Genomic DNA, 57,671 nt, shown 5'->3' on the forward strand with positions numbered 1-57,671 from the left:
CTGACTGTTAATCCATTACCTGAGTGCAGCATTACAGGTAACAACATCATATGTTCAGGAGGAACAACTTCCTTCACTGCTACGGCAGGCATGACAACGTATGCATGGACAGGACCTGGTGGCTTTACAGCTTCAACACAAAGTACGGGCAATATCAGTGTAGCAGGTACATACACAGTGACCATTACCAATGCCAATGGTTGTTCATCTACCTGTTCAAGAACACTGACAGTGAATACAATAGGTGCGGTTGTGGCAATTGCTACTCCAACAACCTGTGGTTTGAATAATGGTAGCTTCACCATTACATCCCCGGTTGGTCCTGGAATTACTTATAGCATTAATGGAGGAGCCTTTGTAAGTCAAACAACATTCAGTGGTTTGGCCGCGAATACTTACAGTATTGTTGCACATAGCACAGAGGGTTGTACTTCATCTGGCTCTGTAACAGTAGCCGGCTCGCAGCCTTGTCTTACTTATTGCTCTTATACTCAAGGTTTCTGGGGTAATAGGAATGGCTTGAAATTGTTGCCTGGATTGTTGACAACACCAATTGTTATTGGCAGAACAGGACATTCATTTACCATTCCTGCAGGTAGTGCCACGATGTTGAATAATGCTATGCCTGGTGGTACCACTCCAAGAATGCTTCTTCCTGGTGATTGTGTAATGTCTACAGCTTCCAATGGATGCTTTGTTACAAAGTACATGACCAAACAGGGAAAGATCAATAATGTGTTCTTAGCACAAACGATCACATTAACCCTGAACACCAGGTTGGCGGGTAATCCTTTGCTGACATTACCAATTCAGTCAGGTTGCCTGAATACAGGCATGGGCTCATTCACGATGAACCAGAGTGTAGTAAATTATCTTACATACAATGGTGCTTCTGCAACTGTGGCCGACTTGTTGAATTTGGCTAATGACCTCTTGGGTGGAACATTAACTCCGGGTGCCAATGTTGGTACACCTTCTAAACCTCGCATTGTACCATCTTATAGCGCCGTAAACGATGTTGTAGATGCAATTAACAATGCAATTGATGGTTGTACGAACTTTAATGGTTATCAAACTTGCGTAACCAGTTCATTGGTTGTTTTGGCAAAAACTGCGCCGGTAGACAATACCATTTCCAATCATATAAAAGTGAGTGCTTATCCAAATCCTTACACCGATAAAGTAAGATTTACTATTAAGTCTACAGTATCCGGCCATGGATCACTGGATGTATTCAACATGGTTGGTCAGAAAGTCAAAACGGTTTACCAGGGATATTTACATGCTAATACAGAACAGGTAGTTGAATACCGCGTTCCTGATGTCAGCAGGCAAAACCTGATCTTCGTTATGACCGTCAACAGTGAAAGAGTAACCGGTAAATTGCTAAACGCAAAAGAATAACCGACAAAAAAGCCGATATTACAAGGATGCCCAACCGGGCATCCTTTTTTATGAATAAATAAAAAAAAGCGGCCATAAAGCCGCTTAGTATAGGTGGAATGAATTGTCAATTAAAAGTTCATCACCAAAAGGTTGGAAGATACTTTAGGTAGCAGATCATAATCGATCCAGCTATATCCTGCATCACCCCATGATGTTCCCCACTGGTTGATGATTTTGTAAGCATGCTTAGCGTCATCATATCCGCAAATAGCAAGAGCGTGATAACCAATAACAGAACTAAAGGTTTTCCAGATGAAGCCAGTCTTTGCATTGTAAAATTCATTATCAACCGAGTATTGTGATACCAGCGGGCGATTGGCAACAAGCATGTTTTTGATGGCCGTTACATCAGATGCATAGATCTGGGAGTAAGAAGCAATGCGGTAATTGGCAGCTTGTGCTGTTTGTGTGCTGTTAGGCATTGTAGAGCAATCTGTCCAGGTATATGGCATAGAGGTCCATGTACAAACTCCATTATTTTTCAGGAAATCAAAAGTTGTAATTAAGGCAGAACCTGAGCAAGATGTGGCACTTGTTTTTGTTTGGTTAAATAAATATTCCGGGCTTAAGATATTAGTAGATTGGCTATAGCTGGTAGCACCACTTCTTTTATAAGCTTCATAAGAACGGGCATAAACTGCTGCAAATGCTACGCATGATCCTTCACTTCCCTGGTTCATTACCGGGGGCATTACTAAAGCATAACTGGAGGGTAAAGTAGTAGAAGTAGGGGGTTGAACCACGATAGTAGTTTTGATTCCCACAGTAATACTATAGGTGCCCGTATTGCCTGCTGCATCTTTTGCAGTGGCGGTGATAACATAATTGCCATCAGCTAAACCACTTGTGTTCCATGAAAAACTGGCCGATGAGTTGGCGGCTGAGCCTATATTTGTTCCGCCCGCAGTAGCACTGATTGAAGTTACTCCCACATTGTCACTTGATGAAATTGAAACTGTTACTGTTCCGGATACAGTAGATCCGTTGGATGGAGATGTGATTGATACTGTTGGTGCTGTAGCGTCACCAGTTGTTGTTGGTGGTCTGTAAGGTTTTCCTTTAGCTGAAGCCATAAGAGCATTTTCAGGCTCTATGTTTCCTTTTGCAAGGTCTGAAGACATGATCAGGGGAACCTTGCTCATTTCTTCGGCATTAACCTGTAGCGCTCCGAAGTTCTTAACATACTGCGCTGTTTCCGACTTAGGCTGTTGATCAGCTGTGTTTTTTTGACAACCAACCCATAAAAGGGATAAGCCCATCATAGCGGTTAGGAGTAGGACTTTACTGTTTTTCATTAAGAGAATTTTAGGTTATAAAAAGGAAATGGCTTAAAATAAAAATCTATCATCTGTTACATAATGCAGAGCTATTTGGCAAATACACCAATATCCATTGCATACTATGTATGTTTGGCTATACCTAGCCCTGTCAGCATCATCTTGATTCTATATGTTTTTGGGAAAAGCCCGGCTTAATCGTGAATGGTTTTTCTGAGATCAGGATATTGTTCTTTAGTTCAACGCTCGTCTTATACAAAATTATAGGGCACTTATAGGTCTTCAAAGTAAAAAGTACTCGATTAAAATAGACAAATCACACAGGTAAAATTACTCCTCTCACGGCGCGCATTATTAGCCAAAACTGTGCCGTTATTTGTTATAATGTATATCATTTGATTTAATATAATAAATGCCTGAAAATCAATACCAGTGAGAGTTTTGAGCATAAGTTTGTGAATAACTGGTAAAGAATAACTGATGTGCTTTTCTTGAGTCAGGGTCAATTCTATTGATCATAATCAATCAAATGAATAACGCCTTATTTAAATCCGGAGTAGTTATACGAACACAGGATTAGAAATTTAAATAATAATGGCTCATTGGCGCAAAATTTTAAATAAGTATATGGATGAAAGAGCAGCCTTTTTCAACAATCTGTTTACAAAGCTGGCAGGAGTTTAAAGACTATATCGGGATATTTAATGAGAACTGGGCATTCAGGGGACAGGGACATTCCGGGTGGATATTAAATACTGCCATTGAAAGGACCAATTTTATCAATTATCATCATGCAATCGAAGCAGAGTTTGTGGCAGAATTTCAACGTGGCGCTCGTAACTACCTTAGTAAGGATGATACACCTCAGCACCTGATAGAATGGCTGGCATTAATGCAACACCATGGGGCACCTACACGCCTTTTGGATTTAACCAAATCGCCTTTCATCGCTGCCTATTTTGCTTTTGAATTCAGCCCGGTTCACCAGGACCATTCCATAGGTATATGGGGAATTAATGTAAATTATTTAAAGCATAGAGCCATTGAGTTCCTTTCTGAAGAATTTGGGGAAGCACTAACCAAAAACAAAAACCTCATCAATGAGCAGCTTTTTGAAAAGCTATTTTACGAGAACAATAAGAACCTGGTATTTCCTGTGGAACCATTTAGCATGAACAGGCGTTATTCCATTCAGCAATCAATCTTTTTAAGTACAGGCACCAGCCATGAAACTTTCATGAACCAACTTCAGTTCCTGGGCGAAGACCTGGAAAAGACCGTAGTAAAAATGATCTTACCTGGCTGTCATCGCAGGGAGGTGATGAGAGATCTTCAGCAAATGAACCTTCATCGTGCCAGTTTATTCCCCGATCTGGACGGTTATGCCCTTTCTCTCCGGCTTCGTTATGACAATATGAAATCACCCTGGGAAAAAAAGGAGGAAGAAGAATTGAAATCGAAAAGCCAGGAATACCCTTTCTTTCCCTAACCGTGAAGAACGTGGTGCCTCAACTCAACTGATTGTACCTCGTAAGGATAACAATAATACGATTCAGCCTCACCTTCTTCCTATCAACTCCCCATCAACTGTATAGCTACGGTATAGATACTGCGTGATGATCACGCAGTATCTATACTGTTAGTAGGGCTTTCCCATGCCTTAGGGTAGGAAGAAGGAGGGAATATCGAACAGATGAACAAGGAATATCGAATGATGAAGGAAAGAACTATGATTAGCAGGATTTATAAGGAGGATTGGGGAGTTGAAGTGAGAACTATTCCTTATCAACTTTTCAACCTGTTAACCTTTCAACTTTTCAACTCTCTCCAGCGGCCAAAAGCGGTCATTATCGGTCAAATCGGCCAAAAGCGGCCAAAACGGACATGGTGGTTTTGAACTGACATGGATTTTCAAAATCTTGCAGCTATAAAATTTAATATCATATGGCTAAGCAAACAGGATACATTAAGGCAACAGGTAAAGTGGATGGTGACACCAACTTTTATTATGATGAGTTGTGGGGCTACCTGGTAAGAATGCTTCCCGGAGTGGACTCAAAGCGCTTCTGGAAGGACCCTGCCTTTGAAGGAAGCAGGAGAAGCGCTCAGAGGTTTGGTACTGGTAATATCATGTCTTCCATCATCTACCGCTTTGTACCCACTAAAAGAAGATACAGGCATTTGTTTAAACAGGTAAGAACTATAGCTATTGTTGGTTTAAAGCAGGGAATGGCTAAAGGGGAGGTATTTACAGCCTTGTATAACTTTCTTTCAGAGCAAAAGCGAATCTCTTTAACCGGGGAGCAGTTTACCCTTCTTTTATCTTCCTTTGAGGAGGAACTGGAGTCTAGGCTGAAAGAGCCAAAGCGTGAAAAGGAAAAGGAGATGAAGAATAAGCTTAATATTAAAGTAGAAGCTCCGCTAACTGCTGAAGACACAGAGTACTTTCAACTATATATGGAGGATTATGACTGGAAGATAAAGTTTGAAGGAGACTTTCCAACGGATTATCAAATCCCACTGTTTTTGCTTAAGCATGTTGCTTAAGCGTTTCTGGTTTTTGGTTTTTTGTTTCTGGTTCGTTAGGTTTGAACAGAACTATTGTATTTAGTTATTTCCGAAGGTCAAACAATTGGTTAGGTTGGAGAGCATTGTTGAATACAAACCTTACATTCGGCAAATCAAGGTTGTGGTTTCCTCCTTGTTAACTTTTCAACTAGTTAACCTGTTAACCCTTTCTCTTGTCAACTTTTCAACTTGTTAACCTGTCAACCATTGTTGCCTTTCCAAATCCCAATTGCAAAACAATTGATCATGCTCAATTTCAGCCGTTTACTGATGAGAATGTGAATAAGGGATTTTACTGACTGGCTCATTTTTTAGCGATTAATTTGCCCCAATTCATCGATAAAGGGTTGCGTTTTTAGAGGTTCTTGTTTAAGTTTGTAGGGATAGTAATTAACAGACCCTTGTAAAACCTTGAATTAAAGTTGAAGTCCAATAATCCTAAATATATGACCAGAATGAATATTTGTTTACGCAACCTATTTGTCTACTTTGAATCTGTACTGCATCCTGCAGGTGGAGCATCTGATAAGCAGCCGGTAAAGAAAAAAAGAACAACTATAGAAGCTACCAGTTATTTCAGTCAACCATCTCCTGATGGATATAATATGCGTGCAGTAGCTAAAAAGCAGGATAAAGTTCGTCGCAATCCTGCTCCTTAAGGTGCTATAAATGAACTCTTTTTATAGTAAACTGTATCTTTATGATACAGTTTTTTTATGGGCATACTAAAACAAATGGCTGAATACCTTTACCTCCGCAAACCAGATCCAAACCGGCCAAAGTCAGATTTTGTAAAATATATGCATGGCATCAATCGGCTGAGCCTGATTTTATTCATCATGGCCTTGATCATATTGATGATAAAGCTGCTGGTTAAACACTAGCTTTCACAAACTCTACTATTTCCTGGGCTGCCCTTTGGGAAGCATCTCCTCCCTGCATTAATAATTGCTTGAGGTCCTGGTAATCTTTTTTCAACTTGCTGATGCGATCCTGGTTGTGTAAAATAGCATCCAGTTCTGCGCCCAGGTTTTCTACCGTCAGTTCATTCTGAATAAGTTCAGTTACGATCTTTTTATCCATGATCAGGTTTACCAGTGAAATGTATTTGATCTTTAATAACCTGCGTGCAATCTGGTAGGAGATGGGAGAACCTTTATAGCATACCACTTGTGGAACTCCAAATAAAGCTGTCTCAAGCGTAGCCGTACCGGAAGTGACCAATGCGGCTTTTGCATTACTAAGTAAGGCATAGGTTTGGCCAGGAAATGCTACTTCAACATTGGGATGGTTGGCAATGAGGTCTTTGTACAATTCAAATGGTTGGCCAGGTGCCTGTGCAATAATGAACCGGTAGCCTGGGAATCGTGGTGTTACAGCAAGCATAAGCGGTAGCTTCACCAGGATTTCCTGCTTACGGCTGCCCGGCAATAATATGATGCGTTCCCTGTTATCTTTTGTGATCTCTTTGGTTGCCGGATCTTCTGCAGTTGACTGACTTTGGGTAATGAATGTATAATTTGATTTATCAAACCTGTCGATCAGGTAGGCTAGCGGGTGGCCAACATATTCCACCTTATAGTCCCACCGGGCAAAGAACTCTTTCTCAAATGGCAGGATGACGAGCATTTTATCTACAACCTTCTTGATCATTTTGGTGCGGCTTTCTTTCCATGCCCACACCTGCGGAGAGATGTAATAGATGACCTTGAACCCATTTTCTTTGGCCCATTTTGCAATGCGCAGGTTGAAGCCGGGATAATCTATTAGCACTACTACATCTGGTTTAAACTCCAGTATATCCTGTTTGCAGAATTTAAGGTTGTGTAAAATGGTGGGTAGGTTTTTGATGACCTCAATAAATCCCATAAATGCGAGGTCGCGGTAGTGCTTTACCAGCTTAGCACCTGCAGCCTCCATAAGATCTCCACCCCAGCAACGGATATTGGCCTGCTCATCGAGTTTGATGATCTCTTTAATGAGATTGCTACCGTGTAAGTCTCCTGAAGCTTCTCCTGCTATTATATAATATTTCATAAAGCACTTGTAGGCTTAGGATAATATTGATTGCTATGTCTGAAAATAAGCCCGAAACTAAAGCAGGCTTTTAATTAAAAAGCTTTATAAGTAGCACCCCTATACCATAGATTAGCGTGACAGCAAAAATTCCTTTGGCTGTCTGGTCCCTGGAAGTATTGATGTAATAAGTAAAGAGCGCAATGTTCCCGACAAGGCACCATACACCAAAAAAGGTGATCAACCTGTTTTCCCTGAAAAACACCCTTATGAATTCAGGAAAAGTGTATCCGGAAAAGCGGGCTATATAAATGATGATAAAAACAATGACGGGGGTGATGAGACCCAATATAAGTCCCATTTGCAGGTTATCCTTCTTTAGAAAGAATGTTCCAGTTTTTTTCAAGGTGCTCCTTTTGTTTGTAGTGGGTTAAGTCAAATTGAACGGGTACAATACTAATATAATTATTGGCTAATGCCCATACATCGGTATCAGTGCCTTCATCAAAATTAACAAACTCACCAGTAAGCCAGTAATATTTACGACCATGAGGATCGTTTCGCTCTATAAAGTCTTCTTCATATTTGGCATAGGCCTGCCTGCACACTTTCACTCCTTTAATTTCATCCACGGTCGCGATGGGAATGTTCACGTTCAAAACACAATGCTTATTAGGCGGTGACTGTAGCATCTGTTCAACGATGATCCTTGCATATTTTCGTGCAGCGGAAAAATCAGCTTCAAGGCTATAATCAAGCAATGAAAATCCAATAGAAGGAATGCTTTCTATAGCTGCTTCCACGGCTGCAGACATAGTGCCTGAATAAATAACGTTGATACTATGATTAGCACCATGGTTGATGCCACTAAGACAGATATCAGGTTTGTGGTGCAATACTTTATCTACGGCAAGCTTAACACAATCTACAGGGGTGCCTGAGCATTGGTAGGCTTCTATGCCTTCAAATAAATTCACTTTATGTAACCGTAAGGGAACGCCAATGGTAATGGCATGTCCCATTCCTGATTGGGGTTTATCCGGGGCCACCACTACTACCTTTCCCAGGTCTTTTACGGCTTCGATCAGGTTTTTTATTCCGGGTGCTGTAATTCCATCATCATTTGTAATCAGAATAACGGGCTTCTTCTTTTCCTTTTCCATTCCACTGGTTTATTTGGTTCACAAATTTGATCACTTTTTATGGATAACCAAAATTTGCACCAGTCAAAGGACAGTATATTAACAATGTATCATTTAGCCGCAGGTGTTAGATTTTATTAAATAGTAGCTTATTGAAAAAAGATTGTGCCTAAGTTTTTTAAATCTAAATAAATTAGTATTTTGCGGCTAAATAAATTAGTGTTATGTCAATAGCTAACAAAAATCTTAAGTACCTGAGAAAGCTACGTGGATGGACACAAGAAGAGTTTGCACAAAAGCTACGCATCAAAAGATCATTGCTTGGAGCTTATGAGGAAGAAAGGGCGGAGCCGCGTATTGAGATACTTGAAGTAGTGGCAGACATGTTCAAGCTTACGCTGGATGATCTGCTTCGTAAAGATGTTAGCGACACTAAGACCAATTATATAGCCAGGCGCAGGGCACAAAAAATGTCCAATGGCAGGACGGATATACCTTTTGTTCCTGTAAAGGCAGCAGCAGGCTACCTCAATGGTTATGCTGACCCTGAATTTGTAGATGAGTTGAACACCTTTACGCTGCCAATGCTTGCCGGGGGCGACTACAGGGCCTTTGAGATAGTAGGTGATTCCATGATGCCTACACCAAGTGGATCTGTGATTGTGGGCGAAAGAGTTCAGAACCTGGATGAAGTGAAAACCAACCAGACCTATATTGTAGTATCAAAGTCTGAGGGCATTGTGTACAAGCGCATGATGAAAAATAACCGCCAGAAGAACAAGTATACATTAGTCAGCGATAATCCTACTTATCAGCCTTATATCATTGCTGCTGATGATATACTGGAGGTATGGCAGGCTCAAATGATCATAGCAAAAGCCAATACCCAACAGCGCTGGGATGTGGGACAGTTGGCAAGCCTGGTTAACAATCTTCAGCAACAGGTAACTGTTTTGAAGAAGCGTATGAATTAATTTGCCTTTTCAGTTATTGAATTTATCTATTATATTTACGCTCAGCGAAAACTAGTTGCATGCTGAGAATGATGTTCTTATGCGTACCCTTGTGTTTTAGTATTTTACTATTTGGACAAAAGACGCTTACTTCAATTAAAACCTTACAGGCGCCCCACATTGACGGGGTATTGGATGATGCATGCTGGAAGCAGGCACCTGTAGCATCCGATTTCATTCAAAATTTTCCTTCTTATGGCTCACAGGCCCTGGTAAAGACCGAGGTGAAAATTCTTTATGATAATGAGGCAGTCTATATTGGCGCCCGCCTGTATGATGAGCCCTCACAGATTCGCAAGCAGTTAACATCAAGGGATGGAGAACAAAGGCAGGACGTTGATTACTTCTCTGTTTTCTTTGACACGTACAATGATCACCAGAATGGGTTCCAGTTTTTGGTTACCCCCAATAATGTGCAGAGCGATGCCAAGCTAAATGCTAATGCCAGTGCAAGCTTTGGTGATTTTGGAGACAAAAGCTGGGATGCAGTATGGGAAAGTAAAACAAAACTCGCAACCGATGGATGGTATGTAGAAATGCGTATTCCTTATATCTCTTTAAGGTTTGCCAAAAAGGATCTCCAGACCTGGGGTTTGCAATTCCTGCGGTTTACCCGTCGCAATAATGAGAGTTCTTACTGGAATGCTGTAGATCCCAATGTAAGTGGGTTTATTAATCAATTTGGACAATTAAAAGATCTTAAAAATATCCAGCCTCCGCTCAGGCTAAGTTTCTCTCCATATGTGTCAGGTGGTATCAGAGTGAATCCTGAAGGCAGTAAAAAAAACAAGGAATGGTTGCGCAATGGCGGCATGGATGTAAAATATGGTATCAATGAAAGTTTTACACTTGATGCCACATTGATACCCGATTTTGGACAGGTGGTTTCTGATAATGTGGTGAACAATCTTTCTCCATTTGAAATTCAATTCCAGGAGAACAGGCCTTTTTTTACAGAAGGCACTGAGTTGTTCAACAAATCAGGATTGTTTTATTCAAGGCGCATAGGAGCTACCCCGTCGGGTTATTATGGAGTGGAGTCCCTTGTAAATAATAGTGCGGATTACGAAGTTGTCAAAAATCCTACGCTTACACAATTATATAACGGTATAAAATTTTCCGGGCGGAATAAAAAGAAACTGGGGATTGGCATTTTCAATGCTGTAACTGCCCCTATGAAAGCGGAGCTAAGAAATATTGGTTCCAGGGCCGATACTGTTATTGAAACCGAACCATTAAGCAATTATAATATTATTGTACTTGACCAGGCATTGAAGGGACGTTCCTCCGTAACCTTCACAAATACCAACGTGGTCAGGAATGGGGCAGCCCGGGATGCGAATGTCAGCGCCCTTGACTTGTCTTTATATACCAACGATAACAAGTTTCGATTACAGGGTACAGCAAGGTATAGTAAGATATTTGGTTATTCTTTGTATCCCTCTGGAAACATCAATCTTGTGTATGATACTATGACCAGGTTGGGGAGGGTGTATGTAAAACCTTATGATGGTTATAATACAAGCCTGCAGCTAAGTAAGGCTAATGGCCAGGTGCGCTATTATGCCGGCACCAGCATTACATCGAATACCTATGACCCCAATGACCTGGGATACCTGCAGACGCCAAACCTGGTAAATTATTCCGGTGGGATAAGTTATAACCAGTTTAAACCAACAGCAAAATTTATTACCTACCGGTATAGTTTTGATGTCACGACCAGATACCTGTATAAACCTTACCGGTATAATGAAATGATGGTAAGTGCATCCGGGTTCTGGATATTTAAAAATTTTTGGGATGTTACCTTTACAGTTAGCAGTTTTCCCACTAATCAGAATGATTATTTTGAGTTACGGACACCAGGCAAATATTTAAAAAAGCCGGCTGAGGCCACCTTCCAGGTAGAAGGTAGTACAGATAGTCGTAAAAGGCTGTTTATAAATTATGAACTGGCTTATGCACCAAGGGCAAAAGCAGATAATAATTATAACCGGACTGAATTTGGCGTCAGGTATCGGTTTAGTGACAGGCTTACTTTAAGCACAGATGTTTTCAGGCAATTTGAAAATAACCAGATAGGTTACGCTTTTCGCAGGGAGTCGAATAAGGAACCGATAGTTGGTTACAGGGATTTTACCGAGATACAATCTATTGTTTCAGGGACTTATAATTTCAATTCAAGGCTGAATGTGGTTGTTAGAGGCAGGCACTATTGGAATAAAGTAAAGTATAACAGCTTTTACAATGTGGATGCAAATGGTAATACCATTCCAAGAAGCTTTATTCCTGGTTCTGATGATAATTACAATGCATTCAACCTGGATGCATTCATTACCTGGGATTTCAGGCTGGGTAGCAGGGTGATACTGGGATGGAAAAACTGGTTAGGTGATGAATATGGTGTAAATGGATGGGATAACCGTAATTATTGGAAAAACCTGAACAACTCACTTAAAATCTCTCATGGGAATGAAATTACGCTGAGGTTTATTTATTTTCTTGATTACAACCAGTTGAAAAAAGGCCGTTAGTCCAGCTCAAAGATGTCTTTTGCCTGCCTGAATGTATTGCAATGCGCTTCAACTATTGTTTTGATATCGGGTGAGTATCCTCCACCCATAGCTACTACGCAGGGAATTTTTCGTTGTTTTAAATAATTAAATACAATAGCATCCCGTTGTGCGCATCCTTTGATTGATAATTTTAATTTTCCAAACTTATCTGTTTCCAGTACATCAACTCCGGAAAGGTAAAAAGCAAAGGAAGGATCAAATTGATGCAATATTTTTTGAAGGGAATTTTGAAGCAGCTCATTGTATTCATTGTCTGAAATGCCGTCGGGTAGCTCTATGTCAAGATGACTTTTCTCTTTATGAAAGGGGTAATTATTTTTTCCATGCATACTGTAAGTAAATACCTGTGGATTGTTCTTAAATATGCTGGCTGTGCCATTTCCCTGGTGTACATCCAGATCAATGATCAGGATCTTTTCCGAAAGTTTATGATGCAACAGATAATTAGAAGCAACTGCAAAATCATTCAACAGGCAAAAACCTTCACCCCTGTCAGTGAAAGCATGATGCGTACCGCCTGCCACATTTAAAGAAACACCATTTTCAAAAGCGTATTGACAACAATCTATAGTACCCTGGGTGATTATTAATTCTCTATAAGTTAATGCTGGTGATTGAGGGAAGCCAATGCGTCTCTGCTCGCTTGCTGACAGGTTTTGTTCCTTTAATTTTCGCAGGTATTCAGCATCGTGTGTTAACAGGATGTCATCGTCATTACATGGCATAGGCCGGAACAAATGGTGTTCATTTATGGTGCCCTCATATAATAGTTGAGCAGGTATCAACTCATATTTATCCATAGGAAACCTGTGGCCTTCGGGAAGCGGATGTGCATAGACCGGGTCAAAGGCAATATGCAGTTTCTTTTCCAGTGTCATTGCATTTGGACCAGGCTATTATCAACTATGGCAAAGACGCTTTCTTTAGGTTCAGGAGCAATTAAAGCCGTGCCGGTGAATTTGCTGAAGGCAGGGAGTATGCAATGGTTGGCTCCAAAATAAAAGCATGGTAATCTTAATGCCTGTTTTCCTAATCCCTGTAAATAGATGCCGGGGTGGATGTGGCCACAAAACGTATAAAGATCAGCGTGGTCCCCGCACCGTTCGTGTGTGAAAATAAAAGGCGATAATTCCAATTCATTTTCAATCACGTCTATCCTTGCTTCCCGGTACCAGGAACTTTTCAGAATATCATGGTTGCCCCGGATCAGGATGATCTGGAGATGAGAGAAGTCATCCCTCCATTTTTTAAACCAATCCAATTCCATATTGGCATGGCTATGAAAAAAATCACCTACGACCAGGAGTTTTCCAGGCTTAAAATAAAGTAGCAGGTTTACCAGCCTTTGGAGATCTTCTTTATAAATCCCTTGCGGAACGGGGATGCCGGATTTTCTAAAGTGGCCGGTTTTACCAAAATGAAGATCAGAAACGATGAGGGCTTTTTGCTCTTCCCAAAAAATAGAACGCTGTGCCGATAACCACAGGTGCTGACCGCGAAGCGTATGAAGGAGAGGAGCTTGCATAGAAATAAGCGCTGGAATAAGCTGCAAAAGTAAGTTCAGGTAAGGGCCCCGGCCACTATATTTTGTTAATAGTTGTTTGAAGTTTTGAGTCTGTGGCCTTGAAATGGAATATTGTTTAGCATGGCGAGTGAAATCATAAAGAATTCAATTGGTTTTGCATACGCTTTACCCTATCGGCAAGTTTTTCAGATGTGAGGTTTTCCCGCATGCTGTCAACTTTTATAGGAAAGCAAAAAGGCGTGAGTCTTTGAGGATAGGTTATAATAATCCTTGAATGTTGAATACGTTGCAGCATTTCTCTCAGCCGCACTTCTTCCATTTGTTGGTCAAAGACCTCCTGGAAGGCCTGCCTGATCAATACATTGTTAGGGTCGTATTCATTAAATACATTAAACAGAAGGCCGGCAGATGCCTGCAGATGCCTGGTTTTTTTATGTTCACCAGGGTACCCCTGGAATATCAGGCCCCCGATAACAGCAATATCCCTGAATTTTCTTTTTGCCATTTCAGTGGCATTGACACTACGCTGAATGTCTTCCATTAAATTATCCAGTGAAAACAATTCATAAGCATTGCTATCATCAACAGGTATGGGTTGATCACTCAATAATTCAAAGCCATAATCATTCATGGCAATGGAAAATGTAATAGGAGTGATCTTGCTGATACGGTAGGCCAGCACTGCAGCCATAGCCTCATGTACCAATCTTCCTTCAAATGGATACACAAACAAATGAAAACCATCACGGGTTTCAATTTGCTCAATAAGCAATTCTGCAGCCTTAGGTACCTGTGACAAGGTTGCCTGTAATTGAAGCAATGGCTTTAGAACAGTGATCTCTATAGCAACCTTCATTTTATGGTTAGGTGCTTCCAGGCTGGTGCCGGCAATATCAAATTGTTCCCGCAATACTTTTCCCAGGCTGGCTGAAAGAGGTAAACGTCCACCCATCCAGCTTGGAACGATGGATTTTTTTACATTGGATTTTTTAACGATCACCGTCATGTCTTTGATCATTACAAGTTCCAATTGCCTGCCTGCCAATGTAAAGCTGTCCCCGGGTTCCAGCCTCGAAATAAAGGATTCTTCAATGATACCTACATAGCCACCTGCAAGGAACTTTACTTTCAACATGGCATCACTAACAATGGTGCCGATATGTAAACGGTGTCGCATGGCTATGCGTCTACCAGTGATCTTATACAGCCCGTCGATCACTTCCACTTTTTTGTATTCATCATATTGTTGCAAAGCGTTGCCTCCAACAGTAATAAAGTATAACATCTCCTGCCATTCCTCTTCAGTTATTTCACTAAAACAATGAGTTGACTTTACTTCTTCCCAAATTATATCCGGGATAAAGCCATCTGAAACAGCCAGGGTACAGAGGTATTGCACCAGTACATCGTAACATAACAGCAAGGGTTCACGGCTCTCAATAAACTGTTCTTCCACTGCCGATTTAAGTGCAGCGGCTTCAATGAGTTCGAGAGAATGGGTGGGCAGGAAATAGATCTTACTAACAGCATCAGGACTATGGCCGCTTCGACCTGCTCTTTGCAGAAAGCGGGCAACTCCTTTTGGTGAGCCTACCTGGATCACTGTTTCCACTGGCCGAAAGTCCACACCCAAATCAAGGCTGGCGGTGCATACAACTGCTTTCAGTTTGCCTTCATGCAAAGCCTCTTCAACCCAGGTTCTCAATTCACTTTCAATACTTCCATGATGGAGCGCAATGGTACCTGCCAGGTCAGGGGCTATATGTAAAAGGGTCTGGTACCACATTTCACTCATTCCCCTTGTATTAATGAAAATTAGCGTCGTTTTACTTTGGTTGAGAATAGGCAATACTTTATCAGCGAGTTTGATTCCCAGGTGCCCTGCCCAGGGGTATTTTTCAATTTCATCCGGAAGTATGGACTCGATCTCTATTTTCTTACTAAGCTTCGCCCTAACAATCACGCCATTCTCTTCGTTTTTGCCGGTAAGTCGTAATGGAAATAACAATACTTCCATTGCTTGTGAAAGGTTGCCGATAGTTGCTGAAATGCCCCAGATTGCTGTAGGTGTATTCTTAGCATTGATGCAGCCTATGATCCTGCTCAGGGCCAGCTCCACCTGTACTCCACGTTTGCTGCCTATCAGTTCATGCCATTCATCTACTGTAAACAACTTTAAAGTTTGAAATACCTCAGGATGGTGTTTTTGTCCTAATAACAGGTGCAGGCTTTCGGGAGTGATGATCAGCACTTCGGGCATCTGCCTTTTTTGTTTCTGACGTTCTGCCATGGAAGTATCTCCATTGCGGATGCCCACTTTCCATTGCATGCCGAGGTCCGCGATCACTTCTTCCATAGCCCTTCCAATATCCTTGGCCAATGCCCTTAATGGGGTAACCCAAATAAGTTGCAGACCATTCTTGCTTTTGGTTTTGTAATTACCTGGGTGCAGGTTAATGAATTGAATAAGGCTTCCGAGGAATACGGAAAAAGTTTTACCTGTGCCTGTGGGTGCATTCACCAACCCGCTTCTGCCATCAATGATATGTTGCCAGGCTTCTTCCTGGTAAGTAAATGGTTTGTATTCTTTTGCTGATAACCATTGAATAATGACTTTATATCCAGGTGTGCTTTTTAATTTCATTTCCCGTATACCTCCAGCAATTGCTTTAGATCCTCAAGGGTATTGATTTCTTCAGGTGTTTTATCTTTTCTCCACCTGCTGATACGTGGAAATCGTAGGGCCACTCCCGATTTATGCCTGTTACTGGCAGCAATACCTTCAAAAGCGATCTCAAATACCAGCTCTGGCTTAACAGTTCTGACAGGGCCAAACTTCTCTAAAGAATTGCGTTTTACAAAAGCGTCCACTTGTGCAAATTCCTTGTCCGTCAATCCTGAATAGGCCTTTGTGAATGCAATTAGTTTGTCTCCATCTTTCACTGCGAATGTATAGTCTGTATAAAGATTACTTCTTCTTCCGGCGCCTTTTTGTGCATAGATCATCACTGCATCAATGGTTAGTGGGTCGATCTTCCATTTCCACCAGTCGCCTCTTTTTCGGCCAACCTGGTAGGTAGATTGTTTTTTCTTCAACATAAAACCTTCAGCACCCAGTTCACGTGAAGATTCCCTAAGCCTTGCCAGTTCTTCCCAATTACTAAAGGGAACTATGGGTGATATGATCAAAGAAGGATGATTAGTGGCCGCAATGACCTCTTCCAGTTGTGATCTTCTTTCTTCCAATGGCCTGTCACGCCAGTCCTCTCCATTGTATTCCAGCAGGTCGTAGGCAAAGAATGCAATAGGGACTTCCTGTAGTTGTTTTTTGGTGATATTCTTCCTTCCAATCCTGGTTTGTAACAATGCAAATGGTAAAGGTTTTTGGTCCACGGAAGGAATGATCTCGCCATCTATGGCTATTCCATCCGGCAGTACCTGTGCCAATGAATGATATTCTGGAAACTTTTCAGTCATCAATTCTTCGCCCCGGCTCCATACAAAAAGCTCCTGGTTTCTTTTGATGACCTGGCCACGGATGCCATCCCATTTCCATTCGGCCTGCCAGTCTTTAGGGTCACCTAATTGGCTAACATCTTCTTCTATAGCATAAGCCAGGTAGAAAGGATAAGGTTTTGAAAAATCGGTATTGAGTGAATGCTCACTTAAGAGTTCATCGAAAGTTATGGTAGATGGATCCCAATTGCCACTGATGCGATGCGCAATCACTGATGAATCCAGGTTGATTGTTTTTGCCAGGGCATTTACAATTACTTTTTGGGAAACTCCAATACGGAAGCCACCAGTGATCAGTTTATTGAAAACAAAGCGTTCAGCAAAGTTCATTTCCTTCCAGGCCTTCAGTATGAATTGTTTCTTTATTTCTTCAGCTTGTTTTTCAAGGTCCCGTAATTGTTCTATGTAAAGGTGTAATGGTTTTGAGGTATTGGGGGCATTTTCATTTCCGGGTAATAAAAGCGCTATGGTTTCGGCAAGATCTCCCACTGTATGATAGCTTTCTTCAAAGAGCCAAAAAGGTAAGTCCACCAGTTCAACGCAATAAGTGGCTAGCTGGGTAGTATTCACAGCTCTTTTGGGTCTCCTGCCGCTAAAAATGGCTATCACCCAAACCTTATCCTTATTGTCTGCATTATTGAAATAATGCATTAAGGCTTCCAGCTTATCATTGGTTTTCGTGCTGCTGCCTAACTTCATTACCAGTTCTGCAAACTCTCTCATATCAATCTTCTTCTAATTTAAGTTCTGCAGGTTCCAGTTCATCATCCCCATATTCTGTTTTCACTTCTTTGGCATTAATACCGTGTTCATTTAGATAACGTGTAAACACAGCTTGAAAGCCATGTGTAGCATAGATGCATTCTGCTTCAGTTTCCCTGCAGGCCTGTAGCAGGCCGTTCCAGTCTGCATGATCACTTAAGGCAAAGCCTGCATCTGCATTTTTACGTCGGGCATTACCCCGTACCTGCATCCATCCACTGCAGATACCTATCTCGTAGGGAGCAAACCTGCGCAGCCATGGTGAACCTTCCGCACTGGAAGGAGCAATGACCACTGCACCTTTCAATTCTTCTTTACTTGTTTCTGGTGTTACTCTTTGTACTGCAGGTAACTTCCAACCGGCGTTTACTAATGCCATATGAATGTTATATACTGCTCCATGCACAAATATTTTATCTGTGACCTCAGCGATAGGGTGAAGCAATCTTTGGGCTTTGCCAAGGCTATAGGCAATTAAAACAGAGGTTTTAGAGACTTCCTGGTTCTTCCTGATCCAGTTTTGAACGTCAGTATATATTTCCGTTTGAGGCTTCCAGTTATATATGGGTAGGCCAAATGTGGATTCTGTAATAAAGCTGTGGCATTTAACTGGCTCAAACTGCCCGCTGATACCATCATTTTCAATTTTGTAATCCCCGCTAACAACCCATATTTCGCCATTGCTTTCAATGCGCACCTGTGAGGAGCCAATGATATGGCCGGCAGGAAAGAGCGTGATTCGAACCCCATTCATATATACCGGTTCATTCCATGCAATATCCTGGTAGGTATTGGGCCCAAGCCTTTGCTGTAAAATAGGCCTGGTATCATGGTGGCATAAATAATATTTGTTGCCCCAACGGGCATGGTCACTATGGGCATGTGTAATAACAGCCTTATCTACTGGTCGCCAGGGATCTATATAGAAATCGCCCGCACGGCAATAAAGACCTTTATCAGTGAATTCAATCAAAGGCATGATTCTAAAGTTACTTAACAAGAATCCATAATCCTGCCAGTAATTGATAAAGGAATCTTGTATAAGATTGTTTAATTACAATAAAAGGCTGCCTGGAAATAATTAATTGACAATATTTCTTACCCGTCCGAATACCTTAATAAAGTACAGGTGACGGTTCTCAAAATAATCAAGGGACATGGCAGCGCTGTCTTTAAAAACAGGCTGGATATCGAATTGTGTAAATACAGTATTGCCCTTTCGTGTGAGGTTTGAGGCTACATCTTTTTTAGTATCAAGCAGCAACAAGGCAAATCTCATGATGCTTTCGTACCCTCTGTAGAAAAGATCGGAAGGTTTATTGCTGTATTCATCTTCATATACATCAGAAAGCCTGTTTTCGAGTGTGGTTCCCTGGTTATAATAAAAAGGGGTAGTGTAAATAACTTCCAGGTTTTCAAACTTGCTGAAGTTCAATTTATCCCATGTTGGCATACCTATTACCGTTTTGGAATAGGAAGGGCTTGTATTAGAAAGATTTAACGCCAGCCTTTGGGCAAAGACTTCATCCATAGAACCACCTATACAAACATTTTTCCTGGTGCTATCAAGGTGAGCTGCAAGTATCTCCGGAGTGAAGTTGCTGCCTACTTCAACTATTTTTATGGAAAGAGGTTTGCCAGAGGTGTTTTTTGAATATTCCAGGAAATGTTGTTTAATAAGGTCTTCCTGCTGGCCTGGTTTTCTGAACAATACAATGCGGTCCTGGCTATGGTATTTTTGTAGAAATTCATAAATGCCTTCAACATGTGCCTGTAACGTGGTGTTTAATATCACGAAATAAGGGTTATTGGTAATGCCTACATCGTTGGGCAGGGTGGTTGAAATAAATGGTATTTTTCTACGTAAAGCTTCCTGTGCAAGCATACGTGTTTCAGGGGCGTTAGAGTTGGCAATGACCATTTCTACATTGTTCAACTCAGGTTTGGCTAATTGTTGCGTCAATGATTGTTTCCCTCTTGAATCCAATATAAATACTTCTATTGGAGCCCCTCTTTTATTTAGGGAGTCCAGCGCATATTGCACTCCCTCGTAGTACTCAAGACCAGGAACCGAATAACGGGGGATATAGTTTTTATCCAACTGGATGCCAGTGCTATTAAAAACTGAATCGAGGTACAGAGGGGTAAATATGGCGATCTTATGGCGCTGAACAACTTGTCCAAACACTGAACAAGTTATAATAAGAGCCAGTAAAAGGGAAACATACTTTCTTTTCATAATCAATCTTTCGGTGATACCACCATTTTATCCTACTAAATAACAGGATATTATTCCCATTCAATAGTTGCAGGAGGTTTACTGCTGATGTCATAAACCACACGGTTGATACCCCTGACTGAGTTAATGATATCGTTGGATACATTGGCCAGGAAATCGTAAGGAAGATGAGCCCAGTCTGCTGTCATTCCATCTACACTGGTCACTGCTCTTAAGGCCACAGTAAACTCATATGTCCTTTCATCACCCATAACCCCTACACTACGAACTGGCAATAAGATAGAACCTGCCTGCCAAACCGTTGCATATAAATTATGGTCTTTTAGCGCTTTAACATAAATATCGTCTGCTTTTTGAAGCAGCTTTACCTTTTCTTCTGTTACCTCACCTAAGATACGGATAGCCAAACCAGGACCGGGGAAAGGATGGCGGCTAATCATATCTTCAGGTATACCCAATTCAGTCCCTACTTTTCTAACTTCGTCTTTGAACAGGTTACGCAGGGGTTCTACAAGCGATAAATGCATTTTTTTAGGTAACCCTCCCACGTTGTGGTGAGATTTGATTGTTACCGATGGCCCATGAACAGAAACACTCTCAATGACATCAGGATAAATAGTGCCCTGCCCTAAAAAGGATACGCCTTTGATCTTTTTAGCTTCCTGTTGAAAGATCTCTATAAACAATTTTCCAATGGCCTTCCGTTTCTTTTCCGGGTCTGTTTTCCCTTTTAGCTTTTTATAAAAATCATCCTTTGCATCAATACCTTTTACGTTAAGCCCCAGCTTTTTATAGGTTTTTAAAACTGTTTCATATTCATCTTTTCTAAGGACGCCATTATCAACAAAAATTCCATGCAGTTTGTCACCAACAGCCCGGCTGATTAGTGTTGCAGCCACTGTTGAATCCACACCACCACTTATGGCCATTACAACTTTATTATCACCTATTTGTTTTTTCAGGGCAGCAATTGTATCTGTAATAAAGTGAGCAGGTGTCCAGTCCTGGCTACAGCCACAGGTATGAACGAGAAAATTATGTAGTATCTTTTTTCCTTCAATGGAATGATATACTTCGGGATGGAACTGTAAGCCGTACAAAGGATGCTTTGCTGTTGCATTGAGCTTAAACGCGGCCACGGGTATGCTGTCTGTCGTGGCTAATAATTCAAATCCTTCAGGAAGTTTTAATATAGAATCACCATGGCTCATCCACACTTGTGAAGAGGGTAGTAAATTATCAAGCAGCTTGTCTTCTTTTTCAAGGTGAAGAACGGCACGTCCATATTCTCTTTTATTACTTTTTTCAACCTTACCGCCAAACTGTTTAGCCGTAAGCTGGGCTCCATAGCAAATGCCAAGTACAGGTATTTTTTCTACCAGGGACGAAACGGGAACCTGGGGTGCATTTTCATCGTTTACCGAAAAGGGCGAGCCGGATAATATGATACCTTTTAGTTCAGGCCCATATTCTATCGATTTGCTAAAAGGTTGTATCTCGCAGTAAACATTTGCTTCCCGGACCGCCCTGGCTATCAATTGCGTGTATTGGGAGCCAAAGTCAAGGATAAGTATCTTTTCTGTCATGTTATGTAAAAATAAGAAACCTGCCTGTAACCGTAAGGCTTACTAAAGATTGCAAAGTATAAAACGCCAGTATTGATTTAGAAATCTCAATTAGATTGTAACTTGCCTCAAGTGATAGTAGTCTAATACCAAAACTATAAATATGAGGATCTCAAATATTGTTCTGGCAATAGTAATTATATCTGTAAGCTCCTGCCGCTATTTTGGCGGTGAACGTGTATATGGAGATGGCCACATTGTAACACAACAAAGAAATACCGGCGGGTTTGAAAAGGTAGATGTCAGTGGCGGAATAAAGGTTCATGTACGCCAGGAAGCCTCTCCATCTGTGAAACTGGAACTGGACCAGAACTTAATGGAATATATTGATGTATATACTGAAGGAAATACCCTGGTGATAAAGGAAAAGCAGGGCTATAATGTGCAGGCAACCAAGGATATAATAGTATATGTTGCAGCACCTGTGTTCAAAGACATTGATGTTTCAGGTGCCTGTGATATAATTGGGGATAACACCATTACCGGTAACCAGGAATTGAATCTGCATGTCAGTGGTTCAGGTGATATTTTCATGGAAGTGGCCTTGCCTAAACTTTTTGCTGAAATATCCGGTAGTGGCAGTATCAACATCAAAGGCCAGGCAACCAATTTTTCTGCACATGTAAGTGGATCTGGTGATGTCAAATGTTTAGACCTTTCAACAGATGTTACGGAACTGGATCTCTCAGGTTCATCAGATGCAGAAGTAAATGCCAATAAACAATTAAATATTGAAGCATCCGGCTCCAGCAGCATTACCTATAAAGGAAATGCAAGCGTTAATCAGAATATCTCCGGATCCGGAAGTGTAAAAAAGATAGGTTGATTTATTCCATCAAGGAACATTTAAGCCATTATATTTATAACGAGATGCCACATCTCGTTTTTTATGCCTGAAACTGTACAGCACATAGCACTAATATGCAATCCTACCGCAACCAATAAAAAGGCAGTTGAAGTTTGCAGAAAGGTTTCAACATTGCTTCAGGAAAGGAATATTAAACATTCCATTTTTATTACTAAATGGCCTGCCGGCTGGGAAGGAATATCTGGTGCCTGGATCATAGGAGGGGATGGTACAGTAAATTATTTTATCAACCAGTATCCCTATTGTTCCATTCCACTTTCAGTATTTGCAGGGGGAACAGGGAATGATCTTCATTGGATGTTATATGGTAAAACCGAAGTTATCTCCCAGGTAGATAGATTGCTTCAGGCAAGCCCCAGGCCAATAGATGCGGGGTTTTGTAATGGAACTCTTTTTTTGAATGGGGTAGGGATTGGTTTTGATGGGTCTATAGTAAAAGACCTTGCAGGCAAAAGCAAATGGCCCGGCAAAACCTCGTATTTTATTTCAATTATAAAGCATTTGTGGGGCTACAGGGAGCAACGGGGAAAGATCAATACTGGCGAAGAAAGAATGCAAGGCAAATATTTTCTTATCAGTGTTGCGAATGGACAACGTTATGGAGGTGGTTTTCAGGTGGCACCAAAAGCCTCTTTGAGCGATGGCTTACTGGATCTGAATGTTGTAAAAGAAATTGCTCCTATAAAAAGATTATGGTATTTACCAGTAATTGAACAAGGCCGGCATCTGGAACTTCCATTTGTAATGTATCGCCATGTTAAGGAAATAGAGATATCTTTTGAAACCATACAGCCAGCGCATATGGATGGGGAATATTTTGAAGCGAAGGAATTTAAAATAGAGATACTACCAAAACGCTTTTCTTTTGTTTATTAATACCGGCTTCTTTTTCACAAACAATTTAACCAGGAACAGGCCAGCAATAAAACCACCAATATGTGCTGCATAGGCCACGCCGCCTGTTTCTTCACCTAATGCACCCATACTGTTTATTAGCTGGAATAAGAACCAAATTCCAACTGCAATGAATGCAGGTACAGAAAAAATGCCAAATAAGATCCAAACATGTACACGCCGGCCTGGATGCTGTAAAATATATCCTCCCATTACACCCGAAATAGCACCCGATGCACCAAGGCTGGGCATTAAAAGATTATGTCCCAGGTAGGCACTAAAAAGTACATGGCTCATACCTGCGATGACTCCACACAATAAATAAAATAGCAGGTAATTAAAATGACCCATATCGTTTTCCAGGTTGTCGCCAAAGATCCAGAGGAAGAGCATGTTGCCTGCTATATGGGCAATGCCACCATGCATGAACATAGAGGTTAGCAAGGTGAGGTAAACGGGTATATCGGTATGTTGCAGGCCTGGCATCTCAAACCGTTGATGTGTAACCGGGTCCATAAGAATTGTAGTACCAGTAATAATGTCCCTACCGCTAAGGATTTCGCCTGGGACTACAGAATAGGCATAAGTAAAATGCATATTATTACCCCAGTTTTGAAGAAAGACAAAGACAATGATATTCAGGATGATCAGCAAATAATTGACGAGGGGTGTAATCTGCCTGTCCCTGTTATCATCTCCGATTGGTAGTAACATTCTTTATTTTATTTTTCTGATGCAAAGCTTATTCCCTTAAATAAAAAAGTCCCTTAAAAGGGACTTATAGTTAGCTCGATGTATGAAGATTAATAGCTGTCTCTGTATCCACCACCGCCGCTGCTGCTGCCACCGCGGTTGTATCCGCCGCCGCTTCCGCCACGGTTTCCACCACCGCCGAATCCACCGCCGCCGCCTTTCTTAAAGCCGCCGCCACCGCCGCTGCCGAAGCTTCTTTTCTTGAAGCCACCGCCGCCGCCGTTACCGCTGCCGCCTTCTTTAGGACGAGATTCGTTCACAACAAGGTTTCTTCCTTCAATTTCGCTGCCGTTTAATTGTGCAATGGCTGCCTGCGCCTGTTCGTCATTAGGCATTTCAACAAAGCCAAAGCCCTTGCTGCGTTGTGTGAATTTGTCCATTACGATCTTAGCAGATGCTACTTCACCGAATGGTGTAAACAAGTTGGCCAGATCCTGATCCTTCAGGCCCCAACTAAGGTTTCCTACGTAAATGTTCATTTGAGAAAAGTTTAAAAATAAAAAGTGTTTACAGCCATCAAGAAACCATGAACATTTTACGTAACGTTCAAAGGAACTGTGAAACTGAAAGAACACAAAACGTAACGAATATAATGAAATAATGTTAATACCAAAATTTCCAAAATAAAAGATCTGTTCTGGGTTTAAGGACAGAATAAGATACTATTCAACAGCGATATTAAGTTAAAGGGTACTTCTAATATGAATAATGTGTATATGTAACAAAAAAAGGTCCGCACTGATTAGTGCGGACCCTAAAGAAATAACTATCTGGTTTATTCAGCTACCACTTCAAATTCTACATCTGCATGATGTCCTGAACCGAAATCGATAGAAGCCTTATAAGTACCTAATTCTTTTACTTCCTCATTGATATGGATCTTCTTGCGATCGATCTCATATCCTTTCTGATCACGTATAGCACGGCTGATCTGCAATGAAGTAACACTTCCGAAGATCTTTCCGCTGGTACCTGTTTTGGCACCAACCTTTAACGGGGCTTCCTGTAGTTTAGCAATTACACTGTTGATCTGTGCAAGCATCAGATCTTCCTTCTTCTTAGCCACTTTCAATCTTTCTTCCAGTTGTTTGCGATTAGAAGGATTTGCTTCAACGGCCAGGCGCTGGGGAATCAGGAAGTTACGGGCATAGCCGTTTCTAACTTTCACCAGTTCATTCTTACCACCCAGGTTGTCTACGTCTTGAATTAAAATGATTTCCATATTACTTGTTTTAGCCAACCCCGGTCAAACCGGGACTGTCCTCTCTTTATTTTCATAAAGAGGTTAGGTTAAAAATTCTATTTTAAAAGGTCTGTTACGAATGGTAATAATGCCATCTGGCGTGCCTTTTTAATAGCATCGCTCACCTTACGCTGGTATTTTAAAGAATTACCTGTAATACGGCGTGGCAGCATTTTACCTTGTTCGTTCAGGAACTTTTTGAGGAACTCTACATCTTTGTAGTCAATATAGCGGATGCCATATTTCTTAAAACGGCAGAATTTCTTAGGACGCTTCTCGCTTTTAATAGCGGTCAGGTATTTAATTTCATTAGCTTTTGCCATGTTTTAAGCCTCCTGTACTTTTTCGGTTCCTGTTGGTATGCCACTTCTCTTTTTGTGATTGTACTCGACGGCATATTTGTCGAGTTTTGTAGTCATGTGACGGAGAACACTCTCATCACGAAGAAGCTGGATCTTCAGCTTCTCATTGAAGTCGGATGGCGCAATAAATTCCATAACCCAGTATAAACCAGTGGTTTTTTTCTGGATAGGATACGCCAGTGATTTCAGTCCCCATGGATTTTCAGCTACTATCTGGCCGCCATTGTCGGTAACCAATGTAGTGAACTTCCGCTGTGCAGCTTTGAATTCATCATCGCTTAGCACGGGGGTAAAAATCACCATCAATTCGTAATTGTTCATTACCCTGTTTTTTGTTTAAAAATTAAGATTATTACCCGCTGGTATTTTGAAACCTTATTAAGGATTCTTTTTTACGGGAGCGCAAAGGTATGATTTAGAGCTAAGATCTTGTCTTTTTGCGCTTTATTATTTTGATAAGTGTCCGTTAAAAGGCTTTTGGGGGCAGTGTTCACAAGTAATCTTATTAAAAGGAATACCAGGTGGTGATAGCCAATTATTGATCTTAGTTTGTTGAAATATAACAAGTTACAGTTTTGTGAGTGTTCTTTTGCTTATTCACTGATTCTGCAATCAATAACTTTTAATTGAAGGGTGGTTTCCCCGTTCCATTCGTTTTCATCTATTTTGAACACAATATCAAGCGGATGGCCTGTTAGTAACAAGGGCATCTTTTCAGCCATATTAAAGCCAATACCATTCATTCTCACACCGTTTTGCTGAACGGAAAATTTAAGATGTGCTTCTTTTACCACCTTGCTCCATCCGGTATTGAAAACTTTCTTGGCAACGAATGTTGGCCGAAGATTATCAGGGCCAAATGGTTCCATCTGGCAAAGAATATCATAAAAAGGTTTTCTTATGTCTGATAATGCTACTTCGGCATCAATAACTATTTCAGGTATCAATAATTCAGGGTGGATAGTTGCTTGCACCACTTCTTCAAACCGCTCACAAAAAGCTTCCACTTTGTCTGTTTCCAGGGTCATTCCGGCAGCATAGAAATGTCCGCCATAACCAAGCAGGAGATCTTTACACTGGTGGATTGCTTCATAAACATTGAAACCTGCTACACTTCGTGCAGATCCCGCAACATACTCCCCGCTTTGGGTTAAAATGATTGTGGGGCGGTAATAATGGTCAATTAACCGGGAGGCAACAATACCGACCACCCCTTTGTGCCAATGGGGCTGAAAAAGCACTGTACTGCTCCTTTTTATTAAAACTTCATCCGCTTGAATTATTGATAGGGCTTCCTCTGTAATGTTTGTATCTGCTTCCTTTCGGTTTGAATTGTCGCTATGGAGCTGCTCAGCCCAATGGAGGGCTTCATCATAAGTTTCTGAAACGAACATTAAAACTGCCTTCCTGGCATCATCCATTCTCCCGGCAGCATTTACCCGCGGTGCTATGATAAAGACCAGGTTATTGACAAACAGCTCTTTATCATAATTACTTAAATGGCTTAAGGCTTTTATGCCAAGGTTAGGATCAGTATTAGCTTTTTTCAAACCATAATAGGCTAGAACCCTGTTTTCACCTGATAGAGAAACTATATCTGCTGCTATTGCAGTGGCTACCAGGTCAAGAAATTGAAAAGCAACATCTATAGATAAATTCATAGACTTGCAAAGCGCAGTAATCAATTTAAACCCAACTCCACACCCGCAAAGCTCCTTGAATGGGTATTTGCAATCCTTTTGTTTTGGATTTAATATGGCTACCGCCGGGGGTAGAACATCATCCGGCAAGTGGTGGTCACATACTATAAAATCAATACCTAGTGATTTGGCGTACCGGATAAGATCTGTCGATTTTATACCGCAGTCCAGTGAAATTATCAGGGTATAATTGTTTTCAAATGCAAAGTCAATCCCTGCTTTGCTAATACCATATCCTTCCCTGTAACGGTGCGGAATGTAAAATTCAGTATGGTCGTAGTGCTGTTTAAGGAATTGATACATAGATGCTACCGCTGTCGTTCCATCCACATCGTAGTCGCCAAAAACCAGGATCTTTTCATTTTTGGAAAAAGCTTCGAGTATGCGGTCGACTGCTTTATCCATATCTTTCATTAGGAAGGGGTCATGTAGGTCGGATAGCTGAGGCCTGAAAAACCTTTTGGCCTGTTCATAGGTTTGTATTCCCCTTTGCACCAGAATATTACATAATACAGGATTTATTTTCAGTTCCCTGAATAAGGCATCAGCGATTGCCTGGTCAGCACTATTAATTCTCCATCGTTTCAGGGACGCCATCAAACACTTAATATTTTCTGTCTGTTACAAAATTGACAAGATCTTCAAAACCTTTCCTGATTTCTGAATCGGGGAATGTATTTAAAATCTGAAGGGCCTCAGATTTATATTGATTCATTTTATTGATAGTATAATCAATGCCCCCTGTTTTAGTGACTACATTTATGAGATAATCTATCCTCGGCCGTTTTGTATTTTCGTTTTTGATAATGTATATGAGCTCTTTTTTCGTTTTTTTATCCACATTGTTCAATGTATAAATCAATGGCAGGGTTAACTTCTTTTCTTTAATATCGTTTCCGGTGGGTTTTCCTATGTCTTCGCCTGCATAATCAAAAAGGTCATCTTTAATTTGAAAAGCTATACCCACTTTTTCTCCAAACTGACGGAGCCTGGAGGTTATTTCTTCGTCATGGGAAGTTGAAAAGGCGCCTGCTCCACAGGCTGAGGCCAATAAAGAGGCTGTTTTATTTCTGATTATTTCAAAATAAATGGATTCATCCAGGTTCAATGAGCGGGATTTTTCAATTTGCAAAAGTTCTCCTTCACTCATTTGCCTGACAGCCTCTGAAAGTAACTGTAATATGCGGAAGTCATTGTTATCCAATGAAAGAAGTAAGCCCTTGGCTAAAAGATAATCTCCTACCAAAACTGAAACTTTATTCTTCCAAAGCGCATAAACTGAGAAAAATCCTCTACGTTCCAAAGAGTCATCCACTACATCATCGTGTACTAATGTGGCAGTGTGCAAAAGTTCTACTAAAGAGGCTGCTCTATAAGTAGATTCATTCACTTCACCACAAAGCTTAGCCGAAAGAAAGACAAACATAGGCCTTAGTTGCTTTCCTTTTCGCTTAACTATGTACCGCATAATACGGTCGAGCATGGAAACATTGCTTTTGGCGGCATCTTTAAACTTTTCTTCGAAGATGCGCAATTCATTCTCTATGAGATTAACGGGTAGCTGCATTCGTAAATGGGGGAAAGGTACAACTGCAATCCAATAAATAGCTTCTCGTGGTACAAGAATTGCTGAATTGGTGCAGACAAAATATATAAATAATTGAGGTCAATTGCAGTAAATAAAATTTAAAAGTTTGGTAATTGTAACTCAATTTATATTTTTGTCAACGATTAGGACATTGTTTTTAAAATTTAATCAATAGTTATGGCAAGCAAAAAGTACTCTTTTCTGGCAGGTTTATTATGCCTGTTCACGTCGTACGGTTTCGCGCAAACCACCACTACCACTGGTAGTATCGGAGCGTACGATCCCGCAGACTCATCCGTTATCCCGTCGCGAAGAATGCCTCAGCACACAGAGTTTATGAATGGGACTTACAACTATCCCGCAAAGCCAAAGAATATGTGGGAGATTGGTATAAAAGCCGGTTCTTTCACAGTAAATGGAGATGTTGATGGAAAGTTTTTTTCTCCAGGTTTTGGCGTGCATATCAGGAAAGCATTCGGATATCTTTTCTCTGCACGTTTAGAGTATGTTTATGGAATAGCTAAAGGTTTAAGCTGGCAAGGTTCTTCCCAAACCAGTTATGGTCAGGGAGGCACAGGCAACCCTTGGCAGAGACTTGGTTATACTGGTACTGTTTATAATAATTATAAATCCAAAGTTCAGGACCTTTCTTTAGAAGGATTATTCTCATTGAATAATATCATGTTCCACCAATCCAGACCTAAAGTGAATGTTTACGCTTTAGTTGGTGTTGGAGCCTCTATTTATGATGTAAAGGTGAATGCTTTGAACGGCAGTACTCCTTATGATTTCTCAGGTATTCCTGCAGGAACATACAAAACAAGGAAAGATGTAAAGGATGCTTTGAAGAATTTAATGGATGATTCTTACGAGACTGATGCTGAAAATGCAAAAACCCGCAGACCAAACCTGTTTGGCAAAACATTACGTCCTGTTGGCCAGTTAGGTGGTGGAATCGCTTTCAAATTGAATAACCGTGTTAATTTAGCTTTAGAAGATCGTGTTTCTATAACTAAAGATGATTTGTACGATGGTGTTCAGTGGACTGAGCGTGGAGATTTCACTCGTGATTTCGATACTTATAATTTCTTATCTCTTGGCCTGAACTTCAATATTGGTTCTAAATCCGTTGAGCCATTATGGTGGATCAATCCTTTGGATTATGCTTACCAGGAAATTCGCAAGCCTCGCCTGATGATCTTACCAAAACCAGTTCTGCCTGATGCTGATGGTGATGGAATTACTGACCAATTTGACCAAGAGCAAACTCCTCAGGGTGTTCCGGTTGATTCTCATGGTGTAAGCCTTGATACTGATGGTGACGGTGTTCCTGATGCACGTGATAAAGAAAAGATCACTCCAACTTATTGCCAGCCAGTTGATGCTGATGGTGTAGGTAAATGCCCATGTCCTGATTCTACTTGCTTTGCTGGATATACTAAGACCGGCGCTTGTGAAGCTGCTTTAGGAACATTACCAAGTGTAACTTTCTCTGGCAACGGTGTTAGCCTGAATAACGATGCTAAAGCATTGTTGGCAAGTGTAGCTTCCCGCTTACGTAATAGCCCTGAGTGCAAAATAGTTGTTACTGGCTATTGCGCTTCAAGCAAATCAGAGCAACAAAGAAGCTGGGATAGAGTAAATGCTGTAATCAGCTACATGGTTGAAAAAGAAGGTATCAGCCAGGATCGTTTCTTCTGGAATTATGGCCAGGAAGGCGGAGACTGCAATACTATCGACTTACGTGCTGCAGCTTCAGATGAGCAAGGTCAAACAACTGTACCTGCTCCTCATCCAAACCTGAGAAGAAGCAAATAATCAGATTCTCTTTATATCTAAACCCTCCAAACCGGAGGGTTTTTTTTATGGATTTACTTCTAATGGCACATAATAGTCCCTATAAATACCTTGATAGTTATTTCAGCTTTAGTTAAATCTTAACTATGGGGTTTAGCCTATTTGCCAATTTTCGAGAATATTTGCTTAAACTGATTAACTTTGCCACCCTTTATGAAATTTATAGGCGTATTAGCATTGGCTGTTTTGATGGTGAGCTGTGGAGGTTTTAATAAGGTCTTAAAGAATAAAGACCCACATTATAAGCTTCGTATGGCTGAACAATACTATGCTAAAAAGAAATATAATTATGCCCAGCAGTTATATGAGGATATTATGCCTTATTTCAGAGGTGGGCCTGAATTTGAAGATATTTATTATAAATATGCCTATACTGGTTACTACCAGGGAGATTATTTAAACGCTGAAAATCTGTTTAAAACCTTTTTGGAAATCTATCCCAACAGTTCCAGGGCTGAGGAAATAGATTATATGAGGGCTTATACTTTTTATAAGCAGTCACCGAAACCCTCATTGGACCAGACCAATACTATCAAGGCGATGGGTATGATGCAGACATTTATTAATACCCATCCAGGTTCGGCAAGGAACAAAGAGGCCGCTGAAATTATTAATATTTGCCGTCAAAAGCTTGAAATCAAGGACCATAATGCTGCCCAATTGTATTATGACCTGGGACAATTTAGAGCTGCTGCAGTTGCATTTAATACTTTATTGAATTCTTATCCTGAATCAAATAAGTCGGACGAATATAAAATGATGGCTATCAAATCATATTTTCGATTTGCCGAGTTGAGTATTGAAGATAAAAGAGCTGAAAGATTTGAAAAGGTGATAGAAGAATGTAATGAATTTATCGATCGTTTTCCGCAAAGTCCCTTATCCCCACAGGTACAGGAATATTTAACCCAATCTCAAAACAATTTAAAATTATATACAAATGAGCCTGCTAAGACGTCAACTTAGTACAAGTACATCAAACAATATCGAAACCCGCGATGTAAATGAGCTAAAGAACAAAACGGGTAATTTGTACGAGTCTATTTCTATTATTGGTAAAAGAGCAAACCAGATTAATATTTCCTTAAAAGAAGAACTTCATAATAAACTGGAAGAATTTGCAAGCCACACAGATTCTTTGGAAGAAATTCATGAGAATAAGGAACAAATTGAAATCTCAAGGGCGTATGAGCGTATGCCTAATCCAGCATTATTAGCTACCCAGGAATTTATGGAGGCTAAAATTTATCATCGCAAAAATGAAGATGACCTGTTTCAATAAAAACATTATCATTAAAGGTTTTCAAGGGCGATTTACTTCCAGTAAATCGCTTTTGTTTTTTATAAATAGTATTTTCGGGCTGTATGTTATCGGGTAAGAAGATTTTATTAGGTATCACAGGCAGTATTGCAGCCTATAAAACTCCTATTTTAGTAAGGCAATTAATTAAGAATGGAGCTGAAGTAAAAGTGATAATGACCCCGGCGGCCAAGGACTTTGTATCTTCTCTCACATTATCCACTCTTTCTCATAATAAGGTACTTATTGATCTTTTTGATGAAGATACATGGGCTAACCATGTTATGCTGGGAAGATGGGCAGATCTATTATTGATTGCCCCGCTTAGCTGCAATACTTTAAGTAAAATGGCTCATGGCCAGTGTGATAATCTCCTTTTAGCTATTTACCTATCAGCTACCTGCCCTTTATTAATTGCTCCTGCTATGGATGAAGATATGTGGCATCATCCTGTTACTAAAAACAATATCAGCCTGATAGAACAACATGGTTGCAGGATTATGCCTGTAGGATATGGTGAACTGGCAAGTGGCCTTGTAGGTGAAGGCCGAATGGCAGAGCCTGAAGAAATTGTAGGTTTCCTGGAACAGTATTTTGTTAATTCAGGGAACTTAAAGGGGAAAAAAGCCCTGGTAAGCGCGGGGCCTACATACGAACCAATAGACCCAGTGCGTTTTATAGGTAATCATTCTTCAGGGAAAATGGGTTATGCTATAGCCGAGGAATTGGCTGCAAGAGGTGCTAAAGTTACCTTGGTTAGTGGGCCTGTGGCTTTTGACAAACCCCTTCCAGGTGTCAATATTGTGAAGGTAATGACAGCCGAAGAAATGTACGAATCGTGTATTAATGAAGATGACTATGACATTGCAGTAATGGCGGCAGCAGTTGCAGATTACACACCATCTTCTGTTTCAGAGACGAAGATTAAAAAGACAGAAGGAAACCTGGAACTTTCACTGAAAAAAACAAAGGACATTCTTAAGACCCTTGGAGCCAGTAAAAAAGAAAGCCAGGTTTTAGTTGGGTTTGCACTTGAAACAGATAATGAGCAGGAGAATGCTGCCAAAAAATTGAAAGATAAAAATGCTGATATGCTGATCTTGAATTCTTTAAATGATGAAGGGGCTGGTTTTGGATATGATACAAATAAGGTTACCTTTTTCTTCAAGAATGGTGATAAGAAAGATGTCGCATTAAAATCAAAGAAATTGCTGGCTAAAGATATTATAGATGCTATAACTGAATTATTATAATGAGAAAGTTGTTTCTTCTTTTTTTAATGGTGTTGGGTGGTCATATTTTATTTGCCCAGGAATTGCAAGCCAGATTCTCTGTCCTGGCTAATAGGGTAAGTACACAGGTAGATAAAAAAACCTTTCAAACACTTCAAACAGCCCTTACCAATTTCATTAATAATCGTAAATGGACAACCGATAGTTACCAGCAACAGGAAAAGATCAAATGCAATTTCCTGTTAACTATTGATCAGGACATGGGGCAAAATATATTCAAGGCTACGCTAACTGTTCAGGCAGCGAGGCCAGTATATAATAGTACTTATGAGTCTCCTATTATTAATTTTCAGGATGCAGATGTAGTTTTTAAGTACATAGAATTTCAACCTGTTGAGTTCAATGAGAATCGAGTGCAGGGTAATGACCCTCTCTCTGGTAATTTAACTGCTATTGTTGCGTATTATATCAATATTATACTTGGAATGGATTATGATTCATTTGCACCTAAGGGTGGAGACCCTTACTTCCAAAAGGCTCAATATATTGTGAACAATGCCCCGGAATCTTCGCAAATAACCGGGTGGAAAGCATTCGATGGTTTGCGCAACAGGTTTAAGCTTGCTGAAGGCCTTGTTGATAATCGTTATAACCTTGTGCATGATGCTGTTTATTCCTATTACAGGAATGGCCTTGACCAGTTTTACGATAATGAAACTACAGGCAGAACAGGCCTTTTAAAGGCCATTAGTTATTTAAATACCATAAATACAGAAAACCCTGGCTCAATGGTCATACAGTTTTTTTTCCAGGGCAAAAGCAATGAATTGGTAAAAGCCTTCAGCAAAGGAGAACAAAAAGTGAAAGTACAGGCCAGGGAAATTCTTACAAGGCTTGATCTTTCAAATTCAAATGCATATAAGGAATTAAAATGAACCGAACCCTGAAACTATTGTTCTTATCATTATATTTTTTCTCCTGTTCATCTGATAAAGTTCCTGATAATGTTTTAGCCCCCAAAAAGATGGAGGCAGTGTTATGGGATGTGATTATGGCAGATGAAGTGGCGGATTATTACGTACAAAAAGACTCCTCTTTGAAGGCACTTGACAAGCATGTAGATCTTTATCAAAAGTTATTCAACATTCATAAGATTTCCAGGGAACAATTTATAAATAGCTTGCAGTACTACGAAAAAAGACCCGATCTTCTTAAACCTATCTTTGATTCCTTGCAAAAAAGGTCTGAACGCCAAACCATTAGAACAAAACCTGTGTAATACTATTTCTTTCCAACGCTATTGTTATTTTTGAATACAATTGGTTGCTATGAATAAAGTTGTTGCTGACGCAGATGAAGCTTTGCATGGAGTAGAGGATGGATCCACTATCATGCTCGGTGGTTTCGGCCTGTGTGGAATTCCGGAAAATTTAATCAATGGACTTGTTAAGAAAGGCGTCAAAAATCTCACCTGTATATCCAATAATGCAGGAGTGGATGATTTTGGCCTGGGATTATTGCTGCAAACCAGGCAGATAAAAAAAATGATGAGTTCTTATGTGGGCGAGAATGCTGAATTCGAACGCCAACTTTTGAATGCCGAACTTGAAGTTGATCTTATCCCACAAGGTACTTTAGCTACAAGGATACAAATGGCAGGGATGGGCATTCCTGCATTTTACACTCCTGCCGGGTATGGAACTGAAGTGGCGGAAGGGAAGGAGGTAAGGAATTTTAATGGTAAAAACTACCTAATGGAATATGCCCTGCATGCGGATTTTGCGTTAGTGAAAGCATGGAAGGGAGATAGATATGGCAATCTCGTTTTCAGAAAAACCACCCGGAATTTTTCTTCTTCAATGGCCAAAGCGGGAACAATAACAATTGCTGAAGTGGAAGAGTTAGTAGAGCCAGGTCAACTTGACCCGGATGATATTCATGTTGCCAGCGTATATGTGCACAGGATTTTCCAGGGGCAACAATATGAAAAACGCATTGAGCGGAGAACCGTTCGTTTAACCAGTAATTAATCCTTTTTTTCAGCAATACTAATTTCTTTATAATTATGGCTTTAGATAAATATGGCATAGCACGTAGAATTGCGCAGGAATTAAAGGATGGCATGTATGTAAATCTTGGTATTGGCATACCAACGTTGGTCTCTAATTATATTCCCGAAGGGATGTTTATCATGCTTCAAAGCGAGAATGGAATGTTGGGAATGGGACCTTATCCTTGTGAAAATGAAATAGATGCAGACCTGATCAATGCAGGTAAAGAAACAGTAACACTAATGCCTGGAGGCGCATTTTTCGATAGTGCAGAAAGCTTTGGGATGATAAGGGCCGGTAAAATTGATTTAACGGTCTTAGGCGCCATGGAAGTAAGCGAAAATGGGGATATAGCTAACTGGAAGATCCCTGGAAAAATGGTGAAAGGGATGGGAGGTGCCATGGACCTTGTAGCCAGTGCTCAGAACATCATAGTGGCTATGATGCATACAAATCCTAAGGGTGACTCAAAATTGCTCTCTAAATGCAGCCTGCCATTGACGGGAGTCGGTTGTGTTAAGAAAATAGTGAGTGACCTGGCTGTGGTTGATGTTACTCCACAAGGATTTAAATTATTGGAAAGGGCTCCTGGTGTAAGTGTTGATGAAATTGTATCTAAAACCGCAGGGAAACTTATCGTGGAAGGAGAAATTCCTGAAATGCAATTATAAGTTATAGCAGATGGGTAGCAAGGACTTAATCAACAAGGTTATTCTTGACAGCAAAAAATACCAGGCCCGCAGTATTTTTACTTCCAAACCGCTCCATTAACCTGTCTTTGATTGCCTCAACTGTCCGTGGGCTAATCTCCATCTTTTGAGCTATTTCCTGTGCTGTAAATTCCATGCAGATAAACTTTAGCACATCTCTTTCCTTATCGCTTAATGTGATCTCATTTGTTAGCGATGGAACCACCTTTTGCTTGGAATGGGATTTCTTTAAAAGTATGCGGTTAACAAAATTGTTCAGATAATATCCTTTTTCATGGACATCCATAATGGCACGCCTTATCTCCTGGGGTTCGGCATTTTTTAGCAGATACCCATTAGCGCCATTCTCCATCATATGAGAAACAAATCGCTCATCTTCGTACATGCTGAGCACAATAATATGTATTTGGGGATACTGCTTAGCTAACAGTTTAGTGGTTTCCATTCCATCTTTACCAGGCATCCTTAAGTCCATAAGGACCACGTCAGGTTCTGCCTCGGCAATTCCATTTAGTAATTCATCTCCATGCTCTGCTTCCAGTACAAACTTGATGTTTGTAAATGCACGCAAAGAAAGTATCACACCTTTCCTGAATATTTTATGATCGTCGGCAATAGCTACTTTGATAATTTCCATAGCACAGTTGGGATGCGATAAAATTAGGAATTATGCGTTAATGATTCATTAACATCATCTTTTGGAATTTCCATGGTTACCTTATAATATGTCTGGGAAGGGTCTTTTTCGAAAAATATTTTACCCTGGGCTACCCTCAGGCGGCTGTTAATGTTCTTTAATCCCAGCCCTATATTACTTTTATTCAATTTTTCAAAGTCCGCCTGGACAATCCCTCTTCCATCATGATGAATACGCAATATAAACATACCATCATGCATATTCTGGGTTAGATGAATGAAGCTGGAATTACTATGTTTTAAAATATTATTGATCAGTTCCTGGATCACCCTGAAAACGATCAGTTCAATTTCTGGTTTCAATCGTTCCCTGTAATCATGAAAGCGGCTACTTGCATTTATGGTACCTGAGCCACTTATCTTTTGGAAAAGATCATTAGTTGCAGACTCCAAACCAAAATTCTTCAGGGTAGGTGGCATCAGGCTATGACTGATGTTCCTGATCAGTTGTATAGTATCATCAAGAATCTGCCTGGCCTGGAAAATGGATTGTAATTGCGTGGCTTTATCCTGGTTTACCAGGTTTTCATTCAGGTAAAGTCGGGCAGTGGCCAGTAAGGGTCCGGCATCATCATGCAGGTCAGCAGCCAGCCTTTGTCTTTCTTCTTCCTGTAGTCGTATAGATGCATTAAGCAATATCTTTTGCTGTTCCTGCTCCATAGATTGAAGCCTCAGCTGGTAGCGAATTACCTTTCTTTGATGGAAAATGATAAAAAGTATAAGACCTATGGTCAAAGCAAGCATTCCTAGCGTTCCTAAGAACAAGACAAGGGAGATACCGGGTGGATTGGCTTGCAGAAAGTACATGGGTTGCGAATCTATGTTTTAATTAGATGGGTAGAAGTTATAATTTTTCGGGGGCTTTTTTATAGATTCATTGGCTTGAATATATATAGCTACAGTAAAAAATATATTTTTTACAATAGAAGAAATGTTTGTAATGATCCAATACTTATTTAACTCCTGTATAGAAATTTGGTTTGCGAAAATATAAATGAAAAAAGAACCGGATAAGTAAATTAATATTCCTAATACTCCCCAAAAGGAAGCCTGGCTATAAATGAAAAAGTTTGAAGTATTATTTAATTGTTCATAGAAATATAGAAACGAGAATATAAAAATCAATATAGATTCAATCCCAATGGGTATGGAATCAAGTACAGGTATATTCCTGATAACGAAGAATAAATAAAAATAATAGCCTATCAGGCAAATGGAAAATATCAATGTGATGAGTAGTATTAATTTCCGTATGTAAGCTTTTGAAATTGTACAGTAAAAGAACCCGGCAAAAAATAAAGATTCGAATAAGGTAAATACAGGATATATATAGTTGTGATAATTCGGGGGTATAAAGTAATAAAGGGAAAGATTTGTAATAAAATCAAATACAGTAAATGCTATCAGTACCCAAATGATTCTTTTGCTTTTTATTGATTTAAAAAAAATAGCAAAAAGTAAAATAGGTAAGATGTCAGAGAAGATGGCTAGTAATACAAAAAGGTTTTCTATAGTTTTGGTTTTTGCCAAATATAGAAAACCTTTTAAAGATTTAATAATTCTAAATTAAAATTCCCACCAGCTTGGAGTAGTTGGCCATTCTATTGGGGGTACTGCTCTAAATACTTTTTTTGTCATGACAGTAAGTTTTTGTTATTAACGGATGTAAATATTGCCAGGACTACACCCGATTTCAATGGGTAACTAAACCCCTTAAATTCTAATTTTCACTAATAATGCAGAGATTACAACGCTTTCAGCCCAAAATCATAGTAAGCTTACTTGTCCAAATCGAGTAATCTCACGATATGAAAATAGTATTTTTACTAACATGAAAAAGAAATATTCCGATCAATTCTAAAGAGGGATAGTTTAATTGTTCAGTTAATAGGGCAGAATGGATCGTTGGAATGCACTTTAATTCTATCTATTCAAAACGAAAATTAGCCCCCTGTTTCTTTATAATCAATGTTATATAAAAAGAATTTTGAAGAAAGCTTTTATAATTGGTATGGAATCGTAAATTTACGAGATGTCAAACGTGGTTCTACTAATTACTCGTTTCTGAAAGCGCTAAAATATCTTTTTATGATCATAGTATTTCAGAGTAAAAAACAATTAGTTTTGTAGACTACTGCTTATAAGTCAATTACTTAAACCAATTTCCATGACTGCCCAGCAAATTAAAGTGGCCATTGCCGATGACCATAAGATCTTTCGGGATGGTATTAAAATGGCCTTGAGAGACCGCGATTATCTTAAAATTTTATGGGAAGCTGAGGATGGCAAAGACCTCATGCACAAATTGAAGCTTAAGGTGCCGGATGTGCTTCTGATGGATATCCGTATGCCCGAGATAGATGGCGTGAACGCAATTGGAATTTTACGCAAGGAATACGAGGAGATAAAGATCATTGTACTTACCATGTATGATGACCAGGAAATGATCACAAAAATGATGGAGATGGGAGCTAATGCCTATCTCACTAAAACCACTGATCCTGAAGAGATCTACCAGGCCATCCTGACCTGCATGAATGATGACTTTTATTTCAATGACCTGGTAAACAAGGCGGTATTACTGAAACTGCAACACAAGAAAACTGTCCGCCAATTCTACCCCAACCCTATAAAGTTTTCAGAAAAGGAGATCAAAATACTAAAATGCATTGCTGAGGATAAAACCACTGAAGAGATATCTAAAGAGGTTTTCTTAAGCCCCCGGACAATTGAAACAATCCGACAGCAAATGAAGCAAAAAGTAGGTGCTAAAACTATTGCCGGGCTTGTAATGTATGCTATGCGTAACAAATTGCTGGAGTAATGACTACCTCAACAGATAATATTAATAATTCCTTTTTCAATAGTGTCTATAAAGATGTCTGGAAAAAGCTGATCCCTAATGGCTTGACAGAGGCGGAAGTTGACTTTATTATAGAAACAGCAGGTTTGCAACCCGGTAATAAAGTACTGGATATTATGTGTGGTTATGGGCGACATAGTATTGAACTTGGTAAAAGGGGTATCGATGTTACATCCATAGATAACCTTAGTGAATACATTGAGGAGATCAAGGCTAAAGCCCAGGAGCAAAACCTTCCTGTTAGAGGCCTTCAGGCCGGTATTTTGGAAGTGGAACTACAGGAAAACTATGATGCCATTATCTGTATGGGCAATAGCTTTTCCTTTTTTAATAAGGAAGAAACCAGCCAGATCTTAAAGAAATTGTCACTTAGCCTGAAGCCGGGAGGTATATTGATCATTAATTCCTGGATGATTGCCGAGATAGCCCTAAAACATTTTAAAGAAAAAGATTGGTTTCAGGTAGAAGAATACAAATACCTGCTTGATTACAAATTTCATTTCCAACCCAATCGCATTGAATCAGAACAAACAATAGTTTCAGCTGACGGTACTATAGATGTATTAAAAGGGATAGATTATATTTTTTCACTGGATGAGTTGGAATCTATGTTACAGGATGCGGGGCTAAATACAAAAGAGTTGTATAGTACCCCTAGAAAAAGAAGATTTGTACTAGGAGATGGAAGAATTTATATAGTGGTTGAAAAGACACTGTAAGCAGTCGATCAAATCAGAAGCTGTTTCCGGGGAATGCAATAGTACCGCCTTTTCCAGGTGGGAACGTAAGTTTACACAGCACTGGTAAGGTAAAGCCCTTATTTTTTAGAACTCAAGCTGAAAAATTTCTAAGTAATCGTACTTTCCACAATTAAAAATAACGTAGTAGTACTATATAATATTCACCCGTTTTTTACCAATTTGCACAAGGTTTGGAACCTTGAAGTCTAACTAAAAATACCTTATGAATAATCTCGACTCTATTATCAAAGTTGCAATTGCAGATGACCATGCACTTTTCCGCACTGGTGTTAAAACCTCACTATCCAGCCGAAAGGATATACAGATGATTGCTGAAGCTGAGAACGGCATGCAACTTATGAACTTACTAAAGCATATTAAGCCCGATGTTATTCTTCTTGATATACATATGCCAATTATGGATGGGTATACAACATTACCGGAAATAAAGAAGCTATACCCGGAAATGAAGGTTATAATGCTATCCATGAATAACGATCCTTCCATTATAACTAAAATGATGGAAATAGGTGCTAATTCATACTTAACAAAGGAATCAGATTCAGAAACTATATACCAGGCAATAAAAACCTGCTATGAGCAGGAGTTCTTCTTTAATGACCTAACCAATAAGGCACTATTGAATGGGTTACGAATGAAGAAACCACAGGAAAGCCCAATGCAGGAAGTGGTGCTTACAGATAAGGAGATCACCATACTAAAATTAATGTGCGAAGAAAAAAGCACTAAAGAGATAGCTGATATCGTTGATCTGAGCCCCCGCACAGTTGAAGCTATACGGGACAAACTAAAAACAAAGACCGGGGTTAAGTCAATGGCTGGCCTTGTAATGTACGCAGTAAAAGCAGGCATTGTAGAACAAGCCTGAGAATATAACGCAAATTAGTGAGCCATTTACTTCAACAGTAAGTGGCTTTTTTTATTCATTTTTGAGCAATGATGCATGTTTGTTTCAATGGTCAGATGATCGCTGAGAATACCCCCGTTTTCAATGCTGATAACAGGGGTTTTAGGTATGGTGATGGCGTATTTGAAACTATTAAAGTATCTAAAGAAAGGATCCCTCTCATTGATTTTCATTTTGAAAGGCTAATAACAAGCTTACAACTTTTAAAGATCCAGCATAGCTATACCAAAGAATTATTGGTTCAATGGATTATGCGTCTTTGCCAATTGAATCAATGCAAGGACTCGGCGAGAGTTCGCCTGGCCGCGTTTAGAAATGCAATTGGACATGCAGAAATTATTATTGAAGCACAGCCTGTTAAAAGTATAGATATTCAAACATGGTCACAAGGCTTTTCTCTTACTATATATCCCTATGCCAGAAAGTCGAGGGATGTCTTCGCTAATTTAAAAACAGCCAATTTCCTTCCCTATGTAATGGCGGGTTTTTATGCTGTTGAAAAGGGATTCGATGACTGTATTGTACTCAATGATGATAATAAAATTTGTGATAGTTCAAAGGCCAACATCTTTATGATCCGTGATAACGAATTTTATACACCAGCCCTGCACCAGGGTTGCATAAATGGAGTAATGAGAAGATATCTTATAGATGCTCTAAAAGAATTGAACTATGTTGTTCACCAGGAAGAAATAGTGGAGGAAGACCTGGTGTCGGCAGATGAACTTTTTTTAACTAATGCAGTAAAGGGTATAATGCCTGTTAATACTTTCAAGGGAAAACAGTATAATAATTCCATTACCTCTGGAATTTATGAAAGATTGATAATTCCATTATTCGCTTAGATTAATATCCAGCTACCTTGACCAACTTTTTAATCCACTAGAAAATAGTTTCGTTGGTAGTTAAATTGTTTTGTGCCTTGTAGACATTGAATAATTGTTCAATAGCCAGTTTACCTTGCTCTCCCAGGTCTATACTATGATCATTCACATACAATTCAATATGCTGCCTCATCACACTCTCTTCCATAGCTTGTGCATGTTCTTTTATGTAGGAAGATATTTCGGGGTAAGATTTAAATGAGTACTCTACGCTTTTCTTTATCAACCTGTCAACCTTATCAATTACCTCCCTAGGCAAATCTTTTTTAGCAGCAATACCACCTAATGGTATGGGAGCGTTTTGTCGCTCTTCCCACACCTGGCCCAGGTCACAAATTTTATGCAGTCCTCTTTGCTGGTAGGTAAAACGGTTCTCGTGGATGATTACACCCAAATCCGCCTTTTCTTCAAGTACGGCATCTTCTATCTGGGAAAATAAGAATGGTACTTTCCTGGCAATATTTGGGAAAGCGAAACTTAAAAGGAAATTGGCAGTGGTGTTTTCTCCGGGAATGGCAATAGTGCAATTTGAAATTTCCCTGACGTCAACCATTTTTTTGCCTATTAAAAGCGGACCTACACCTTTCCCTAATGCAGATCCTGCATTTAATAAAGTGTATTTATCCAGGTTATTGAACAAAGCGGGGAAACTGAGTTTGGTGACGCTTAATTTTCCTATTGATGCCCATTCATTAAGGGTTTGCACATCTTCCAATACAGGCTCAAACTCAATTCCTTCTGTATCAATTTTCTTATTTACAAGGGCATCAAAAATAAATGTATCATTTGGGCAGGGAGAGAATCCAAGGCTCAACTTCATAGTCTCACAAATTTTGAAATGATCGGTATTAATTCCTTATTTAAATTTTCAATGGCTTCTTTTATTTGCCATTTACTTTTATCTCGCTCGCCCACAAAGTTCGACAATGATCTCACTTGAAGGAAAGGAATATTTTCCATTAACCCCACATAATGCAAGGCAGCCCCTTCCATAGATTCAACCGAGGCTCCCATGGTATCTTTATATTGTTCAATTCGTGATGGTAAAGTAGTGATCTCATTAATTGATACGCCTTTTACCCTGGGTAATAATAATTCATCCAATATGCCTGTGGCATTTAGAAGCGTTGCATTGGTCCATGGAGCATCATTCTCTTGTAAAAATTTCATATCAAAGAGCGAACGAAACGAACCCTGCTCCATAACACCCAGGTCTCCAATAGTTTCCGATTCAATTATTACTACACTTCCTAATTTTAAATTAGTATCCAGCGCACCTGCTATTCCAGCCTGTAAAATCAATTGAGGCCTTTTCTGGTATACTGCTTTAGTAATATGGTAAGTGGCGGCTATTAATCCAACACCAGTTACCAGGATATCTATATTCTTGATGTTTTGAGATGCTAAATATTGAATGGTAGGATCTATTTCAAGCCTTGTTGCCGCGCAAAGAAGAACTTCCATTGCTCAAAAGTCGTAAATTAAATTACTTTTTTACCAACCATTACCTTTGCACAATTGTTGTTGACTCAGAATTATGAATAATAAAGTTGCTGTAGTACGCCGTGAACATTTCAATGCTGCTCATCGTTTATACAGGCCTGATTGGTCTTCTGAAGCCAATACAGCTACTTTTGGTAAATGCAGCTTGCCCAATTTCCATGGACATAATTATGAACTGGAAGTTAAAGTAGTAGGAGATATCAACAAGGAAACTGGATTTGTAATGGATCTGAAGATGTTATCAGACCTCGTCAACGATAAGGTATTGGAGAAGTTTGATCATAAGAATTTAAATATTGACCTGGAAGAATTCAAAAACCTGAATCCAACAGCCGAAAATATAGCCGTGGTCATTTATAATATCCTGCGGCCGCATATTGAGCCATCTTTAGAGTTATTCATCAGGCTATTTGAAACACCGCGTAACTATGTTGAATACCCAGCATAAATAATAGATTAGCAATTATGGCATTTCATAAAACAGAAAGTTTTGATACGGATATTACCGAAGGATTAATGACCAACTACAGTAGCATTATCGAGCTATTGGGAGAAGATCCACAAAGGGAAGGATTGATAAAGACCCCTGAGCGTATGGCCAAGGCCATGCAATATATGACACAAGGATATAGCCAGGATGCTGTCTCAATTCTAAATGGTGCCAGGTTCAGGGAAGAAGTGAGTGAAATGGTGATCGTTAAGGATATAGAACTTTTCTCCATGTGCGAACATCACCTTTTACCTTTTTTTGGAAAGGCGCATATTGCTTATATACCAAATGGTTATATTACCGGGCTTAGTAAGCTCGCCCGCGTGGTGGATGTATATTCACGGCGGCTGCAGGTACAGGAAAGACTGACTACGCAAATATTAAAAGCCATAAAAGAAAGCCTGAATCCTCTTGGGGTAGCTGTTGTCATTGAGGCCAAGCACCTTTGTATGATGATGAGAGGTGTTCAAAAACAAAATTCCGTTACCACCACATCTTCCTTCGATGGGGAATTCTTAAATAACCACATAACCCGGAATGAGTTTTTAAAATTAATTACCGCTGATCTGGACTAATTAGTAAACTTGCCACATGAAACATGCATTTGTATTTCCCGGGCAGGGAGCGCAGTTCCCGGGAATGGGAAAATCTCATTACGATAACAGTTCATTTGCTAAAAGGATCTTTGAGCAGGCAAATGAGATATTAGGATTTAGAATATCAGATGTAATGTTCAATGGTTCTGAAGAAGAATTGAAGCAGACCAGGATCACGCAGCCTGCCATTTTTCTCCATTCCATCATTGCTTTTAAAGGGGTTGAAAATATACGGCCGGATGCGGTTGCCGGGCATTCACTTGGTGAATTTTCTGCATTGGTGGCAAATGGAACACTAAGCCTTGAAAGTGGTTTACTGTTGGTAAGCCTACGTGCGGAGGCCATGCAAAAAGCATGTGAACTACAACCTTCCACTATGGCTGCTGTGCTTGGCCTTCCCGACGACCAGGTTGAGGAAATATGCAGACTGGTGCAATCAGAAACTGGTGAAGTGGTAGTGCCGGCTAATTATAATTGCCCGGGTCAATTAGTGATCTCTGGCACCGTTAAAGGCATACAGGAAGCATGCGACAGGCTAAAAGCTGCAGGTGCTAAAAGGGCAATGGTTTTACCGGTTGGGGGAGCCTTTCATTCGCCATTGATGGAGCCCGCCCGCAAAGAATTGCAACAGGCTATTGAAGGAACCACTTTTCATACGCCTTCATGCCCTGTTTATCAAAATGTAGTGGCTAAAGGAGTAATCAACAAGGACGAGATCAAAGAAAATTTAATAGATCAGTTAACCGGCGCTGTAAAATGGACTCAATGTGTTCAGGCAATGGTAGCTGATGGAGTATCCAAGTTCACAGAAATAGGGCCTGGAAAAGTTCTCACAGGGTTGATCCTTAAAATTGATAAGGAAGTAAGTGCTGAATCTATAAGTTAAACGTTATTAGAAATCTTAATATAAAATGGCTGTCCAATAAGGACGGCCATTTTTATTGTAAGCTTTACTTTAGGATCAACATGTGCCGGGCAGTACTAAAGCCTGGTTACTCCTATGCTACGCCCTATCTACTCCCTATCTACGGTATAGATACTCCGTGCCAGCACGGAGTATCTATACCTTTTCTATACCGGAGCTATAGCGTAGCTATAAAGAAACTATAGGTGAACCCAATTAGTAAATGGTCTTTAAACTATGATTCTATGCCTTTGGAAGCACCCGGGATGGCTGGTTATTTATTGCTGTCAAAACTAATCCCGCAGTTTACCCATTCAGGGTCAAAGCTGGCAGCATACTTTTTATAGAAGTTGATGGCAGGTTCATTCCATTCCAATACCTGCCACTGTATACCTTGTAATTTGCGCTGTTTAGCTTCCATGAGCAATTGATCAAAAAGCAGCTTGCCTAGTCCCTTGCCTCTCATTTCTTCTGTAACTAACAGGTCTTCAAGGTACATTCGCTGCCCTTTCCAGGTGCTGAACCTGATATAATATAAGGCAAACCCCTGAACCACACCGTCTACTTCTGCTACAAAGGCCCACCATACAGGGTTGGGACCAAAACCACTTTCTTCAAAATGGTCATAATCTACAGTTACTTCATCTGGTGCTTTTTCATATACAGCTAATTCCTTCACCAACTCCAGGATCCGGGCACAGTCTTGTTTTACAGCTTTGCGAATATTTACATTCATAGGTCCATTTTGCGCGAAAATAATACCATTAGCGAAGGCTTATAGTTCATGGTATTTAATATTAATTATTTATAATGCCTGTGCCAGGTCAGCTAAAATATCCTGGAGGTTTTCTATGCCTACATTCATCCTTATGAGGCCATCTGTAATACCATATCTTTCCCTTTGTTCTTTGGGGACACTATAATGCGTCATCGAGGCAGGGTGGGATAGAAGGGTATCTACAGTGCCTAAAGAAACTGTTCTAACACACATTTTTAGCTTATTCATAAAGTCAATACCTCCCTGTATCCCCGATTTCAATTCAAAACTTAGCATGGCTCCAGGGTGACGCATTTGTTTTAAAGCCACCTTATGATCAGGGTGTGAGGTGAGACCGGAATAATTCACTTTTTCAATGGAGTTGTGGCTCTCTAAATATTTTGCAACCTCCATAGCATTGCTGCAATGCCTGTCCATGCGTATCTCAAGAGTTTTGATTCCCTGTATCAGCAAGAAGGCATCAAATCCATTGGAATTACCTCCTAACAGGCGGTGTACTTTGGTAGCTTTGGTTTTCATAAACTCAATATCTCTTCCAATGAGTACTCCTCCTATGGCAGTGCCATGCCCGTTTAAAAATTTAGTAGTGGAATGCACAACAAAATCTACATCATATTTAAATGGTTGTTGCAGGTAAGGCGTGGCAAATGTGTTGTCGCAGGCTACAATAAGATTATATTTCTTGCCCAATTTGCTCAGTTCTTCAATATCTACACATTGGATGGTTGGATTGGCAGGGGTCTCCAGGTACATTAATTTTATATCCCTGTTCTTTTTCAACACATCTTCTACCTCATCAAGCTTTCTCAGGTCAACGATGATAGGTTCAATATTTAATTCAGGAAGTATTTTAAAGAGTATTTCGTTGGAACCGCCATACAAAGAAAAATGAGAGAGCACCTTATCACCTGCCTTTAAATTGGAAAATAATAATGTGGAAATAGCAGCCATGCCTGATGCATGCAGTATTCCCATTACTTCCAGGTCAAGGCCAAAAGTTTCCAGCGCTGCTATTCTGTCTGCAGCTTCAGTCATAGTCGGATTACCCCAACGGGAATATATATATCCAGGTTCTTCGCCACTAAAGCGCTTCATTCCCTGTTCGGCAGTATCAAAAATGAAGGTGCTTGAAGCATATATTGGAGTTTGATGTGCATGAAGAGGTTCGGGGTGATGACCTGCATGTACAGATGCAGAGCCAAAACCTTGTAAAGAGAAATTTTTATCCATTAGCTGCTTTTGATTTTGTTAATTCGTGTTATCAAATGTATTTACAAAAAAAGAAATGAAAGAGCTCTTACTTCAACTGGCAGGATATCATTATTGGGCTAACCAACAATTAACAGACGTTATCCAGCAATTGCCAGAGGAAAAGAAATCGCAAATGGTGCCGAGCAGTTTTAATAGTTTATTAAAGACTGCCTTACACATGTGGGATGCGGAATCGATTTGGTGGCAAAGGATAAAGTTGAGTGAAAGGATCATGGTCCCTTCTGAAAACTTTACGGGAACTTTCCAGGAAGTTGCTAACCAGCTATTGTTGCAAAACAAGCAATGGATAGAGTGGATCAGCAATGCACAGGAGCATATGTTTCAACACGAATTCATTTACCTCAATTCAAAAAAAGAGCAATTTAAACAGCCGGTTTACCAGGTGCTGGTACATATATTCAATCATGGCACTTACCACAGGGGGCAACTGGTAACTATGTTAAGAGAGCTTGGTGTTGAAAAGTTACCTCAAACAGACTATATAGTATGGACAAGGAAAGTCCGTTAAAGGAATTGATCATTACTCGGAAGGAGATGGAACCAGTTCAGGAGCATCATCATGCGTAAGGTCTTCCATGTTCCTGTCATTGGCTATCTTACCGGTTTCTTCCAGCATGCGCATATCCTTAGCATCACGTAGAAACTCTGACGCAAATATGAATTCATTCAGGCGTTGGTTCTTACTAAAAATTATCTCTTTATTATTTCCTTCCCATTCCTTTTCACCCTGGTACATGTAAATAATATGGTCGCCAATTTCCATTACGGAGTTCATATCATGGGTGTTGACAATGGTGGTGATCTTGTATTCTTCAGTGATTTCCTTAATCAATTGATCTATCAATCCTGAAGTTTGAGGGTCAAGCCCGGAGTTAGGTTCATCCACAAATAAGTATTTGGGATTTAGCACAATAGCCCTGGCTATACCAACACGTTTCATCATACCACCACTTAATTCAGCAGGGAATTTTTTATTGGCACCTTCCAGGTTCACCCTGTTTAATACCTCGTTCACCCTGTCCATTTTTTGTTTCCTTGAATCACGGGTAAACATATCCAGTGGGAAGATGATATTTTCTTCCACAGTCATACTGCTAAAAAGTGCTGAGCCCTGGAAAAGCATGCCTATCTCTTTCCTTATTTCTTTCTTTTGATCGACGGACATCTTGGTGAAATTCTTTCCGTCATATATAATGTCACCACTATCCGGCTGAAAAAGACCTACGAGGCATTTCATGAAAACTGTTTTACCACTTCCACTGCTACCAATAATTAGGTTGCATTGCCCGGGCAACATGTTCACACTGACATCCTTAAGAATGGTCTTATCGGCAAAGCCCTTTCGTAAATTTTTTACCTCAATCATTTTTCAATAATATGGCTGCAAGGAAATAATCTGCAAATAATACGGCTACGCAGGTTACAACAACTGCCTTTGTGCTGGCACGACCAATTTCAAGGGCACCTCCTTTCACATTATAACCATAGTATGCCGGGATACTTGAAATGAGGAAAGCGAAAGTGTAAGCCTTTGCCATGGCAAAAAATACATTATAAGGTATAAAGCCTGCAAATAAGCCTTTATTGAATTCGTCTGATGAAATGATGCCTGACATTGTTCCTGCTAATTTGCCTCCCCAGATTCCTAACATAGCTGCTATAACGATCAACATCGGAATGACCACCAATGCTGCGAGGATCTTTGGAAGCACCAGGTAGGCTTTTGTATTGATGCCCATAATTTCCAGGGCATCAATTTGCTCGGACACGCGCATATTGCCAAGCTCACCTGCTATCTTACTTCCTACCACGCCGGCAAGTACAATAGATACCAGGGTAGGAGCAAATTCAAGTATCACAGTATCCCGCACCACCTGGGCTATTGTAAATTTGGGAATTAAAGGATTGGTAAGCTGGTAGGCTGTTTGAACTGTGGACACAGCACCCATGAATACAGAAATGATCACCACTATCCAAAGGGAACCCATTCCCACTTCAGAACACTGGTGCATGAATTCTTTCCAATACATCTTCCAGTTTTCTGGTTTGGAAAACATGCCTTTGATCATTAATAAATACTTTCCTATCTCGCTGAAAAAACCCATAACCAAATTGTTATTATGTGCCGGCAGATGAACTGATAAGCAACTTATACATTAAAATTCAAAGCTCAAAACCACTCTCTTTTCCCTCTGGAACCCATGCCTATACTAGGCTTTTTTCTTAAATCTCTTCCACCAGGGCGATTTCCTTATCAATTCTTCGGTCTCCGCCTGGCTTTTCAATTGGGCATCTACAACAGCTATCATTGCCATGTTAACAATGTTTCGGACTGAGCTTCCCAATTGAAGAATATGCACCGGCTTCTTCAACCCTAATAAAATCGGGCCAATAGCATCTGCCGCACCTAATTCCTTTAAAAGGTTATAGGCAATATTTCCTGACGCAAGATTAGGGAAGATCAGTGTATTGACATCTTTGTCTACCAATTCACTGAATGGGTAGTTTTCTTTTAAGAGGTTGTTATTAAAGGCTACACTGGCTTGCATTTCCCCATCAACAATTAAATTAGGCATTTGTTGTTTTACCAAAGCCCTTGCTTTAGCCACCAGGTGGGCCTCGGGTGAATTGCTACTACCAAAATTGGAATAACTAAGCATCGCTATCCTCGGAATAATATTGAAATGTCGCATTTCGCGGGCTACAAGCAAAGTGATCTCTGCCAATTCCTCAGCAGTTGGGTTGAAGTTCACCGTGGTATCACCAAGAAATATAGGTCCTTTCTTTGTGAGCATCAGGTACATACCAGCAATGCGCTTGGTGCCTTCTTCAATGCCAATGCATTGGATAGCTGGCCTGATGGTATCAGGGTAATTCTTGGAAAGCCCGGAGATCATGGCATCAGCATCACCTGTTTCCACCATCATGCAACCAAAATAGTTGCGATCCTTCATGATCTTTTTAGATTCATAATAGTTGAATCCTTTACGTTGACGCTTTTTGAAGAATAATTCAGCGTATGTATTACGTTTTTCCTCCATGGCATCGCTCCTTGGGTCATATATAGGTAGTCCTTCAAGGTCGATGCCATTAGCCTGCGCAATGATCCTGATCTTATTCTCATCACCTAATAGAATAGGATATCCTATGCCTTCATCAATCACAATTTGTGCAGCTTTCAATATTTTGACATTCTCTGCTTCAGCAAAAACGATCCTTCGGGGATCCCGCCTGGCCTTGTTGCCTAATATTCGCATCACCTGGTTGTCCAGCCCTAACCTGCGGTTGAGGTCATTGGTATAAGCTTCCCAATCGGTAATAGGTTTTGAAGCCACCCCGCTCTCCATGGCAGCCTTTGCTACCGCTGGTGCTACCACTGATAACAAACGTGGATCAAGAGGCTTTGGAATGATATATTCCGGGCCAAACATGATGGTCTTTTCATTATACGCAAGGTTTACAATGTCTGGTACAGGAGACTGTGCCATTTCTGCCAATGCCTTTACAGCTGCCAGCTTCATGGCCTCATTGATTTGTGTAGCCCTTACGTCAAGTGCGCCACGGAATATATAGGGAAATCCTAACACATTATTTACCTGGTTGGGATAATCGCTTCTGCCAGTTGCCATGATCACGTCCTTGCGTGCAGCAGTAGCTTCTTCCCAACTGATCTCAGGATCAGGATTAGCCATAGCAAAAACAATGGGGTTTTTGGCCATGCCTTTGATCATTTCTCCATTAACTACATTACCTACGCTTAATCCAACAAATACATCGGCATCTTTCAATGCCTTATCCAGTGATAATTCTTCTTTGGCATTGGCAAATTTCTTCTTAAACTCTTCAAGGTCTTTACGGCCTGAATGCAAAACACCTTTCCTGTCAAACACTAAAAAGTTTTCAGGTTTTGCCCCCAGTGAAACATATAACTGGATACAGGCCATGGCAGCAGCTCCTGCTCCATTGATAACGAACTTTACCTTGTCTATTTTCTTTTTCTGGATCTGCAATGCGTTTAATAAAGCCGCTGCACTGATGATGGCTGTACCATGCTGGTCATCATGCATAACGGGAATGGTCAATTGTTCACGCAGTTGTTTTTCTATGTAAAAGCATTCTGGTGCTTTAATATCCTCCAGGTTAATACCACCAAATGTGGGTTCTAGGGCTTTTACTATCTGTACAAATTTTTCAGGATCTGTTTCGTTGATCTCTATATCAAAAACATCTATATCAGCAAATATTTTGAAAAGCACACCTTTCCCTTCCATCACTGGTTTGCTGGCTTCTGGTCCAATATCACCCAGGCCCAGAACGGCTGTCCCATTGCTGATCACTGCTACCAGGTTTCCCTTGGCAGTATACTTATATACATCTTCTTTATTGGCTGCGATTTCTTTACAAGGTTCTGCTACCCCAGGTGAGTAAGCCAGTGAAAGATCTCTTTGTGTTTTAGCTTCTTTGGTAGGAACCACTTCAATTTTTCCTGGTTTTCCTTTGGAATGGTAGCGTAATGCTTCTTCTTTTCTTAAATCTCTCTGCATATTTTTCTTTTGGCAATCAAAAAGGGAAAGCGAATAAATTATATTACACTTTTACCTGTTGTTCAGCTACACTGCAAATTATCATTCCGGAAATTGAACCAGGTATGATAGCATGCAACTGAATCTGGCAAAAGTAATATACTATCATTAACTCTGGAAGGAGGCAGTGGCTCCCAGGGAGGCCATAATACCAATTCCTATCTCTATAGCCTTTTCATCAATATTAAATTTTGGGGTATGTACGCCAGAAATAATTCCACGGGAAGTATTAGCTGTGCCTAACCTGAAAAAACATCCAGGCACCTGCTGTGAGTAATAACCAAAATCTTCCGCACCCATTCTTATTTCAGTTTCCCCAACATTATCAACGCCTAAAAAGGCTTCTGCTATATTTTTGGCGCTGCTATTTAGTTCTTCATTATTAATTACTGTTGGATAGCCTACGTCGATATGTACATCCACTTCTGCACCCATGGAATGAACAAGTTCAGTGGATAATTTCCTGATGATATCATGTGCTTTAAAGCGCCATTTTTCATCCATTGCCCTGAAAGTACCCATCAACTTCACCTCCGAAGGGATCACATTGGTTGTATGTCCGCCCTGGAAGGATGTTATAGAAAGTACAGAAGGCGATAGCGGGTCACAATTTCTGCTAATGACCTGTTGCAGGGCAACTATTAAATGGCTTGTAATTAAAATTGTGTCTGCAGTCAGGTGTGGTGCGGCAGCATGCCCTCCTTTACTCCTGATAGTCATATAGATCTCATCTGCACTGGCCATTACCTTGCCAGCCCTGAAGCTTAAATTGCCTACTTCCAGTTGGGGATTTACATGCAGGGCGAATATCGCTTGAGGCTTAGGATTTTCCAGTACTTTTTCACTGATAAGGAGGCTGGCTCCTCCCGGGTTTTTCTCTTCCCCCGGTTGAAAGATCAATTTAACTGTGCCTTCCCATTCCTCCTTTGTTTGAGCTAATATTTTTGATGCGCCCAGCAGGCAGGTGGTATGCACATCATGTCCACAGGCATGCATAATGCCCGGCCTTGTGGATTTATAGGGAATATCATTCTCTTCTATAATGGGTAAGGCATCCATGTCTGCACGTAGGGCAATGATCCTGGAAGAAGGGTTCTTACCTTCTATAATTCCGATCACTCCGGTAGTGGCCTTTACTTCGAAGGGTATATTATAAGATGTTAGTTTTTCCTGTACAAATTTTGAAGTTTCAAATTCCTGGTAGCTTAATTCCGGATGGGCATGAAGGTAATGCCTGATATCAATGAACTCCGGAGCTAAATGCCTGGCTAAGTCTTTGATCTTTTGTATAATCATGGTAATAACTGAACTGCAAAAGTCAGTTATTTAACTGAAATGGGAATGCAAGGTATAATTACATGTCTTTTGAGTCGGTATTGTCTTTTTCTGGAGTTATTTCAATAGTATCATTGATTATATATACGCCTTTAGGGAATACGGAATTTAAGTTTTTCCGGTACCGTTCTGCTTCGTCCCTTGTTCTGAAATTACCAGCCTTTAATTTGAAATATGGGGTCTGGTAAATAAGGTAGGCTTTTAGATCTGGGAAATAAGTATAGATCTTTGTTTTGGCATCTATTGCTTCATTGCGTTTATTGGTATTAATTACCAGCAACCTGTATCCGCGCATGCTACGTGCAGAAGCTTTTTTTATGGCTGCATTTAAAGCAGCCTGTTTTTTTGCTAATGCATCAACCCTTGGATCTTTATGAATGACAACGGAATTGGTATCTGTATAATTATTTCCCTGTGCCATTACAAAATTAAAGCTGAATAGGGCGGCCAATAGAAGAAGACTTTTCATGATGGGCATAGTTAACCGATAACCAAATATAGTTCCAACTTTGTTTTTTTATTGTTAATAGCCCCCTTCTGAAACCTTTTCGCCGTTTACAATGGCCACTCCAGCACTGCAACCTAAACGTGTGGCCCCGGCATCAACCAGTTGCCTGGCAAATTCATAAGTCCTGATACCACCGCTGGCTTTGATTTGTATAGAAGATGGAAGATGTTTACGCATAATTTCAATAGCTTCCACTGAAGCTCCTTTATCCGCATACCCCGTAGAAGTTTTCATATAGTCAACAGGAAAATGTTTGTATAGCTCGCAACATTTAATGATTTCATCATTGGTTAGCACACCACTTTCGATGATCACTTTCAACACACAGCCATTTTCTTTAATGACGTTGGTTATCTCTTCGATCTCCTTTTCGAGGTATGCCATATCATTGCTTTTAAAAGCAGCTATGTTCATCACCATGTCCAATTCTTCTGCGCCGTCTTTTATTGCTTCTTTTATCTCTTTGCGCTTGGCTTTATAATGGCTATATCCAAAAGGAAAACCTATAACAGTGGCTAATTTTACTTTCCTTTTTTCAAGCACCTGGCTGGCATCCCTTACATAATAAGGAGGAACACAGACGGCGGCGAACCCATATTCTAATGCTTCTTCACACACCTTTTCAATTTCTGCAAGGGTAGTTGTCGGCTTTAGAATAGTATGATCTATAAATTGTGCGATGTTCATATAAAAAGTATTTATTTTTAGAACCTTTGAACTTATCCACAACAAAGTAATTTAAATTTTATCCAAGATGAGAAAAGCACAATGCTTTTTACTGTCATGCACATTATTAATAGGTTTTGTAGTGCATGCACAGACCAGTTTTCCTGTAAATGGTGTAGCTGATGAACGAAGCGGTTATTATGTTTTTACCAATGCAACTATTGTAAAGGACGCAGCTACCACTCTTTCCTCCGCTACAATGGTAATAAAAGATGGAGTGATTAAAGCAATAGGAAAGGACATTGCAATCCCAAAGGATGCAGTAACTATTGATTGTAAGGGAAGATATATATATCCTTCCTTTATTGATATTTATACAGATTATGGTATGCCAGTACCACAACCTGGCACTGGTGGATTTAATTTTTTTGGTCCCACCCAGTTCAATTCTGCTACCAAGGGAGCTTATGGCTGGAACCAGGCTATTAAAAGTGAAGTGGATGCCTACCGGTCTTTTGCTAAGGATGAAGCTAAAGCCAACAGCCTTAGAGAGCTTGGTTTTGGAACAGTACTCACCCACATAAAGGATGGAATAGCTCGTGGTACCGGCGCATTAGTTACCCTTGCAAATGATAATGAGAACTTTTCCATCATCAAAGAAAAAGCTTCTGCAAATTATTCCTTCAATAAAGGTACTTCCACACAAAGCTATCCAGGCTCGATGATGGGAATGATAGCACTTTTAAGACAAACTTACCTTGATGCACAATGGTATAAGCAGAAGCCACCAGGTGAGGGTTTGAACCTTAGCCTCCAGGCCTGGTTAGATAATCAATCTTTACCACAAATTTTCGATGCCGGAGACAAATGGAATGACCTTAGGGCTGACAGGATAGGGGATGAATTTGGTGTTCAATATATAATTAAAGGCGGCGGCAATGAATACCAGCGCATCAAAGAAGTGAAAGCTACGAATGCAACCTATATCATTTCACTAAATTTCCCTCAGGCTATGGATGTTGAAGATCCAAATGATGCCAGGTTTGTTTCGGTTAGTGATATGAAACACTGGGAACTGGCCCCAACCAACCCGGCGGCTCTTGAAAAAGCAGGTATTCCCTTTTGCCTTACTACTTCCGATCTGCGTGACATGAAGCAATTTACAGCCAATCTGAAGCTGGCTTTTCAATATGGACTATCGGAGCAGGAAGCTTTGAATGCGCTAACTAAAACTCCTGCCACTGCTTTAGGTGTTTACAGCCAGGTAGGAAGCCTGGATGCTGGCAAACTGGCAAATTTTATAATTACTTCCGGGCCTGTTTTCAATGAAAAGACACAGATCATTCAGAACTGGATACGTGGAAAGAAATATGGGGTTAAGGATGATATCTATGATGAAATGCGTGGGAAGTATAAACTTGTTTTAAATACTGTAAACGGGCCGGTGAATTACACGCTTGACTTTAAATCGCCCTCCAGTGCAAGCCTTATAGGTAAAGACACCGTCACATCTAAATTTTATTTCGATGGCCGCCAGGTACGTATTAATGTAGCTCCTGAAAGAAGGCTTGATAATAATCTTCGTTTAAGTGGCATGGTGAATGGTACCCAATGGTCAGGTACAGGAGAAGATAGCTCAGGCAACAGGTTTACATGGACGGCATCTTATTCCGGGGCCCTTGCTGAGAAAGTTGACAGTGCCAGGAAGCGTCCTTCGGGTGCATTAGGTAAGGTGACCTACCCATTTTTGCCTTTTGGCTGGGAAGAAGGACAGGCTCCCAGGCAGGAAACCATACTAGTGAAAAATGCTACTGTATGGACCAATGAAAAAGATGGTGTACTTCAAAATACAGATGTATTGATCCGTAATGGTAAGATAGCAGCTGTGGGTAAGAATTTGCAGGCTAATGATGCCCGCATAATTGATGGGACAGGAAAGCATGTCACACCGGGGATAATTGATGAACATTCACATATCGCAGCCTCTTCTATCAATGAAGGCGGGCAAAGCGTTACATCTGAAGTGCGCATTGCAGACAATCTGAATCCTGATGATATTAATATATACAGGCAATTGAGTGGGGGAGTTACCACTTCACATATTCTTCATGGCTCGGCTAATACCATTGGTGGTCAAACGCAATTGATCAAATTAAGATGGGGCGCTAATGATGAAGACCTGAAGTTCAAAGGTTCCGCACCTTTTATCAAGTTTGCCCTGGGAGAGAATGTAAAAAGATCTCCTGCCAATGCAGGTCAGCAGAACAGGTTCCCTGATACAAGAATGGGTGTGGAAGAAGTACTAACTGATGCCTTTACCAGGGCTAAAGATTATGAAAGATCCTGGAAGGAATATGAGTCAGCCAGGAATAAGAAAGGAATGACCGCTCCAAGGAAAGACCTGGAACTGGATGCACTGGTAGAGATACTAAATAACAAGCGGTTCATTACCTGCCATTCGTATGTGCAAAGTGAAATTACCAGCGCGATGAGGGTAGCGGACAAAATGGGGTATAAGGTCAATACCTTTACCCATATCCTTGAAGGTTATAAGGTTGCTGATAAAATGAAGGCACATGGAGCTAATGCTTCCACCTTTTCCGACTGGTGGGCTTATAAAATGGAAGTGCAGGATGCTATACCTTATAATGCTGCCATCATG

At 40.3% G+C, this 57,671-nt stretch carries 56 protein-coding genes (1 of these 56 running past the window's edge); 26 read left to right on the plus strand and 30 right to left on the minus strand.

Features of this window, described 5'->3' with window-relative positions; translation table 11 throughout:
* A partial coding sequence (locus BUA53_RS21325; protein WP_175546115.1) for a hypothetical protein occupies positions 1 to 1,404 on the plus strand: 1,404 nt, incomplete at its 5' end.
* Positions 1,405 to 1,514: 110 nt separating this feature from the next.
* Here the strand turns inward: BUA53_RS21325 and BUA53_RS18430 are convergent.
* The gene (locus BUA53_RS18430) at positions 1,515 to 2,741 is read right to left on the minus strand and encodes a C1 family peptidase (protein WP_084080273.1); all 1,227 of its coding nucleotides are present in this window, start codon (positions 2,739 to 2,741) and stop codon (positions 1,515 to 1,517) included.
* Between the two features lie 613 nt (positions 2,742 to 3,354).
* Between BUA53_RS18430 and BUA53_RS18435 the strand changes: the two genes are divergently transcribed.
* From BUA53_RS18435 to BUA53_RS21720, 4 genes are all read left to right on the plus strand, one after another.
* Positions 3,355 to 4,212, plus strand: a complete 858-nt coding sequence (locus BUA53_RS18435; RefSeq protein ID WP_072836874.1) for an FRG domain-containing protein — start codon at positions 3,355 to 3,357, stop codon at positions 4,210 to 4,212.
* 455 nt (positions 4,213 to 4,667) lie between these two features.
* A complete protein-coding gene (locus BUA53_RS18445) occupies positions 4,668 to 5,270 on the plus strand; it encodes a hypothetical protein (RefSeq protein WP_072836876.1) in 603 nt (200 codons plus the stop codon).
* A 467-nt stretch (positions 5,271 to 5,737) separates the two neighbouring features.
* Positions 5,738 to 5,950 (plus strand): hypothetical protein, encoded by a 213-nt coding sequence (locus tag BUA53_RS18450; protein WP_072836877.1) that lies wholly within the window; start codon positions 5,738 to 5,740, stop codon positions 5,948 to 5,950.
* Positions 5,951 to 6,025: 75 nt separating this feature from the next.
* The gene (locus tag BUA53_RS21720; RefSeq protein WP_317041276.1) at positions 6,026 to 6,175 is read left to right on the plus strand and encodes a DUF6728 family protein; all 150 of its coding nucleotides are present in this window, start codon (positions 6,026 to 6,028) and stop codon (positions 6,173 to 6,175) included.
* On the opposite strand, the gene lpxB is transcribed toward BUA53_RS21720, so the two are convergent.
* The 3 genes from lpxB to surE form a co-directional block, all read right to left on the minus strand.
* On the minus strand, positions 6,165 to 7,328 hold the full coding sequence (lpxB, locus tag BUA53_RS18455; protein ID WP_072836878.1) for a lipid-A-disaccharide synthase: 1,164 nt from the start codon (positions 7,326 to 7,328) through the stop codon (positions 6,165 to 6,167). The genes BUA53_RS21720 and lpxB overlap by 11 nt on opposite strands.
* A gap of 70 nt (positions 7,329 to 7,398) precedes the next feature.
* Complete coding sequence (locus BUA53_RS18460; protein WP_072836879.1) at positions 7,399 to 7,713, minus strand: hypothetical protein; 315 nt, start codon at positions 7,711 to 7,713, stop codon at positions 7,399 to 7,401.
* Positions 7,676 to 8,470, minus strand: a complete 795-nt coding sequence (gene surE / locus BUA53_RS18465; RefSeq protein WP_072836880.1) for a 5'/3'-nucleotidase SurE — start codon at positions 8,468 to 8,470, stop codon at positions 7,676 to 7,678. The genes BUA53_RS18460 and surE overlap by 38 nt, the downstream gene beginning before the upstream one ends.
* Positions 8,471 to 8,673: 203 nt before the next feature.
* On the opposite strand from surE, the gene BUA53_RS18470 reads away from it, so the two are divergent.
* On the plus strand, positions 8,674 to 9,423 hold the full coding sequence (locus BUA53_RS18470; RefSeq protein WP_072836881.1) for an XRE family transcriptional regulator: 750 nt from the start codon (positions 8,674 to 8,676) through the stop codon (positions 9,421 to 9,423).
* Between the two features lie 59 nt (positions 9,424 to 9,482).
* A complete protein-coding gene (locus BUA53_RS18475) occupies positions 9,483 to 11,996 on the plus strand; it encodes a DUF5916 domain-containing protein (protein ID WP_072836882.1) in 2,514 nt (837 codons plus the stop codon).
* On the opposite strand, the gene BUA53_RS18480 is transcribed toward BUA53_RS18475, so the two are convergent.
* From BUA53_RS18480 to guaA, 7 genes are all read right to left on the minus strand, one after another.
* Positions 11,993 to 12,916 (minus strand): histone deacetylase family protein, encoded by a 924-nt coding sequence (locus BUA53_RS18480; RefSeq protein ID WP_072836883.1) that lies wholly within the window; start codon positions 12,914 to 12,916, stop codon positions 11,993 to 11,995. The genes BUA53_RS18475 and BUA53_RS18480 overlap by 4 nt on opposite strands.
* Positions 12,913 to 13,563, minus strand: a complete 651-nt coding sequence (gene pdeM / locus BUA53_RS18485; RefSeq protein WP_072836945.1) for a ligase-associated DNA damage response endonuclease PdeM — start codon at positions 13,561 to 13,563, stop codon at positions 12,913 to 12,915. The genes BUA53_RS18480 and pdeM overlap by 4 nt, the downstream gene beginning before the upstream one ends.
* A 133-nt stretch (positions 13,564 to 13,696) precedes the next feature.
* A complete protein-coding gene (locus BUA53_RS18490; RefSeq protein ID WP_072836884.1) occupies positions 13,697 to 16,207 on the minus strand; it encodes a ligase-associated DNA damage response DEXH box helicase in 2,511 nt (836 codons plus the stop codon).
* The gene (locus BUA53_RS18495; RefSeq protein WP_072836885.1) at positions 16,204 to 17,802 is read right to left on the minus strand and encodes an ATP-dependent DNA ligase; all 1,599 of its coding nucleotides are present in this window, start codon (positions 17,800 to 17,802) and stop codon (positions 16,204 to 16,206) included. The genes BUA53_RS18490 and BUA53_RS18495 overlap by 4 nt, the downstream gene beginning before the upstream one ends.
* Before the next feature lies 1 nt (position 17,803).
* The gene (locus BUA53_RS18500) at positions 17,804 to 18,820 is read right to left on the minus strand and encodes a ligase-associated DNA damage response exonuclease (protein WP_072836886.1); all 1,017 of its coding nucleotides are present in this window, start codon (positions 18,818 to 18,820) and stop codon (positions 17,804 to 17,806) included.
* Between the two features lie 102 nt (positions 18,821 to 18,922).
* Positions 18,923 to 20,080, minus strand: coding sequence for an ABC transporter substrate-binding protein (locus tag BUA53_RS18505; RefSeq protein WP_072836887.1), 1,158 nt, complete (start codon positions 20,078 to 20,080; stop codon positions 18,923 to 18,925).
* Positions 20,081 to 20,130: 50 nt separating this feature from the next.
* Positions 20,131 to 21,666: a glutamine-hydrolyzing GMP synthase gene (guaA, locus tag BUA53_RS18510; RefSeq protein WP_072836888.1), complete on the minus strand. Its 1,536-nt coding sequence runs from the start codon at positions 21,664 to 21,666 to the stop codon at positions 20,131 to 20,133.
* Positions 21,667 to 21,808: 142 nt separating this feature from the next.
* Here guaA and BUA53_RS18515 point away from each other — a divergent pair, with 142 nt between their 5' ends.
* Positions 21,809 to 22,531, plus strand: a complete 723-nt coding sequence (locus BUA53_RS18515; RefSeq protein ID WP_072836889.1) for a head GIN domain-containing protein — start codon at positions 21,809 to 21,811, stop codon at positions 22,529 to 22,531.
* A 63-nt stretch (positions 22,532 to 22,594) separates the two neighbouring features.
* On the plus strand, positions 22,595 to 23,449 hold the full coding sequence (locus tag BUA53_RS18520) for a diacylglycerol/lipid kinase family protein (protein ID WP_072836890.1): 855 nt from the start codon (positions 22,595 to 22,597) through the stop codon (positions 23,447 to 23,449).
* Here the strand turns inward: BUA53_RS18520 and BUA53_RS18525 are convergent.
* The 7 genes from BUA53_RS18525 to BUA53_RS18555 form a co-directional block, all read right to left on the minus strand.
* A complete protein-coding gene (locus BUA53_RS18525; protein WP_072836891.1) occupies positions 23,420 to 24,181 on the minus strand; it encodes a rhomboid family intramembrane serine protease in 762 nt (253 codons plus the stop codon). The genes BUA53_RS18520 and BUA53_RS18525 overlap by 30 nt on opposite strands.
* 89 nt (positions 24,182 to 24,270) lie before the next feature.
* Positions 24,271 to 24,699: an RNA recognition motif domain-containing protein gene (locus BUA53_RS18530; protein ID WP_072836892.1), complete on the minus strand. Its 429-nt coding sequence runs from the start codon at positions 24,697 to 24,699 to the stop codon at positions 24,271 to 24,273.
* Positions 24,700 to 24,995: 296 nt separating this feature from the next.
* The gene (gene rplI, locus BUA53_RS18535) at positions 24,996 to 25,442 is read right to left on the minus strand and encodes a 50S ribosomal protein L9 (RefSeq protein ID WP_072836893.1); all 447 of its coding nucleotides are present in this window, start codon (positions 25,440 to 25,442) and stop codon (positions 24,996 to 24,998) included.
* Between the two features lie 77 nt (positions 25,443 to 25,519).
* Positions 25,520 to 25,786, minus strand: a complete 267-nt coding sequence (gene rpsR / locus BUA53_RS18540; protein ID WP_072836894.1) for a 30S ribosomal protein S18 — start codon at positions 25,784 to 25,786, stop codon at positions 25,520 to 25,522.
* Between the two features lie 3 nt (positions 25,787 to 25,789).
* Entirely contained in the window at positions 25,790 to 26,146 is a 357-nt protein-coding gene (gene rpsF, locus BUA53_RS18545; RefSeq protein WP_072836895.1) for a 30S ribosomal protein S6, read from the minus strand.
* Positions 26,147 to 26,418: 272 nt separating this feature from the next.
* Positions 26,419 to 28,122 (minus strand): single-stranded-DNA-specific exonuclease RecJ, encoded by a 1,704-nt coding sequence (recJ, locus tag BUA53_RS18550; protein ID WP_072836896.1) that lies wholly within the window; start codon positions 28,120 to 28,122, stop codon positions 26,419 to 26,421.
* A gap of 7 nt (positions 28,123 to 28,129) precedes the next feature.
* Positions 28,130 to 29,092 carry a polyprenyl synthetase family protein gene (locus tag BUA53_RS18555; protein ID WP_072836897.1) on the minus strand — a complete coding sequence of 321 codons (963 nt, stop codon included), beginning with the start codon at positions 29,090 to 29,092 and terminating at the stop codon, positions 28,130 to 28,132.
* 198 nt (positions 29,093 to 29,290) lie between these two features.
* Between BUA53_RS18555 and BUA53_RS18560 the strand changes: the two genes are divergently transcribed.
* From BUA53_RS18560 to BUA53_RS18595, 8 genes are all read left to right on the plus strand, one after another.
* Entirely contained in the window at positions 29,291 to 30,931 is a 1,641-nt protein-coding gene (locus tag BUA53_RS18560) for an OmpA family protein (protein ID WP_072836898.1), read from the plus strand.
* Between the two features lie 192 nt (positions 30,932 to 31,123).
* Entirely contained in the window at positions 31,124 to 31,936 is an 813-nt protein-coding gene (locus BUA53_RS18565; RefSeq protein WP_072836899.1) for an outer membrane protein assembly factor BamD, read from the plus strand.
* On the plus strand, positions 31,911 to 32,252 hold the full coding sequence (locus BUA53_RS18570) for a DNA-directed RNA polymerase subunit omega (protein ID WP_072836900.1): 342 nt from the start codon (positions 31,911 to 31,913) through the stop codon (positions 32,250 to 32,252). The genes BUA53_RS18565 and BUA53_RS18570 overlap by 26 nt, the downstream gene beginning before the upstream one ends.
* Positions 32,253 to 32,335: 83 nt before the next feature.
* On the plus strand, positions 32,336 to 33,523 hold the full coding sequence (gene coaBC, locus BUA53_RS18575; RefSeq protein ID WP_072836901.1) for a bifunctional phosphopantothenoylcysteine decarboxylase/phosphopantothenate--cysteine ligase CoaBC: 1,188 nt from the start codon (positions 32,336 to 32,338) through the stop codon (positions 33,521 to 33,523).
* Complete coding sequence (porD, locus tag BUA53_RS18580) at positions 33,523 to 34,437, plus strand: type IX secretion system protein PorD (RefSeq protein WP_072836902.1); 915 nt, start codon at positions 33,523 to 33,525, stop codon at positions 34,435 to 34,437. The genes coaBC and porD overlap by 1 nt, the downstream gene beginning before the upstream one ends.
* Positions 34,434 to 34,781, plus strand: a complete 348-nt coding sequence (locus BUA53_RS18585; RefSeq protein ID WP_072836903.1) for a DUF4296 domain-containing protein — start codon at positions 34,434 to 34,436, stop codon at positions 34,779 to 34,781. Before porD ends, BUA53_RS18585 begins: the two co-directional genes overlap by 4 nt.
* Positions 34,782 to 34,830: 49 nt before the next feature.
* Positions 34,831 to 35,532, plus strand: coding sequence for a CoA transferase subunit A (locus BUA53_RS18590; RefSeq protein WP_072836904.1), 702 nt, complete (start codon positions 34,831 to 34,833; stop codon positions 35,530 to 35,532).
* Between the two features lie 35 nt (positions 35,533 to 35,567).
* Positions 35,568 to 36,224, plus strand: coding sequence for a 3-oxoacid CoA-transferase subunit B (locus BUA53_RS18595; protein WP_072836905.1), 657 nt, complete (start codon positions 35,568 to 35,570; stop codon positions 36,222 to 36,224).
* 25 nt (positions 36,225 to 36,249) lie between these two features.
* Here the strand turns inward: BUA53_RS18595 and BUA53_RS18600 are convergent, their stop codons facing one another.
* Positions 36,250 to 36,900, minus strand: coding sequence for a response regulator transcription factor (locus tag BUA53_RS18600; protein ID WP_072836906.1), 651 nt, complete (start codon positions 36,898 to 36,900; stop codon positions 36,250 to 36,252).
* 23 nt (positions 36,901 to 36,923) lie between these two features.
* The gene (locus BUA53_RS18605; protein WP_072836907.1) at positions 36,924 to 37,766 is read right to left on the minus strand and encodes a sensor histidine kinase; all 843 of its coding nucleotides are present in this window, start codon (positions 37,764 to 37,766) and stop codon (positions 36,924 to 36,926) included.
* A gap of 1,360 nt (positions 37,767 to 39,126) precedes the next feature.
* Between BUA53_RS18605 and BUA53_RS18615 the strand changes: the two genes are divergently transcribed.
* The 4 genes from BUA53_RS18615 to BUA53_RS18630 all read left to right on the plus strand — a co-directional run bounded on the left by BUA53_RS18615 (position 39,127) and on the right by BUA53_RS18630 (position 42,335).
* Entirely contained in the window at positions 39,127 to 39,783 is a 657-nt protein-coding gene (locus BUA53_RS18615) for a response regulator transcription factor (protein WP_072836909.1), read from the plus strand.
* A complete protein-coding gene (locus BUA53_RS18620; RefSeq protein WP_072836910.1) occupies positions 39,783 to 40,541 on the plus strand; it encodes an SAM-dependent methyltransferase in 759 nt (252 codons plus the stop codon). The genes BUA53_RS18615 and BUA53_RS18620 overlap by 1 nt, the downstream gene beginning before the upstream one ends.
* 244 nt (positions 40,542 to 40,785) lie before the next feature.
* Positions 40,786 to 41,451 (plus strand): response regulator transcription factor, encoded by a 666-nt coding sequence (locus BUA53_RS18625; protein WP_072836911.1) that lies wholly within the window; start codon positions 40,786 to 40,788, stop codon positions 41,449 to 41,451.
* Positions 41,452 to 41,519: 68 nt separating this feature from the next.
* Positions 41,520 to 42,335, plus strand: coding sequence for an aminotransferase class IV (locus BUA53_RS18630; protein WP_084080275.1), 816 nt, complete (start codon positions 41,520 to 41,522; stop codon positions 42,333 to 42,335).
* A 37-nt stretch (positions 42,336 to 42,372) separates the two neighbouring features.
* On the opposite strand, the gene BUA53_RS18635 is transcribed toward BUA53_RS18630, so the two are convergent.
* Complete coding sequence (locus tag BUA53_RS18635; protein WP_072836913.1) at positions 42,373 to 43,194, minus strand: 1,4-dihydroxy-6-naphtoate synthase; 822 nt, start codon at positions 43,192 to 43,194, stop codon at positions 42,373 to 42,375.
* A complete protein-coding gene (gene mqnB / locus BUA53_RS18640) occupies positions 43,191 to 43,838 on the minus strand; it encodes a futalosine hydrolase (protein ID WP_072836914.1) in 648 nt (215 codons plus the stop codon). Before mqnB ends, BUA53_RS18635 begins: the two co-directional genes overlap by 4 nt.
* 73 nt (positions 43,839 to 43,911) lie before the next feature.
* Here mqnB and BUA53_RS18645 point away from each other — a divergent pair, with 73 nt between their 5' ends.
* Genes BUA53_RS18645 through fabD form a run of 3 tightly spaced genes read left to right on the plus strand, consistent with a single transcriptional unit; the run spans position 43,912 to position 45,849 of the window.
* Entirely contained in the window at positions 43,912 to 44,325 is a 414-nt protein-coding gene (locus BUA53_RS18645; RefSeq protein ID WP_072836915.1) for a 6-pyruvoyl trahydropterin synthase family protein, read from the plus strand.
* A gap of 17 nt (positions 44,326 to 44,342) precedes the next feature.
* Positions 44,343 to 44,942, plus strand: a complete 600-nt coding sequence (folE, locus tag BUA53_RS18650) for a GTP cyclohydrolase I FolE (RefSeq protein ID WP_072836916.1) — start codon at positions 44,343 to 44,345, stop codon at positions 44,940 to 44,942.
* A gap of 16 nt (positions 44,943 to 44,958) precedes the next feature.
* Entirely contained in the window at positions 44,959 to 45,849 is an 891-nt protein-coding gene (fabD, locus tag BUA53_RS18655) for an ACP S-malonyltransferase (protein WP_072836917.1), read from the plus strand.
* 292 nt (positions 45,850 to 46,141) lie between these two features.
* Here the strand turns inward: fabD and BUA53_RS18660 are convergent, their stop codons facing one another.
* Positions 46,142 to 46,603: a GNAT family N-acetyltransferase gene (locus tag BUA53_RS18660; RefSeq protein WP_072836918.1), complete on the minus strand. Its 462-nt coding sequence runs from the start codon at positions 46,601 to 46,603 to the stop codon at positions 46,142 to 46,144.
* A gap of 69 nt (positions 46,604 to 46,672) precedes the next feature.
* Positions 46,673 to 47,875 carry a trans-sulfuration enzyme family protein gene (locus tag BUA53_RS18665; RefSeq protein WP_072836919.1) on the minus strand — a complete coding sequence of 401 codons (1,203 nt, stop codon included), beginning with the start codon at positions 47,873 to 47,875 and terminating at the stop codon, positions 46,673 to 46,675.
* 55 nt (positions 47,876 to 47,930) lie between these two features.
* On the opposite strand from BUA53_RS18665, the gene BUA53_RS18670 reads away from it, so the two are divergent.
* A complete protein-coding gene (locus tag BUA53_RS18670; protein WP_072836920.1) occupies positions 47,931 to 48,425 on the plus strand; it encodes a DinB family protein in 495 nt (164 codons plus the stop codon).
* 12 nt (positions 48,426 to 48,437) lie between these two features.
* Here BUA53_RS18670 and BUA53_RS18675 read toward each other — a convergent pair whose 3' ends face one another.
* From BUA53_RS18675 to deoC, 6 genes are all read right to left on the minus strand, one after another.
* Positions 48,438 to 49,283, minus strand: a complete 846-nt coding sequence (locus BUA53_RS18675; protein ID WP_072836921.1) for an ABC transporter ATP-binding protein — start codon at positions 49,281 to 49,283, stop codon at positions 48,438 to 48,440.
* Positions 49,276 to 50,022: an MlaE family ABC transporter permease gene (locus tag BUA53_RS18680; RefSeq protein ID WP_072836922.1), complete on the minus strand. Its 747-nt coding sequence runs from the start codon at positions 50,020 to 50,022 to the stop codon at positions 49,276 to 49,278. Before BUA53_RS18680 ends, BUA53_RS18675 begins: the two co-directional genes overlap by 8 nt.
* 105 nt (positions 50,023 to 50,127) lie before the next feature.
* Positions 50,128 to 52,461, minus strand: a complete 2,334-nt coding sequence (locus BUA53_RS18685; RefSeq protein WP_072836923.1) for an NADP-dependent malic enzyme — start codon at positions 52,459 to 52,461, stop codon at positions 50,128 to 50,130.
* A 147-nt stretch (positions 52,462 to 52,608) separates the two neighbouring features.
* Positions 52,609 to 53,796, minus strand: a complete 1,188-nt coding sequence (locus tag BUA53_RS18690) for a M20 metallopeptidase family protein (protein ID WP_072836924.1) — start codon at positions 53,794 to 53,796, stop codon at positions 52,609 to 52,611.
* 58 nt (positions 53,797 to 53,854) lie between these two features.
* A complete protein-coding gene (locus BUA53_RS18695) occupies positions 53,855 to 54,304 on the minus strand; it encodes a hypothetical protein (protein WP_072836946.1) in 450 nt (149 codons plus the stop codon).
* Positions 54,305 to 54,358: 54 nt separating this feature from the next.
* Complete coding sequence (gene deoC, locus BUA53_RS18700; protein ID WP_072836925.1) at positions 54,359 to 55,030, minus strand: deoxyribose-phosphate aldolase; 672 nt, start codon at positions 55,028 to 55,030, stop codon at positions 54,359 to 54,361.
* Between the two features lie 67 nt (positions 55,031 to 55,097).
* Between deoC and BUA53_RS18705 the strand changes: the two genes are divergently transcribed.
* On the plus strand, positions 55,098 to 57,671 hold the 5' portion of the coding sequence (locus BUA53_RS18705) for an amidohydrolase family protein (RefSeq protein WP_072836926.1). The gene runs 474 nt beyond the window's last position; 2,574 of the gene's 3,048 nt are visible here — the first part of the coding sequence; the start codon lies at positions 55,098 to 55,100; the stop codon falls past the right edge of the window.

Source organism: Flavisolibacter ginsengisoli DSM 18119 (assembly GCF_900129295.1).
Lineage (GTDB): Bacteria > Bacteroidota > Bacteroidia > Chitinophagales > Chitinophagaceae > Flavisolibacter > Flavisolibacter ginsengisoli.

What these genes read in the sequence shown, in the direction of transcription:
- BUA53_RS18430 (WP_084080273.1), bottom strand. Translation starts at nt 2,741, where the DNA reads ATGAAAAACAGTAAAGTCCTACTCCTAACCGCTATGATGGGCTTATCC.
- BUA53_RS18435 (WP_072836874.1), top strand. Translation starts at nt 3,355, where the DNA reads ATGAAAGAGCAGCCTTTTTCAACAATCTGTTTACAAAGCTGGCAGGAG.
- BUA53_RS18445 (WP_072836876.1), top strand. Translation starts at nt 4,668, where the DNA reads ATGGCTAAGCAAACAGGATACATTAAGGCAACAGGTAAAGTGGATGGT.
- BUA53_RS18450 (WP_072836877.1), top strand. Translation starts at nt 5,738, where the DNA reads ATGACCAGAATGAATATTTGTTTACGCAACCTATTTGTCTACTTTGAA.
- BUA53_RS21720 (WP_317041276.1), top strand. Translation starts at nt 6,026, where the DNA reads ATGGCTGAATACCTTTACCTCCGCAAACCAGATCCAAACCGGCCAAAG.
- lpxB (WP_072836878.1), bottom strand. Translation starts at nt 7,328, where the DNA reads ATGAAATATTATATAATAGCAGGAGAAGCTTCAGGAGACTTACACGGT.
- surE (WP_072836880.1), bottom strand. Translation starts at nt 8,470, where the DNA reads ATGGAAAAGGAAAAGAAGAAGCCCGTTATTCTGATTACAAATGATGAT.
- BUA53_RS18470 (WP_072836881.1), top strand. Translation starts at nt 8,674, where the DNA reads ATGTCAATAGCTAACAAAAATCTTAAGTACCTGAGAAAGCTACGTGGA.
- BUA53_RS18475 (WP_072836882.1), top strand. Translation starts at nt 9,483, where the DNA reads ATGCTGAGAATGATGTTCTTATGCGTACCCTTGTGTTTTAGTATTTTA.
- BUA53_RS18480 (WP_072836883.1), bottom strand. Translation starts at nt 12,916, where the DNA reads ATGACACTGGAAAAGAAACTGCATATTGCCTTTGACCCGGTCTATGCA.
- pdeM (WP_072836945.1), bottom strand. Translation starts at nt 13,563, where the DNA reads ATGCAAGCTCCTCTCCTTCATACGCTTCGCGGTCAGCACCTGTGGTTA.
- BUA53_RS18490 (WP_072836884.1), bottom strand. Translation starts at nt 16,207, where the DNA reads ATGAAATTAAAAAGCACACCTGGATATAAAGTCATTATTCAATGGTTA.
- BUA53_RS18495 (WP_072836885.1), bottom strand. Translation starts at nt 17,802, where the DNA reads ATGAGAGAGTTTGCAGAACTGGTAATGAAGTTAGGCAGCAGCACGAAA.
- BUA53_RS18500 (WP_072836886.1), bottom strand. Translation starts at nt 18,820, where the DNA reads ATGCCTTTGATTGAATTCACTGATAAAGGTCTTTATTGCCGTGCGGGC.
- BUA53_RS18505 (WP_072836887.1), bottom strand. Translation starts at nt 20,080, where the DNA reads ATGAAAAGAAAGTATGTTTCCCTTTTACTGGCTCTTATTATAACTTGT.
- guaA (WP_072836888.1), bottom strand. Translation starts at nt 21,666, where the DNA reads ATGACAGAAAAGATACTTATCCTTGACTTTGGCTCCCAATACACGCAA.
- BUA53_RS18515 (WP_072836889.1), top strand. Translation starts at nt 21,809, where the DNA reads ATGAGGATCTCAAATATTGTTCTGGCAATAGTAATTATATCTGTAAGC.
- BUA53_RS18520 (WP_072836890.1), top strand. Translation starts at nt 22,595, where the DNA reads ATGCCTGAAACTGTACAGCACATAGCACTAATATGCAATCCTACCGCA.
- BUA53_RS18525 (WP_072836891.1), bottom strand. Translation starts at nt 24,181, where the DNA reads ATGTTACTACCAATCGGAGATGATAACAGGGACAGGCAGATTACACCC.
- BUA53_RS18530 (WP_072836892.1), bottom strand. Translation starts at nt 24,699, where the DNA reads ATGAACATTTACGTAGGAAACCTTAGTTGGGGCCTGAAGGATCAGGAT.
- rplI (WP_072836893.1), bottom strand. Translation starts at nt 25,442, where the DNA reads ATGGAAATCATTTTAATTCAAGACGTAGACAACCTGGGTGGTAAGAAT.
- rpsR (WP_072836894.1), bottom strand. Translation starts at nt 25,786, where the DNA reads ATGGCAAAAGCTAATGAAATTAAATACCTGACCGCTATTAAAAGCGAG.
- rpsF (WP_072836895.1), bottom strand. Translation starts at nt 26,146, where the DNA reads ATGAACAATTACGAATTGATGGTGATTTTTACCCCCGTGCTAAGCGAT.
- recJ (WP_072836896.1), bottom strand. Translation starts at nt 28,122, where the DNA reads ATGGCGTCCCTGAAACGATGGAGAATTAATAGTGCTGACCAGGCAATC.
- BUA53_RS18555 (WP_072836897.1), bottom strand. Translation starts at nt 29,092, where the DNA reads ATGCAGCTACCCGTTAATCTCATAGAGAATGAATTGCGCATCTTCGAA.
- BUA53_RS18560 (WP_072836898.1), top strand. Translation starts at nt 29,291, where the DNA reads ATGGCAAGCAAAAAGTACTCTTTTCTGGCAGGTTTATTATGCCTGTTC.
- BUA53_RS18565 (WP_072836899.1), top strand. Translation starts at nt 31,124, where the DNA reads ATGAAATTTATAGGCGTATTAGCATTGGCTGTTTTGATGGTGAGCTGT.
- BUA53_RS18570 (WP_072836900.1), top strand. Translation starts at nt 31,911, where the DNA reads ATGAGCCTGCTAAGACGTCAACTTAGTACAAGTACATCAAACAATATC.
- coaBC (WP_072836901.1), top strand. Translation starts at nt 32,336, where the DNA reads ATGTTATCGGGTAAGAAGATTTTATTAGGTATCACAGGCAGTATTGCA.
- porD (WP_072836902.1), top strand. Translation starts at nt 33,523, where the DNA reads ATGAGAAAGTTGTTTCTTCTTTTTTTAATGGTGTTGGGTGGTCATATT.
- BUA53_RS18585 (WP_072836903.1), top strand. Translation starts at nt 34,434, where the DNA reads ATGAACCGAACCCTGAAACTATTGTTCTTATCATTATATTTTTTCTCC.
- BUA53_RS18590 (WP_072836904.1), top strand. Translation starts at nt 34,831, where the DNA reads ATGAATAAAGTTGTTGCTGACGCAGATGAAGCTTTGCATGGAGTAGAG.
- BUA53_RS18595 (WP_072836905.1), top strand. Translation starts at nt 35,568, where the DNA reads ATGGCTTTAGATAAATATGGCATAGCACGTAGAATTGCGCAGGAATTA.
- BUA53_RS18600 (WP_072836906.1), bottom strand. Translation starts at nt 36,900, where the DNA reads ATGGAAATTATCAAAGTAGCTATTGCCGACGATCATAAAATATTCAGG.
- BUA53_RS18605 (WP_072836907.1), bottom strand. Translation starts at nt 37,766, where the DNA reads ATGTACTTTCTGCAAGCCAATCCACCCGGTATCTCCCTTGTCTTGTTC.
- BUA53_RS18615 (WP_072836909.1), top strand. Translation starts at nt 39,127, where the DNA reads ATGACTGCCCAGCAAATTAAAGTGGCCATTGCCGATGACCATAAGATC.
- BUA53_RS18620 (WP_072836910.1), top strand. Translation starts at nt 39,783, where the DNA reads ATGACTACCTCAACAGATAATATTAATAATTCCTTTTTCAATAGTGTC.
- BUA53_RS18625 (WP_072836911.1), top strand. Translation starts at nt 40,786, where the DNA reads ATGAATAATCTCGACTCTATTATCAAAGTTGCAATTGCAGATGACCAT.
- BUA53_RS18630 (WP_084080275.1), top strand. Translation starts at nt 41,520, where the DNA reads ATGATGCATGTTTGTTTCAATGGTCAGATGATCGCTGAGAATACCCCC.
- BUA53_RS18635 (WP_072836913.1), bottom strand. Translation starts at nt 43,194, where the DNA reads ATGAAGTTGAGCCTTGGATTCTCTCCCTGCCCAAATGATACATTTATT.
- mqnB (WP_072836914.1), bottom strand. Translation starts at nt 43,838, where the DNA reads ATGGAAGTTCTTCTTTGCGCGGCAACAAGGCTTGAAATAGATCCTACC.
- BUA53_RS18645 (WP_072836915.1), top strand. Translation starts at nt 43,912, where the DNA reads ATGAATAATAAAGTTGCTGTAGTACGCCGTGAACATTTCAATGCTGCT.
- folE (WP_072836916.1), top strand. Translation starts at nt 44,343, where the DNA reads ATGGCATTTCATAAAACAGAAAGTTTTGATACGGATATTACCGAAGGA.
- fabD (WP_072836917.1), top strand. Translation starts at nt 44,959, where the DNA reads ATGAAACATGCATTTGTATTTCCCGGGCAGGGAGCGCAGTTCCCGGGA.
- BUA53_RS18660 (WP_072836918.1), bottom strand. Translation starts at nt 46,603, where the DNA reads ATGAATGTAAATATTCGCAAAGCTGTAAAACAAGACTGTGCCCGGATC.
- BUA53_RS18665 (WP_072836919.1), bottom strand. Translation starts at nt 47,875, where the DNA reads ATGGATAAAAATTTCTCTTTACAAGGTTTTGGCTCTGCATCTGTACAT.
- BUA53_RS18670 (WP_072836920.1), top strand. Translation starts at nt 47,931, where the DNA reads ATGAAAGAGCTCTTACTTCAACTGGCAGGATATCATTATTGGGCTAAC.
- BUA53_RS18675 (WP_072836921.1), bottom strand. Translation starts at nt 49,283, where the DNA reads ATGATTGAGGTAAAAAATTTACGAAAGGGCTTTGCCGATAAGACCATT.
- BUA53_RS18680 (WP_072836922.1), bottom strand. Translation starts at nt 50,022, where the DNA reads ATGGGTTTTTTCAGCGAGATAGGAAAGTATTTATTAATGATCAAAGGC.
- BUA53_RS18685 (WP_072836923.1), bottom strand. Translation starts at nt 52,461, where the DNA reads ATGCAGAGAGATTTAAGAAAAGAAGAAGCATTACGCTACCATTCCAAA.
- BUA53_RS18690 (WP_072836924.1), bottom strand. Translation starts at nt 53,796, where the DNA reads ATGATTATACAAAAGATCAAAGACTTAGCCAGGCATTTAGCTCCGGAG.
- BUA53_RS18695 (WP_072836946.1), bottom strand. Translation starts at nt 54,304, where the DNA reads ATGAAAAGTCTTCTTCTATTGGCCGCCCTATTCAGCTTTAATTTTGTA.
- deoC (WP_072836925.1), bottom strand. Translation starts at nt 55,030, where the DNA reads ATGAACATCGCACAATTTATAGATCATACTATTCTAAAGCCGACAACT.